Consider the following 56514-nt stretch of genomic DNA (forward strand, 5'->3'; position numbering starts at 1 on the left):
TCCGGCCAGGAGAGCCACGCCATTACGGCCTGATCGCCCATCACCTGCATCAGAATAAACACGGCGATACAGAGCACCATCAGGGACAGGGTCAGCGGACCGGCCCGCTCGCGGATGTTCGCCCAGATGTTGCTGCGCTCATAGCGCAGACCGCTGTCGGTCTTGCCGCTATGCCAGCTGGCGGCCTGATAGCGCGGATGGTTAGGATCGTGCAAAAACTGCTGAAGCTCGTTTTCGACCACTGAGATCTTGCTCTCGTCATCCAGCATGATGACGTAGTGATTTTCATGCTCGATGCGCAGCGTGATGCCCTGCGTCGCCATGTAGTCCACAAACGCCTGCGCCATGCGCGGCTGATTAAACTGGGTAATGCGCATCAGTAACTCTCCATGTGACGGGCAGCAACTTATTCGCTGCCGGGGGCAACCTGCTGAGGGAAGGCGGCACGCCAGGCATCAAAGCCGCCATCAATGCTGTAGGCCGCGCTGAAACCCTGTCCCAGCAGATATTGCGCCGCGCTTTTGCTGCTGTTGCCGTGATAGCACATCACCAGCACCGGCAGGCTGTGGTCTGCGCCACTGATAAAGGCGCTGAGGTTGGTGTTGGTCAGATGCAGCGCGCCTGTCGCATGACCCAGGGCATAACTTTGCGGATCGCGGATATCCACCAGCAGTGCACCCTCAGCCAGATGCGCCTGCGCCTGCTTCACGTCAATACATTCGAACATTTCCATGGGATCTCTCATAACAGCGTCGTAATGGTGCGTAGTGTAACCCGAGAATCCACGCCGATAACCTGACAATCGTTACGGCTATCTGTTTTTTTGGTGGGCAGAATGTTAGCTATATCACGCAAAAATGTTTTTACCCGGTTAAAAGCTGGCGTCAATGTTGGTTTGCGATTATGATTATGCTCGAAAACGAACATTAATGAACTATTCCGAACATCGGAGGAGATGACGTGGAAACCAAAGACCTGATCGTGATCGGCGGCGGCATCAACGGTGCCGGCATTGCAGCAGACGCTGCAGGACGCGGACTGTCGGTGTTAATGCTGGAGGCGCGGGATCTGGCTTGCGCGACCTCCTCTGCCAGTTCAAAACTGATTCACGGCGGCCTGCGCTACCTTGAACATTACGAATTCCGTCTGGTCAGTGAAGCACTGGCCGAGCGTGAAGTCCTGCTGAAAATGGCGCCGCATCTGGCGTTCCCGATGCGCTTCCGTCTGCCGCACCGTCCGCACCTGCGCCCGGCGTGGATGATCCGCACCGGTCTGTTCATGTATGACCATCTCGGTAAGCGTACGAGTCTGCCAGGCAGTAAAAGTCTGCGGTTTGGCGCGGATTCGGCCCTGAAGCCGGAAATTACGCGCGGATTCGAATATTCTGACTGCTGGGTTGATGATGCCCGCATGGTGGTACTGAACGCGCAGGAAGTGGTGAAGCGTGGTGGTGAAGTCCGTACCCGCACCCGCGTGACCCGTGCCTGGCGCGAAGGCGGCCTGTGGAAAGTTGAAGCGGAAGATGTCGACAGCGGCAAAACCTTCACCTGGCAGGCGAAAGGCCTGGTCAACGCCGCTGGCCCATGGGTTAAGCAGCTGTTTGATGACAGCCTGAAGCTGAAATCGCCTTACGGTATTCGTCTGATCAAAGGCAGCCACATTGTGGTGCCGCGCGTTCATACCGAGAAGCAGGCTTATATTCTGCAGAACGAAGATAACCGTATTGTGTTTGTCATCCCGTGGATGGATGAGTTCTCAATCATCGGTACCACCGATGTGGAGTACAAAGGCGATCCGAAAAACGTCAATATCGACGACAACGAGACAGCCTATCTGCTGAAAGTGTTCAACGGACACTTTAAAAAGCAGCTGACCGCTGACGATATCGTCTGGTCCTATTCCGGTGTCCGTCCGTTGTGTGATGATGAATCCGATTCACCGCAGGCGATCACCCGTGATTACACGCTGGACGTGCGCGACGATAATGGTCAGGCACCGCTGCTTTCCGTATTTGGCGGCAAGCTGACCACCTATCGTAAGCTGGCGGAACATGCGCTGGAAAAACTGGTGAAGTACTACCCGAACGCGGGTCCGGCCTGGACCAAAAACTGCGTATTGCCGGGTGGCAATATCTCCGGCACCCGTGAAGATTATGCAGCCAGTCTGCGTCGTCGTTATCCATTCATCAGCGAAAATATGGCGCGCCACTTTTCGCGCACTTACGGCAGCAGCACGGAAACCCTGCTTGCTGGCGCGAAAAGTCTGGATGACCTGGGTGAAAACTTCGGACACGAATTCTACGAAGCGGAACTGCGTTACCTGGTACAGCATGAGTGGGTGCGTGAACTGGATGATGCTATCTGGCGTCGTACCAAACAGGGTATGTGGCTGACCAAAGAGCAGCAGGCTCGCGTTGCCGAGTGGCTGGCAGCGAAAGCGAAACCCGTCCTGTCACTGGCCTCCTGAGCAGAGAGTTAAAATACAGAAAGCAGGCTTCGGCCTGCTTTTTTTATGGCGGTTCATCGGACAACTATTCGGATCTATTTCAATACTCACGTCCAGAGTAAACGCTAGATGAAAATTAACTCTGGATCACACTTTTTTTTGATAATCAGTTACGACCAGCAATATTCACTGCTGTAACTTTTACTTCATGTATCGCAGCCTAAACTCATCCCTTCGCTTATCTCTTACTCCCTTTCTCTATCGTTACCTTAAATCTAACGTTCAGCTTTTTTGCTTAATTGAACGATGCATTAAGAAAGCTCAGACTTTCTTCAGCATAAACGAAGCAACAGCGATTCTAATCAGGAGGTTGAAATGAACACAGGCCAAACGCCTGCCCAGGAGTGGAACACACGCCGCAGTGAAAAAGCGCGTCGTATGGCTTCCTTTCCCCTTGATGGCAAAGTCATTCCTTCAGAAAGAGCTACAGAAGCCCTGGAAACACTCATTGCACCAGGCGACCGCGTGGTGCTTGAAGGGAATAACCAGAAACAGGCTGACTTCTTATCCCGCACGCTGGCAGCGGTGAATCCGGCAAAGATTCACGACCTGCATATGATTATGCCGAGCGTCGGCCGCAGTGAGCATCTCGATATTTTTGAAAAAGGCATAGCCCGCAAACTCGACTTCTCTTTTTCCGGTCCGCAAAGTCTGCGCATGTCTCAGCTGTTACAGGATGGCCAGTTGGAAATCGGCGCTATCCATACCTATATCGAACTCTATTCCCGCCTCTATGTTGATCTTAGCCCAAATGTGGCGTTGATTGCAGGATACAAAGCCGACCGCAAGGGCAACCTTTATACCGGCCCGAGCACCGAAGATACCCCGGCACTGGTGGAAGCCGCCGCGTTTCGTGACGGTATTGTGATAGCCCAGGTCAATGAACTGGTCGATGACGAAACCGACCTGCCGCGCGTCGATATCCCCGGCTCCTGGATTGACTACGTCGTCGTCGCAGACAAACCGTTCTTCATCGAACCGCTGTTTACCCGCGATCCACGCCTGATTAAACAGGAACATATCCTGATGGCGATGATGGCGATTAAAGGCATCTACGCCGAACACCAGGTGCAGTCGCTGAACCACGGTATCGGTTTTAACACTGCCGCCATTGAACTGCTGCTGCCAACCTACGGCGAGCAGCTCGGTCTGAAAGGTAAAATCTGTAAACACTGGACGCTGAACCCGCATCCAACGCTGATCCCGGCGATTGAGAGCGGCTGGGTCGAGAGTGTGCACTGCTTCGGCGGTGAGCTGGGAATGGAAGAGTATATCCGCGCCCGTCCTGACATCTTCTTTACCGGCAGCGACGGCTCAATGCGCTCTAACCGCGCCTTCTGTCAGCTGGCCGGCCAGTACGCGGTCGATATGTTTATCGGTGCCACCCTGCAGGTTGATGGGCTGGCAAACTCCTCTACCGTGACGCGTGGTCGTCTTTCCGGCTTCGGCGGTGCACCGAACATGGGCCACGATCCCCATGGCCGTCGTCACGCCACGCCCGCCTGGCTGAACATGATCACTGAGCCAGACCCGATGCAGCGCGGTAAAAAACTGGTGGTGCAGATGGTCGAGACCTTCCAGGCAGGCGCGAAACCGACCTTCGTTGAAACCCTTGATGCGGTTGAGGTCGCCAAAACCTCCGGCATGCCGCTGGCACCGGTCATGATTTACGGCGATGACGTGACCCATGTGCTGACCGAGGAAGGTATCGCCTATCTCTATCGCGCAGAAAGTCTTGAAGAGCGTCGCGCTATGGTTGCTGCTGTTGCGGGCATTACCGACATCGGTCTGGGTGTGGATGCGGCACGCGTCGCAGCCCTGCGTAAAAGCGGCAAAGTGGTCTACCCGGAAGATATGGGTATCCGCCGCTCTGACGCCACGCGTTCACTGCTGGCAGCGGGCAGCGTCGCTGACCTGGTTGAATGGTCAGATGGCCTGTACAACCCACCTGCTAAATTCCGGAGCTGGTAAATGAAACTCCTGTCACAGACTCAAGCCGAGGCGCAGTCCAGCCAGCTGGCAACGATGGCGCGCGATTGTCTGATCGATGAAGCACGTCTGAGCCCTAAGCCGGGTCTGGTCGACAGTCGGGGAAACGGCGCGCATCAGGATCTGACGCTGGCGCTGATGGAGCGTTCCGCTCACAGCCTGATGCCAGCCTTTCTGGCACTGGCCCGTCACAGCTGGCTGCGTCCTGCTGATATCGCCCTGCGCGAAACGGTAGGCCGCCTGGGCCGTGACGGTGAGCAGCAGATGATGGCGGCAACCGGCGGCGTTAACACCCATCGTGGCGCAATCTGGGCGCTGGGATTGCTGGTGAGTGCCGCGGCCATGCACGGCGGCGCTGCCAGTGCCGACCAGCTGACCCGCACCGCCGCTGCACTGGCCAGCCTGCCCGACCGGGCAGCACCAAAGCTGTTCAGCAAAGGTTTGAAAGCGACGCACCGCTATCAGGTGCCCGGCGCACGCGAAGAGGCGCAACAGGCGTTTCCTCATGTGATGAAGCTGGCGCTGCCGCAGCTGCTGTCCAGCCGGGCGGTGGGTGCCAGTGAGAGCGAAGCCCGCCTGGATGCGCTGATGGCGATCATGACCTCGCTCAGCGATACCTGCGTGCTGTCTCGTGCGGGTATGACCGGACTGAACGCCATGCAGCAGGGCGCACGCGCCGTACTGCTGGCGGGAGGCTGCCGCACAGCCGCAGGTCAGGTGGCGCTGTCGCAGCTCGACCAGCGCATGCTGGCGCTCAATGCTTCGCCTGGCGGGGCCGCCGATTTGCTGGCCACGACGCTGTTTATTGATCGGGTCTGCTCGCCTGAACTTTCTTATTTTTAGAGGCCATTATGGAACACATCACATTATCTTTACCTGCTAACCGCCTGCTCAATGGCAGAGCGCTGGCCGGGGTCGTTGGTTCCGGTGATATGGAAGTGCTGTACACCGCAACTGAAGGCCAGACACTGAACATCGATATCACCACCTCACTGGATAACAGCGACGCGCGCTGGAAGGCGCTGTTTGATCGCCTGAACTTAATAAACGGCCTGCCCGCCGGAGAGCTGATTATTCACGATTTCGGCGCGACACCCGGCGTAGCGCGTATCCGTATTGAACAGGTTTTTGAAGAGGTGAGCCATGCGTAACGATGCCAGTTTTATTGAATTACGGGCTCGTGAACGCGCCCATGCGCTGCTGGATGCAGGCAGCTATCGCGAACTGCTTGATCCGTTTGAAGGCATTATGTCGCCATGGCTGGCCCCGCAGGGCGTGGTGCCTCAGTCAGATGACGGCATGGTAGTGGCGCGCGGTACCCTGAATGGTCAGCCTGCAGTGGTTGTCGCCATTGAAGGCACCTTCCAGGGCGGCAGCATGGGCGAAGTTTCCGGGGCGAAAATGGCGGCAGCGCTGGAGCTGGCGGCAGAAGACAACCGCAACGGCATTCCGACTCAGGCGGTGCTCTGCCTGGAAACCGGTGGCGTGCGTTTACAGGAAGCAAATCTTGGCCTGGCGGCGATTGCGGATATTCACGCAGCGATTGTCGATCTGCGTCGCTACACCCCGGTTATCGGCATCGTCAGCGGCACCGTTGGCTGCTTCGGCGGGATGTCTATTGCTGCCGCGCTGTGCAGCTACCTGATTGTCACGCGTGAAGCCCGTCTGGGGCTGAACGGTCCGCAGGTGATTGAGCAGGAAGCAGGCATTGAAGAGTATGACTCACGCGATCGCCCGTTTATCTGGAGCATGACCGGCGGCGAAATCCGCTACGCCAGCGGCCTGGTCGATGCGCTGGTGAGTGACGGCATCAACGCGGTGAAAACCGCCATGAATGACTTTATTGCCAAAGGCGTTCCGGCCCAGAACCGCAGTGATAACTATGCCGATTTCCTGTCACGTCTGTCGCAGTTTGATACCCGCCAGCAGGCGGACACCGCGCAGATTAAACAGCTTTTCGCCCGGGAGGAGAAATAATGACTCAGACAAGCAGCCGCGGTGCAACCTGGCTGGAAAAACTCGCACCCAATGCACAGCGTCTTAGCGGCCTGTGTGCCTCTGTTCAGGTGGCTGACGGCCAGCTCAATGGCGAAAACGTACGCTTTATTGCCGTTGTGCCCGATCCCCAAAACCACTATCCGCGCGCCGCGCAGGGTGAAGTCGGTCTGCTGGAGGGCTGGACGCTGGCGAAAGTGGTGAATGAAACGCGCGAAGCAGACAAAAACAGTGCCGTGAAACGCCCGATTGTGGCGGTGATTGATGTGCCGAGTCAGGCCTATGGCCGCCGCGAAGAGGCATTTGGTATTCATCAGGCGCTGGCCGGTGCGGCGGGGGCTTATGCCAACGCACGCCTTGACGGTCATCCGGTGATTGGCCTGATTGTTGGCAAAGCGATGTCCGGTGCATTCCTGGCACACGGCTATCAGGCTAACCGACTGATTGCGCTTAACGATCAGGGTGTGCTGGTGCATGCCATGGGCAAAGCATCGGCGGCGCGTATTACGCTGCGCTCCGTGGAAGCGCTGGAAAAACTGGCTGCGACCATTCCACCGATGGCTTACGACGTGAATAACTTCGCCACGCTGGGCCTGCTCTCCGATCTGCTGAACGTGGGCAATCCTGATGCGCCGTCTGACGCTGATGTGGCGATGGTCGAGATTGCGCTGCACAAGGCGATTAGCGACGCTCGTCAGGATCCGAGCCTGAAAAGCCGCCTGGGTGCATCCAATCGTCACAGCTCCTCCCTGGTTCGCGAACGGATGCGCGCGACCTGGTAATCATAAAAAAAATAAACCTGCCGAAACCGGTCTGACGGGGCGCATCGCTAACTGCGCCCCGGAGCAGTGGCCGTGTTCAGAATTATAAACATCGCTGTTTTTTAAAGAATTCTTTTTAATTACAGGTGATTTATGATTTATATAATTGTTCATGCCCTTGCTCCGATCTTTGTCATTATGCTGCTGGGTTTCTGGGCCGGTAAGGCCGGAATGGTCAACAACAAAGACGTCTCTCTGCTGAATATTTTCGTCATGGATTTTGCACTGCCCGCCGCGCTGTTCAGCGCAACGGTACAAACGCCCTGGCCGGGCATCGTGGCGCAATGGCCGCTGATTGTGGTTATTACCGGCGCAATGTGGATTACTTATGGAGCTGTCTATTTCGCGGCTACAAAAGTTTTCAAAAAGTCACCGCAGGATGCGGCTGTGTTAACACTGACGGTGGCGCTGCCAAATTACGCCGCGCTGGGCCTGCCCATTCTGGCCAGCGTGCTGGGTGAAAATGGTGCCACTTCGCTCTCGGTAGCGGTCTCCATCGCCTGTGGTTCAGTGCTGCTTACACCGCTTTGCCTGCTGATTCTGGAACGTGAAAAAGCGTTTGCCGACGGCACCGAGCACGGTTCAACCCTGACCATGCTGCCGATTCTGATGTGGCGTTCAGTGAAAAAACCGATCGTACTGGGACCGTTGATTGGCGTGGTGTTATCAGCGCTGGGCGTTAAAATGCCTGATCTGGTGCTGGCCGCCATCAAACCGCTGGGTCTTGCTGCCACCGCCGCTGCACTCTTCCTGACCGGTGTCATCCTGTCGGCACGCAAACTGAAACTTAACGCGGTGGTGGGCGTCGGCACGGTGACTAAACTGCTGATTCAGCCCTTTATCGCCTGGGGTCTGGTACTGGCGCTGGGGCTTAACGGTTCAGTGGCCATTACCGCTATCCTGATGATTGCGCTGTCAGCCGGTTTCTTCGGCGTGGTATTCGGCAACCGCTTTGGCGTGCAGTCGCCCGATGCTGAAGCCGTGCTACTGTTGAGTTCGATTCTGTGTATTTTATCGTTACCGCTGTTCATCACGCTGACATCAGGAATGTAATATGAGTGCGCCGCGCCCCCACGATCTGCTCTGGCTGCGTCACAGCGACGCGTTAGCTGCGATTAAAGAGAACTGGGTCAGCACATTCTGGCATCCCGATCTGCCGGTGGTGGTACGGCGCGATCACCGTGAATCCGGTCTGATTCCGGTGGGTGTGCGCGGTGAGCGACGTGAGCAGCGCGCCGCCGGCTGGATTAATCCAGCCGATATTGTCCGGATGGTGACGCCAGAGAGAGTGGCAGAACGGGCATGGCTGCTGGATTCACCCTTTACCGCTTATGCGCCGGTTCGCGCGGCGATTACGCTCAGCGAGTCTCTCTGGCCCTGGCATTGGGGCATAACCGGCAGCACCGGTTATGCGCTGGCGACGCAACGGCCCACGCTGCATGCTGCCAGCGATCTTGATTTAGTGATCCGCGCCCCGCAGCCGCTGCCGCGCGATGCGCTGCAACAGTGGCAGACGCTGACCGACTCGCTGGACTGCCGGGTGGATATCCAGGTGGAAACGCCGTCTGGCGCGTTTGCGCTGAACGAGTGGCTGCGTGAGGGTCGCGTGCTGTTAAAAACCGATACCGGACCGATACTGACCGCTTCACCCTGGAGCAGGGAGAATTCATGAAAATACTCTTTACCTTTCCCGGCCAGGGCACCCAACGAGCCGGGATGCTGCAGCATCTGCCCGACGGCGACGCGGTATTAAACAGCGTGCGCGCGGTATTGGGCGACGAGACCGACCGGCTCGACAGCACTGATGCGCTGCGCCACACCCGCGCCGTGCAGCTCTGTCTGCTGATTGCCGGAGTCGCCTGGGCGCGCGAGCTGATCCGCCGTGGAGTGAAACCGGACATCGTCAGTGGTCTGTCGATTGGTGCATTTCCCGCTGCGGTGATCGCCGGTGCGCTCGATTTCAGCGACGCCCTGCGGCTGGTTGCACTGCGCGGCGATCTGATGGAGCAGGCTTACCCGCACGGATATGGCCTGACCGCCATCACCGGTTTAACGCTGAATCGTCTGGAGAAGCTGCTGGCTGGCAGCAATACCTACATCGCCAACCTGAATGCGGAAACGCAGATTGTGATTGCCGGTCGTGATGAGGATATGGCTGTCGTGGCGCAGAAAGCGCTGGATGCCGGTGCCAGCAAAGCGATCAGACTCGCGGTGAGCGTGCCGTCGCACTGCGCGCTGCTGGACAAGCCCGCCGCCGAACTGGCGCGCGCGTTTGCATCCGTCACCCTCTCCCGGCCCGATTGCGCTTATCTCAGCGGCTCAACCGGACGGGTGATTTGGGAACCTGAGAAGATTGCTGACGATCTCGCCTTTAATATGGCGCGCACGGTGCAGTGGAATGATGCGATGGTTGCCGCTAATCAGCGCGATGCCCGACTGGCGATCGAGATGCCGCCGGGCAATGTGCTGACGGGCCTGACACTGCAGGCGGGCTGGCAGGGCGAAGCGATCTGCATGGAGCGCAACAGCGTCGGGGTGGCGCTGCATCTGGCTAAACGGCTCAGTCAGTAAGGCTGCGGGCGTACATCCGCCCTTCTGCCGCCAGGGCCAGCAGGTCATTATCGCGTTCGCGACGATGTGAGTAGACAATCGAGATCTGCTGACGCATCTGACAAGGCTCAGCGAGCGGCAGCAACTGAATGTTGTTTTCATACACCTTCTTCATTCGTCCCGGAATCAGCGCCAGGCCAATGCCCGCCTGCACCAGGCTTATCATTGAGAAGATGTCATTTACCTGGGTGACTATGCGCGGTTCAAATCCGGCTATCTGAAACGCCTCCTGCGAACCGGTATAGGTGGCAAATCCCTCAGCCAGTGAAACAAAATCCCGGTCGGCAAAATCACGCAGATCCACCGGGCCGGTTTCCTCCCGCGTCTCCCCGGCTGGCGCAGCCAGAAAAATACTGTCTTCAAACAGCGGAATCACATCAAAATGCGCATCGCTGAGTTCGCCCTCATCGGTGGCGATCAGAATCGCATCCAGCGCGTCATCTTCCAGCATATTCATGAGCATCTGATTGGAGCCCATGGTCAGATCAAGCTCGAGCGTGGGCCGACGCAGTTTCATGCCCATGATCAGCCGGGGAATGGTTTCAAGCGTTAGCGAGTAGAGTGTGCCAAGCCGCAGACGACCCACGCCGATACCCGCCACCTTGCGCGCCTCTTCAATACCTTTACCCATCAGGGTAGTCACGTCGCGACAGTAGTCCAGCAGCGTCCAGGCGGCAGGCAGCGGCACCAGATTACGGCCTTTGTGAATAAACAGCGGACAGTCAATGCCCTCTTCCAGCGTGTGCAGCGCGCGATGCACGCTGACACTGCTCAGCGCCAGCGCTTCCGCTGTGCGGGCGATATTCCCTTTGCTCATAAACATCATAAAAACGCTGAGCTTGCGGAAGGTAATTTCCTGATTGATGTTGTCACTCATGGGCTGCGGTTGCCTGTCGGATCGTTTTGCTTTTCCGCATAGTAGCGATTCTCAGCCGGAGTGTAATGATCTGGTTCGCTCTGTGGGCAGATACAGGCACCGAGGTCATAAGATGCTGAACCTTCTGAAAAAGCGACGGGGTGGCGGGAATGCCATGAGAAAAGATGACAATGCGGCCGGTTACCCGGCCGCAAAGAACGTCAGAAAGGCATACTGCCCGACCCTACAGCCTTATTGGTGTAATGTTCCAGATCTCATCGGCGTACTCCTGGATGGTACGGTCCGACGAGAAGTAGCCCATGCCCGCGATATTTTTCGCCGCGCGGCGCTGCCACTCATCCGGTTTACGGTAGAGCGCATCCACCTTATCCTGGGTATCCACATAGCTGCGATAATCCGCCAGTAACTGGTAGTGATCGCCAAAGTTAACCAGAGAGTCGAACAGATTGCGGTAACGGCCCGGATCCTGCGGACTAAACACGCCAGAGGCAATCTGAGTCAGCACCTGGTGCAGCTCTTCATCCCCTTCGTAATAGTCACGCGGGTTATAGCCGCCCTTACGCAGCGCTTCGACCTGCGGCGTGGTATTACCAAAGATAAAGATGTTCTCTTCCCCGACGTGATCCAGCATCTCAACATTGGCCCCATCCAGCGTACCGATTGTCAGCGCGCCGTTCAGCGCAAACTTCATGTTACTGGTGCCGGACGCTTCCGTCCCTGCGGTCGAGATCTGCTCAGAGAGATCGGCCGCCGGGATAATGATCTGCGCCAGACTCACGCTGTAGTTCGGGATGAAGACCACCTTCAGTTTGTTCTTCACCTGTGGATCATTGTTGATCACATTCGCGACATCGTTAATCAGATGAATAATATGCTTGGCGACGTAATAGGCCGACGCTGCTTTACCGGCAAAGATATTCACGCGCGGCACCCAATCCGCCTGCGGATCGGCCTTGATGCGGTTGTAACGGGTGATCACATGCAGCACGTTGAGCAACTGACGTTTGTACTCGTGAATACGCTTGATCTGGACATCAAACAGCGCGTTCGGGTCGAGCACCACATCCAGATTCTTCGCCACCCAGTCTGCCAGCCGACGCTTGTTCTGATGCTTGGCAACCGCGACTTTTTCAATAAACGCCGGATAGTCGATCTGTGCTTTCAGCTCATCCAGCTGGCTGAGATCGGTACGCCAGTTGCGACCAATCTCCTCATCCAGTACCTCTGATAGCGCCGGGTTCGCCAGCGCCAGCCAGCGACGAGGGGTGACGCCGTTGGTTTTATTGCAGAAGCGGCCCGGGAACAGACGGGAGAAGTCGGCAAACAGCGACTGGACCATCAGGTTAGAGTGCAGCTCTGACACGCCATTCACTTTATGACTGACGACGACGGCCAGCCAGCCCATGCGTACCCGGCGTCCATCGTTCTCGTCGATGATCGAAATGCGCGACAGCAGATCCAGGTCATCAGGATAGTGATCCTGGATCGTCTTAAGGAAGAAGTCGTTAATCTCGAAAATGATGCTGAGGTGGCGCGGCAGGATCTTACCGATCATATCGACCGGCCAGGTCTCGAGCGCTTCAGTCATCAGCGTATGGTTGGTATACGAGAAGACCTGACAGCAGACGTCAAAAGCGCTGTCCCAGCTGAATTTATGTTCGTCGATCAGCAGGCGCATCAGTTCGGGAATCGCCAGCACCGGATGGGTATCATTCAGGTGAATGGCGATTTTATCCGCCAGGTTGTCCCAGGTCTGATGCATCCGCCAGTGACGGTTCAGAATGTCCTGCACCGTCGCGGAGACAAGGAAATACTCCTGACGCAGACGCAGCTCACGGCCTGAGTAGGTCGAATCATCCGGATAAAGCACGCGCGACACGTTCTCTGAGTGGTTTTTATCTTCCACTGCCGCGAAGTAGTCGCCCTGGTTGAACTTACCGAGGTTGATCTCGTTGCTGGCCTGCGCGCCCCATAGCCGCAGGGTGTTTGTGGCATCAGTGTCGAAGCCGGGAATGATCTGGTCATAGGCCATCGCCAGAATCTCTTCAGTCTCCAGCCAGCGCACTTTGGTGCCTTCGTGCTGAACACGACCGCCAAATCGTACTTTGTAACGGGTATTGAAACGCTGGAATTCCCATGGATTACCATACTCAAGCCAGTAATCCGGCGACTCTTTCTGCTCACCTTCCACAATGTTCTGTTTGAACATGCCGTAATCATAGCGGATGCCATAACCGCGGCCCGGCATGCCCAGCGTCGCCAGTGAATCGAGGAAACAGGCCGCCAGGCGACCCAGACCACCGTTGCCCAGCCCCGGATCGTTCTCCTCTTCCATCAGCTCGGCCAGATCCAGACCCATCTCATCCAGCGCCTGGTTGAGATCGTCATAGATCCCCATCGCCAGCAGGGCATTCCCTAAGGTGCGACCCATCAGGAACTCCATCGACAGGTAATAGACCTGGCGGACATCCTGAGAGAGCTGGGCACGGCTGGAACGCAGCCAGCGCTCCACCATCCGGTCGCGCACCGCCAGCAACGAGGCATTGAGCCACTCGTGCTTGTTGGCGATCGAGGGATCTTTGCCGATGGTAAACATCAGTTTGTAGGCAATCGAATGCTTTAAGGCATCAACCGTCAACGTTGGTGAGGCGTAAGTGAAAGGTGCATTCATATCCAGTTTTCCCAATCCGTTACATCAAACGTTGGTAGAGATCACGGTAGGCTTGTGCGGCCACCTGCCAGCTAAAGTCCATCGCCATCGCCTGGCGCTGAACGTAACGCCACAGTGAAGGACGGGACCACAACACAAACGCGCGCCGGATGGCCCGTAACAGCGACCAGGCATTGGCATCTTCAAAGCTGAAGCCACTGGCAATACCGTCGGCCAGGTTCTCCAGAGAGCTGTCATTGACGGTATCCGCCAGCCCGCCGGTGCGGCGCACTAACGGCAACGTACCATACTTCAGGCCATAAAGTTGTGTCAGGCCGCAGGGCTCAAAGCGACTCGGCACCACGATCACATCCGCGCCACCGACAATACGGTGGGAGAACGCTTCGTGATAGCCAATCTGTACGCCGACACTGCCCGGATGCTCCGCCGCCGCCGCCAGGAATCCCTGTTGCAGTTCGGCATCACCCTGTCCCAGCAGCACCAGCTGTCCGCCCTGCGCCAGCAGGCCAGGCAGCGCTTCCAGCACCAGGTCCAGCCCTTTCTGTTTGGTCAGACGGCTGATCACGCAGAATACCGGCGCTTTATCATCCACCTTCAGCCCCATCGCCACCTGCAGCTGCCGTTTGTTTTCCGCTTTCGCTTCCAGCGTGTCGCGGTTATAGCGCGCGCTCAACAGCAGATCGTGCGCCGGGTCCCAGATAGAGGGATCGACGCCATTAAGGATCCCGCTAAGACGGCCTTCCAGCATCCGCTGTGCCAGCAGGCTTTCCATGCCATAAGCATATTCGGCAGAGGTAATTTCATGAGCGTAAGTCGGGCTTACCGCCGTGATATGGTCAGCGTAAAAGAGTCCCGCTTTCAGGAAGGAGATCTGTCCGAAGAACTCCAGCCCATGCATGTTAAAGAACGACCACGGCAGGCCAATCTCATCCATGTGATGCGCCATGAATAGCCCCTGGTACGCCAGGTTGTGCACGGTAAAGACTGATTTAGCCGGACGACCGCGCGCTTCCAGATAGGCACAGGTCAGGCCAGCATGCCAGTCATGCGCATGCACGATCTCGGGACGCCACATAGCGTCCATGCCGCACGCCAGTTCACAGCCGACCCAACCCAGCAGCGCAAAGCGCAGATAGTTGTCGACATACGCAAACTGCGACTCGTCATGGTAAGGACTGCCGGGGCGATCGTAGAGGCCAGGCGCATCAATTAAGTAGATGCCCACACCATTAAATTCACCAAATAACAGACGTATATGACCGGCAAATGTCTCTCGCTCTGTCACGACCTGGAGATCAGGTATGCCTTTGCGCAATGCGGGAAAAGCGGGCAACAGTACCCGTGTATCCGTGCCGCCCGCAATCTGCGCCTGAGGTAATGCCCCAACTACATCAGCCAGTCCGCCCGTTTTCAGCAGCGGGAAAAGTTCTGAACAGACATGTAAAACCTGCATCCTCGACCTCATTAAGTTATCCGGCACGCTCCGCGTGCCGATTGCGTAAGTTCCGCTTATCGCTTACAGCCCCGCTTTGGCCAGCCTGGCCAGCATGGCGCGGGTGACCAGTACGATCCCTTCATCCGAACGGTGAAAACGGCGACTGTCTTCATCGGGGTTTTCGCCAATAACCATGCCTTCCGGCAGTTCGCAGGCACGATCAATCACGCAGCGACGCAGGCGACACGATCGGCCCACTACCACATCGGGCAGCAGTACAGTTGAATCAATATTGCAAAACGAGTTAACGCGAACGCGTGGGAACAGCACTGAATTGACCACCACCGAACCGGAGATGATGCAACCGCCCGATACCAGCGAGTTCATAGTCATTCCGTGACTGCCGGAACGGTCCTGAACAAATTTCGCCGGCGGCAGCGGCTCCATGTGAGTACGAATCGGCCAGGTAACGTCATACATATCAAGCTCAGGCATCACCGATGCCAGGTCGAGATTGGCGCGCCAGTAGGCTTCCAGCGTGCCGACGTCGCGCCAGTAAGGCGGCGCATTGTCATCGTTCTGGACGCAGGAGAGCGCAAAGGAGTGCGCATAGCCTTCGCCGCTTGCCACGATTTTCGGCAGGATATCTTTGCCGAAATCATGATTAGAGCCAGGCGTCTGCAGATCCTCTTCCAACAGCGCATAGAGATAATCCGCGTTAAACACGTAGATCCCCATACTGGCGAGCGACTGCGTGTCATCACCCGGCATGGTGGGCGGTTTCGCGGGTTTCTCTACGAAGTCGATCACCATGTTATCTTCGTTCACCGCCATCACGCCAAAGGCCGTGGCCTCATGCACCGGCACGGGTAAACAGGCGATGGTACATTTCGCCTCGTTCACCACGTGATCCAGCAGCATGCGTGAATAATCCATCTTATAAATGTGGTCCCCGGCAAGGATCACAATGTACTGCGCCTGATAGCGGCGAATCACATCAAGGTTTTGCGTCACGGCATCGGCCGTTCCGCGATACCACTGTTCGGTCGAAAAGCGCTGCTGCGCTGGCAGCAAATCGACAAACTCATTCATCTCTTCATTGAAGATCGACCAGCCACGCTGGATATGCTGAGTCAGGGTATGGGACTGATACTGGGTAATTACGCCAATCCGTCGGATACCGGAGTTGACGCAGTTGGAGAGGGCAAAGTCGATAATGCGGAACTTGCCGCCGAAATGCACCGCCGGTTTAGCACGTTTGGCCGTTAAATCGACCAGGCGCGTGCCGCGTCCGCCGGCAAGGATCAGAGCAACCGTCTGTGTAGGGAGCTGGCGGGCCAGCATCAGGTGATCTGTTCTATCTAACTTAACCATGTCTGACTCCTTATGATTGCTTTTGGAACACGCACACACCGTGTGCGGGACCATGCCAGACAGTTAGCAGGATGGGGTTGTCGTCCCCGGCGAAAGGAGGAAGGGCACGCCATTCTCCGTCTGGTAACACGATGTCATTCACCGTATCCGTGGCGTTTATTGTTATTAACCAGCGGCCGGACAGCAGGATCTGCAATCTGTGCATCCCCTGTGCCCATTCATCGTGTTGCAGTGGCTGGCCACCGGCATTGAGCCACTGCACATTGCCGTCACCGTCCTGCCACCAGCGATCTGCGGTCAGCGCCGGAATGCGCTGGCGCAGAGCAATCAGTGCTGCGGTGAATCCGACTAATCCCTTCTCATCCGCCTGCCAGTCAAGCCAGCTCAGAGCGTTATCCTGACAGTAGGCGTTGTTGTTGCCGTGCTGGGTGTGGCCGCGCTCATCGCCGGCCAGCAGCATCGGCGTGCCCTGTGACAGCAGCAACGTCGTCAGCAATGCCCGTACGCTGCGACGGCGGCGTTCGATCACGTCAAAGCTGACGTTCAGCCCCTCTTTGCCGTGATTGTGGCTGTAGTTATCACCGTGGCCATCACGGTTATCTTCCCCGTTCGCTTCGTTGTGTTTACGTTCGAAGCTCACCACATCCCACAGCGTAAAACCGTCATGGGCGGTGATCAGGTTAACCGTGGCGTGTGGCAGCCGGTCATCATGCTGGTAGAGATCGCTGGAGGCGGCAAAGCGGCGAACAAAGTCGCCGTTGCTTACGTCGCCGTGCAGCCAGTAACGACGTGCGGTGTCGCGAAACTTATCGTTCCACTCGGCAAACGGCGGCGGAAAACGGCCAACCTGATAGCCGTCAGGGCCGATATCCCAGGGTTCCGCAATCAGCTTGACCTGGGAGAGCAGCGGACAGGCGCGTATCGCCTCGAAAAAGGGCGCATCACGCTGGTAATCGGGTGTACGACCCAGTACTGGTGCGAGGTCAAAGCGGAAGCCGTCGACGTGGCAGACCCGCACCCAGTAGCGCAGCGCCTCCAGGGCCCACGCCATCACCTGCGGATGGTGGATATTCAGCGTGTTGCCGCAGCCGGTCCAGTTCTGATAATCGCCCTGCTCATCCAGCCAGTAGTAGCTGGCGTTATCAATGCCACGCATGGAGATCGTCGGGCCAATCTCATCCAGTTCGGCGGTATGGTTGAACACCACATCCAGCACCACTTCGATACCCGCAGCGTGCAGGCTTTTGACCGCCTGCTGAAACTCCTGCAACGGCGTCACGCCCGGCTGACCGGAGGCGTAACGAGGGTCCACCGCCCAGAGCGCAAAGGGGTTGTAGCCCCAGTAGTTGCTGAGGCCGAGCTGCAACAGTCGCGGTTCGCTGGCGAAATGGGCCACGGGCAGCAGTTCAAGGGTGGTGATCCCCAGCTTGCGCAGGTAATCCACCATAACAGGATGACCCAGCGCCGCGTAAGTCCCGCGCAGCGTTTCCGGAATTTCCGGATGCTGCTGCGTCAGGCTGCGCACGTGGGCTTCATAAATTACCGTGTTGCCCCACGGCACGCGCGGTGCGACATCGTCCTGCCAGTCGAAATCCTCTGCGACCACCCGCGACCTGGGCGCAATCGCCGCGTTGTCATGCGGATCGGGTTGCGCCTCGCCGCCATGAAATAGCGGGTCATCCGGAACATCGCCTTCCACCGCGCGAGCGCAGGGATCGACCAGTAACTTCGCCGGGTTAAAGCGATGTCCCTGCTGCGGCGCCCAGGGCCCATGCACCCGGTAGCCGTAGCGCTGTCCCGGTTTTAACGCCGGAACATAACCGTGCCAGATATCCCCACTGCGGCCAGGCAGCTCAAGACGCTGTTCTGCGCCCTGTTCATCAAACAGGCAGAGCTCTACGCGCTCCGCATGCTGTGAGAACAGAGTGAAGTTAACGCCTTTGCCATCATAACTGGCACCCAGCGGTTCGGGATCTCCGGCAGTAATGGTCATTCAGCCTCCCGCACCAGCCAGACTGTTGCCAGCGGTGGCAGATCAAGACTCAGCGACTGCGGTCGTCCGTGGCTCTCCTGCTCATCGGTATGCACCCGATGAATGCGCACGTCACTACCGTGATACTCATGCTGATCGGTGTTCAGTACTTCTCGCCAGTAGCCAGGCTGATTAACGCCAAAGCGATAGCCCGGACGCGGCACCGGGGTGAAGTTACTGATGACGATTACTTCGTTGCCTTCACGGTCGCGGCGGACGAAAGCGAAGACGGAGTGTTCCGCATCGTTCACCACCAGCCACTCAAACCCTGCCGGATCAAAGTCGAGCTGATGCAGCGGCGTGTAGTGCTGATAGGTGTGGTTGAGATCGCGCACCAGACGCTGAACGCCGTTGTGCCAGTTGTCATCCCCTTCCAGCAGATGCCAGTCCAGGCTGACGTCGTGGTTCCACTCGCGGCCCTGAGCAAATTCGTTGCCCATAAACAGCAGTTTCTTGCCCGGGAAGCCCCACATCCAGCCGTAGTAGGCACGCAGGTTGGCAAACTTCTGCCAGGCGTCGCCCGGCATACGATCGAGAATTGAGCGCTTACCGTGCACCACTTCGTCATGCGACAACGGCAGCACAAAGTTTTCGGTGTAGTTGTACATCATGCCGAAGCTCATCAGGTTGTGATGGTGCTTGCGGTAGATGGGATCGACCTGCATGTAGTCGAGCGTGTCGTGCATCCAGCCCAGGTTCCATTTGAACCAGAAGCCCAGCCCGCCGCCTTCGGTCGGACGCGTCACGCCAGGATAGTCGGTTGACTCTTCAGCCATGGTTACCGACCCGGATGCCACAGTGCCGAGCGTGCGGTTGGTGTAACGCAGGAATTCGATCGCTTCGAGGTTCTCGCGGCCACCGAACTGATTCGGCACCCACTCTCCTTCGTTGCGGCTGTAATCGCGGTAGATCATCGACGCGACCGCATCCACACGCAGGCCATCGATGCCAAAGCGTTCGGTCCAGTAGAGCGCATTGCCCGACAGGTAGTTGCTCACTTCCCGGCGACCAAAGTTGTAGATCAGGGTGTTCCAGTCCTGGTGGAAGCCTTCACGCGGGTCGCTGTGCTCATAGAGCTGCGTTCCGTCGAAGCGCGCCAGACCGAAATCATCGCTGGGGAAATGACCCGGCACCCAGTCGAGCAGCACGTTGAGGCCCGCGTCATGGGCGGCGTCAATGAAGGCGCGGAACTCGTCACGGGTACCAAAACGTCGGGTCGGCGCATACATGCCCAGCGGCTGATAGCCCCAGCTGCCATCAAACGGATGTTCGTTGATCGGCAGCAGTTCGATATGGGTAAAGCCCATCTCTTTGACGTAGGGCACCAGCTGTTCAGCCAGCTCTTTGTAGCTCAGCCAGAAGTTGTTGTCGGTGTGACGACGCCAGGAGCCCAGATGCACTTCATAGATGGAGATCGGCGCGTCGAAGGCGTTGGCCGCCTTGCGCTCCGCTTTCATCTCAACCGGCTCTGGCAGACCACAGATCATCGACGCAGTCTGCGGACGCATCTGCGCCTCAAACGCGTACGGGTCCGCTTTGATGCGCAGTTCGCCATTGGCGTCGATGATTTCATACTTGTAGAGCTGGCCATTGACCGCGCCCGGTACAAAAAGCTCCCAGATGCCCAGCTCCTGACGCAGACGCATCGGATGACGGCGGCCATCCCAGAAGTTGAAATCGCCAACCACTGACACGCGACGGGCGTTGGGTGCCCAGACGCAGAAGCGGGTGCCGAAGACGCCATCAATGACGTCGCCGTGCGCGCCCAGCGTCTCATAAGGGCGCAGGTGTGTCCCTTCCGCCAGCAGCCACAGATCCATCTCCTGCAGCAGCGGACCAAAGCGATAGGCATCGTCTACCAGGTTTTGCTGGCCGTGCCAGTTCACCGCCAGCTGATAGCGGAACGGGTTTTTGCGGCGTGGAATGACGCCACTGAAGAAGCCGCGTGCATCTTCACACATCAGCTGAGCCAGTTTGCGCCCGGTGGAGGTTTCAATGACCCACACTTCAAGCGCTTCGGGAAGCAATGCCCTGACTTCAAGGCCTTGCTGAGTTCGGTGCATCCCTAGTAACGAAAAAGGGTCGGCATAATTACCCGCAAACAGGGCATTGATCGCATCGCGATCGGGAAGCTCTGACATGACTTTCTTCCTGTGATAATTGGCAGCCGAAATGAACGCGACACGGCCTGTCGCGGTTCATCTGCGCTGCTCTTCATTGAGCCATACGTACAACGACAAAGAAGTCAGGCCATTCCGTGGGAAAAGTGTTTTTGCCGTGTACCACAACCATTTAATCCGGAAAGCACAAGAGTGACCTGTGGCACATCATGGTTAAATCATAGCTTGGTCACGGGAGTTGCCATGGACTTAAGCAAAATATTCTTTAGCGATCGGCAAAAAAGGGAAGCTGATCACTGAGTAAGCGAAACGGTAGATTGTTTCGTGTACGACAGTGATGAAAAAGCCGGGTAAATGGATGATTATTTTCATTTAAGCTGCCCGAAATGCCCCAACTGATGAAGCAACATTTTTTACTGGATCGAAACGATAGCTCTGCCGCCGACCCTGGTCAGCCTCCGGAAGCGTGGAGTGCAGGCAACGATCAAGAAAAGCTACCTGATAACGCGTTGTAAAGCGATGGTTAACGGCATGTTTCTGGGATTGGCAGGATTTGGGACACCAACAGGGCTGGAAGTGAATCGGCTTCACAATCTTAATTTTTTACAGAAATAGCCATTCGTCTGTTTTTTTCTTTGTATTAGCATGCAAATAAAAATAACAGAGGCAAAGGAATGGCTATGATTTTATACGGAAAGTTTGTAATCAATAACGCTGATTATTCACCACTGAGTTTTCCGAGAGTAGGAACGTTTTAAGCGTTTTCTGGTAATGGCATCTATCGTAAAAAGGGTGGTTGCGGGATGATAATTAATAAGGGACCATTACCTGCCGGACGTTACTACATTGTTGACCGCCCTTCTGGTAGTTGGATCAACAGCGTCAGAGCATGGGCAATTGACGAAATAAAATCTGCGTTTAAGTATCATGTTGATCATTCAGAATGGTTTGCCCTTTTTCGTGCAGATAACATGATCGACGATAGCACATTCTTTCGGGGCGTAGCCCGGGGCGGTTTCAGGCTTCATCCTGGTCATGTCTCAGAGGGTTGCATTACTCTTGCCTGGCAATCCGATTTCGACATGCTGAGAAATGCTCTGCTAAGAACGTCCAGAACCCCGATTCCGGGCAGCGACTTAAAAGCCTATGGCACCATTGAGGTAATCACTTATGGCGATACTTGCCCGTAAATCAGGGAAGGTAGCCTTTTTCCTTCTGATTTTACTTTGTGTGGGGCGGACTATGGGTGAACCGTATAACTGGATTAGCTATGATTTCGTTTTGAAGATAGGAAACCTGCTTTATGGCCCTGGTGAAATTGGCGCAGAGGCAATAGATGATACGTTTTTCTATATTAGTTTCCTCGCTAATATAGTTATTACTGTGGTGGTTTTTTTCCTGACAATGAAGTTAATCACAAAAATAAGGAGATATTAACATGTCAATTCCTGCTTATATGTGGCTCAAAGATGATGGCGGCGCTCATATTAAAGGCTCCGTTGATGTCCAGGATCGTGATGGCAGCATTGAGATTGTGGGTTTCAGTCATGGGCTGAATATTCCTGTAGACAGCGCCAACGGCAAGATTACCGGCAAGCGTTCACACTCACCGATGATGATTGAAAAGGAGTTTGATAGCTCCAGTCCTTATCTGTACAAGGCGGTGGCGACGGGTCAGACGCTGCAAAGTGCGGAAATCCGCTGGTACAGAATCAACCATGCCGGTCAGGAAGAGTGTTACTTTGTTATGACTATCGAGGGGGTAAAGATTACCGGTGTGAATCCCGGCATGCCAAATGCTAAAATGTCAGGTAATGCGCAAATTAATCATATGGAATCGATATCCATGATGTATGACAAAATTACATGGCGTTATGTTGATGGAAATGTGCAGTATACGGATGACTGGAATGTACGGGCATAGCGCATCGGAAAGAAAAGCATGGCTGAAAAGGATTAATTAAAAAAAAGGATTAGCTGAAAATGGCCGTGAATTTTACCCACTGGTGCAGTCGTAAAGTGGTACGCCAGTATCAGTGGGTAGCCGTTATAATAAAAAATAATCCAGAAACTTCATTATTTAAAAAAACAATCAAGCCAGTAACAGCGCAAACTTTCTTTAACTTTATTCACCCTGTAAAAACACAGCGCTAACATAATAAAAATTAGCAAGTCATTCTTTTTTGAACATCATCACACTTTAGATATTAAGCGATTAAGCAATCCTGATTGGAAATGAAAAAATAAACAATCATATTAAAAGTGGTTGGAAAATAACTTTCAAGAAGCGAGGTTTATTTTATGTCTAACGTTTATGTAGAACCACAGCCTACCGGACGCCCGGAAGGATCAGCGATCACACATTATACCGTCGAATATGCTGGAGGTCAGAGTATTGATGGATTGAATCATTCAACTCAAGACAGCGCAATTCAGGCAGCCAAAAAGGCAGGCCATAATCCGCTAGTCGCCCGAGTAAGAAATACCAGCAAAGGCAATCCTGATCACTGGCGCTCTGCCTGATAATGGCAATAGAGACATAAAAGACCCTTGAGGCTTTTTTAAGTTATACCCGCTCATAACATTGCATTTAATTTTAACTAAACAAAAAGCCCGCAACCATCAGTAATGATTACGGGCTTTCACATAGCGACCAGGCGGTTAGCCGATCCATTGTTTCATCTGATCGGCATTGATTATCAATCCGCCCTGTGGCGATGTTTGCTGTTTAGTTGGTTAACAACCGCAGCATGCGACGCAGCGGTTCGGCTGCGCCCCATAACAGCTGATCGCCCACCGTGAAGGCGGAGAGATATTCCGGCCCCATATTCAGTTTACGCAAGCGGCCAACTGGTGTGGTCAGCGTGCCGGTAACAGCGGCTGGCGTCAGTTCACGCATCGTCAGCTCGCGATCATTCGGCACCACTTTGACCCACTCATTGTGAGAGGCCAGCAGCTGCTCAATTTCAGCCAGCGGCAGGTCGCGTTTCAGCTTCAGCGTAAAGGCCTGGCTGTGGCAGCGCAGCGCCCCGACGCGCACGCACAAGCCATCAACCGGAATGACTTTAGAGGTGGCGAGGATCTTGTTGGTCTCCGCCTGGCCTTTCCATTCTTCGCGGCTCTGGCCGTTATCCAGCTGCTTATCAATCCATGGAATCAGGCTGCCTGCCAGCGGTACGCCGAAGTTGTCGGTTGGTAAAGTGCCGGAACGGGTAAAGTCGGTCACGCTACGCTCAATGTCGAGAATGGCCGAAGCCGGGTTCTGCAACGCAGGCGCAACGTGATCGTGCAGCATGCCCATCTGGGTCAGCAGTTCGCGCATGTGGCGCGCGCCGCCGCCAGAGGCTGCCTGATAGGTGGCAACCGAGGCCCACTCCACCAGATCCTGCGCAAACAGGCCGCCCAGCGACATCAGCATGAGGCTGACAGTACAGTTACCACCCACAAAGGTTTTGATGCCACGGTCGATGCCCTGGCGAATCACCGCATGGTTGACCGGATCGAGGATGATGATGGCATCATCTTTCATGCGCAGCGTAGAGGCCGCATCAATCCAGTATCCCTGCCAGCCGCTGGCGCGCAGCTTTGGATAGACGTCACTGGTGTAGTCGCCGCCCTGGCAGGTGATAATGATATCCAGCGCGCGCAGCGCTTCAATATCAAACGCATCCTGCAGGGTGCCCTGCTGTTTGCCCGCAAACGCGGGTGCCGCCTGACCATGCTGCGACGTCGAGAAGAAGACCGGATTGATTGCATCAAAATCACGCTCTTCACTCATGCGGGACATCAGCACTGAGCCGACCATGCCGCGCCAACCAACAAAACCTACATTCTTCATGTCGTGTCCGTCTAAGGCAGTTACACCTGCTTTTCATTTCAGAGGAGAGAGCGGCGTGCTATTTTCACGCCGCTCTGCGTAATAATAGGATTTACCTGTGTCCCCTCACTCTACAAAATGCAGGCCGGGTAGCAAGTGAATTAATTCGATTACGCTAACTTTTTCAGCAGCGTAACTAATAACTCCGCTTTTTCGCGAACAACATGGCGCAAAACCGATGACTGAAATGATTTCGGCAACAATATTATTGTTGTTAATTATGGATCCGCTGGGCAATCTGCCGATTTTTATGTCGGTTTTGAAGCATCTGGAGCCGAAACGGCGGCGGGTGGTGCTAATCCGCGAAATGCTGATTGCCCTGATCATCATGCTGCTGTTCCTGTTTACCGGCGAACGCATCCTGGCGTTTTTAAATCTGCGCACCGAAACAGTGTCGATTTCCGGCGGGATCATCCTGTTTCTGATCGCCATCAAGATGATTTTCCCGTCGGCTGAAAGCAGCAGTTCTGGCTTACCGGCGGGTGAAGAGCCGTTCCTGGTGCCGCTGGCGATTCCACTGGTGGCCGGGCCATCGCTGCTGGCCACATTGATGCTGCTGTCGCATCAGTATCCGCATCAGATGTCGCATCTGGTAGGCGCGCTGCTGATCGCCTGGGGCGTAACGGTCGCTATTCTGCTGATGTCAGGTCTGTTCCTGCGTCTGCTGGGCGATAAGGGTGTGAATGCGCTGGAACGTCTGATGGGATTAATACTGATTATGCTGGCCACCCAGATGTTCCTGGATGGCATTCGGGCTTATCTGAAGTTATAAGCGCGCCTTTGTCCTTTTACACTGACAGGCAGGCAGCCGCCTCAGTTCAGCCTGTTTATGACATAGTTACGGCATTGAAATGAACAATATTATTTATATGATGCTGTAAAAAAGGAGATATCTATGGCGGGTAGTATCGAAAGTTAGATACAGCGTCTGAAAACCCGGAGGGAAATGCAATGAGGTTGTTATTACCCTTTTTCTTCGGCGCGCTCTATCTGATAACAGGTTACGTCTCCCTTCAGGAAGTCCTGGAGTATGCCAGCAGCGGCCATTCAGGGGTGATCACAGATATGCGCAGTTACCTGGTTGCCCCACTACTCTGCGCGTTGCTCTGGCTACTGGTTTATCTGGTAGCCTGGTGGGATTTCAGAAAAATTGCCGCCCTGTCCGTGGCTAAAGAAACAGTTTTTCAGGCGCTATTCTTTCTGGCAAATATACTCTGTTTAGCTGGCCTGACCGTATTATCCGTCCCGAGCCAGAAAGCGGCGCTGAATGACGTGCAACTGATGCAAGTTGACGTCACTGATTTGGCCTGCGTTTACTTGCTTGCCGCCGCTATCACGCTGGTTGTTTTTGCTCTGATAAGAAGAAAATGGGCATGAACAGGCTGCTGCAAATTATCAAAAGCTGTCTGCTGCGCACGTTTAACTATGAAGGGCGTGAAGGAAGGACGAGCTATTTTATTTTCCTGCTGTTTCAGCTGGTCTGGTTCTGCTGTTATCTGCAATGGTTTACCGGGCCAGAGCATGAAATAAGCTTAATCGCGCTGCTGCTGTTTGTTTTGCCTCTATTTTCCTGCGGGGTGAGAAGAATAAATGACGCCGGCTATTCACGCGGCGTCATTGCCCTTTTGGTAGTGGCACCTTATCTGCTGTTCCCTTTTTTACTCTTCCCCGGCTCGCGGGAAAAAAACTGACGGGCAGATAGCCCGTCGGGTTGGTCAGGAAAGCAGTTCGAAAGCAATCATTCCAACAACTGCACCCACGGTGCCGAGAATGGTCTCCATCAGTGTCCAGGTCTTCAGGGTTTCTGCTTCGCTGGCTCCGGTGAAGCGGCCAAACAGCCAGAACCCGGCATCGTTCACATGGCTGATAATAATCGAGCCACCGCCGATGCAGATCGACAGCGCCGCCAGCTGAGCACCGCTGTAATGCAGCGGTTCAATCACCGGCATGATTAAGCCGACCGTGGTCAGACAGGCGACCGTCGCCGACCCCTGAATCACCCTCACCGCGCCCGACAGGATAAAGCAGGCCAGCGCAATCGGCAGGCCCGCGCCGGTCAGCGCATTGCCCAGCACCGGGCCGACGCCGGAATCCACCAGCACCTGCTTGAACACGCCGCCTGCGCCAATCACCAGCAGGATAATCCCGGCCGGTTGCAGCGCGCTGCCGCACACCTGCATCACCCGCTCTTTATCCATACCCTGACGGTAAGCCAGGCCATAAATCGCGACCAGCAGCGCCAGCAGGATGGCGGTGAAAGGATGGCCGATAAATTCCAGCCACTCATACAGCGTGGTGCCTTCGGTTGTGAAGCGTGCGCCGATGGTTTTCAGGCCGACCAGCACCAGCGGGAACAGAATCAGTGAGAGGCTGAAGCCAAACGACGGCAGTTTACTCTCATCAACATCCGGCTGATGATCTTCCGGTGGCGCACTGAACGTCACGTGATTGCCGATGAAGTTGCCAAACAGCGGCCCGGCAATCAGCATGCCCGGGATCGCCGCACAAAGACCCAGCAAAATCATCCAGCCAAAGTCCGCGTGCATCTGTGAAGCCAGCAGCATCGGAGCCGGTCCGGGCAGCAGGAACGCCGCCGACGCGGCCACACCGGCAAACAGCGGAATGACCAGCTTCACCAGATTGCCACCAGTTCGCCGCGCCACCGCAAACGCGATGCTGATCAACAGCACCACCGCCACCTCAAAGAAAAGCGGCAGCGCGCAGATCAGACCGGCAATGCCCATCGCATAATGGGCGCGGCTCTGACCAAAGGTTTTCAGCATCCGGATCGCGATTTGATCCACGGCGCCGGTTTCATGCAGGATTTTGCCGAACATTGCGCCCAGTGCAACCACAATGGCGAGGAAGCCGAGCGTGCCGCCCATCCCCTTCTGCATGGTTTCCGCGATTTTGTTCAGTGGCATGCCGGAGAACAATCCGGCACCGATGGAGACTAACATCAGCGCGACAAAGGCGTGCATCCGTGCCTTCATCACCAGAAAAAGCAGCAGCAGGACGGAGCCTGCTGCGGTCAAAACGAGTGTTGCGGTATTCATCTCTAACCCTGGCTGATAGCGTCCTGAATAGTTGCAACCGTAGCCGCTACCACCTCGTCCAGTGAATGCGCGATATCCACGACCAGGACATCCGGCTCGTCCCGCCCTGGCTCTTCCAGCGTGGCAAACTGGGTTACCAGCATCTGCGGCTTGAAGAAGTGGCCCTTACGCGCCTTCAGGCGGGCTTCGATGGTGTCAAAATCGCCTTTCAGGTAGACAAAACGCAGGTTGTCATTGCCCTGACGCAGAATGTCGCGATAACTTTTTTTCAGGGCTGAGCAGACAATGATGGAGATCGCCTGGGTCCGCTGCATGGCAAATGCGGCATCATTCAGCGCCTGTAACCACGGCTGGCGATCGCTGTCATCCAGCGGATGACCATCGGCCATCTTCAGGATATTGGCGCGCGGGTGGAGAAAATCACCGTCAAGAAAGGCTGTATTCAGCTGGTGAGAGACCTGGTTGGCGACAGCAGACTTTCCGCTGCCTGAAACGCCCATCAGGATAAAAACGTGATGCGACGGGGATTGCGTTGTCATTTTTCTGCTCCGGCAGGTGAGAATTTGCCAATGTTACCGATAACAATGTCGTTTCTCATTCTCCTGGCCGGTTAACAGCCTGGCAACCTTTTTACCAGGAAAAGCATAAAAGTGTGAGCTGACTCATAAAAACATCACAATCAGATGCTGCCACCTTCACTGATCTCAAAACCGATATCCCGAAGCGGATTATCACTGTTCTCACCGGCAATACGCGCCAGCAACATCGCCGCCGCTTCACGCCCCATGCGGTCGCGTGGCGTCAGCACGGTCGCCAGCTGTGGTGTGACGACCTGACTGATATCATGGCCGTGAAAACCCGCAATCGCCATCTGAATGGGTACCTGCAATCCCTGGCGCTGACACTCAAACATCGCGCCGACCGCCAGGTCATCATTGGTACAGAACAGGCTATCCGTTTCAGGATAGAGACGTTGCGCCTCACGCAGCAAATCGCCACCGGCGCTGAATGATGAGGCATCTTCCATCATCACGCTGTGCGGCGTCAGACCCGCTTCGTGCATGGCGATTTCATAACCGCGCTGCTTTTGCAGCGTACGTTCATCAAGGCGTGCGCCAAGATAGACGGTGTGACGATGGCCTTTACTGAGGATCGCCTGCGTCATCTGCCGGGCCGCTTCGACGTTATCAAAGCCGACCGCCATATCCAGGCAGGGTGTAACGCTGTCCATCACCTCAATCACCGGAATACCGGCCACTTCCAGCATACGCAGCGTGCCTGGCGTATGGGTGCGTTCGGTGAGGATAACGCCATCAATGTTCCAGCCCAGCAGCGAGCGCAGTTGCAGCTCCTCTTTTTGCGGGTTGTAACCAAAGTGGGCGACCAGCGTCTGATAGTTGGCTTCGTCAGTGACGGCTTCAATGCCGCGCAATACGTCAGCAAAAACCTGGTTAGTGAGTGATGGCAGCAGTACGCCGATGGCACGGCTGGTAGCGTTAGAAAGCATATCGGGGGCGCGATTGGGGATATAACCCAGCTCATCCAGTGCCACTGCAATCTTGTCCCGCAGGGCAACAGAGACCTGCTCAGGATTACGCAGGTAACGGCTGACGGTCATTTTTGTAATGCCGACGCGATCGGCAACATCCTGTAATACCGGTCTTTTCTTCTTCATCGTAGCGCCTGGGATCGCCCTGAAAGCTAAAGTACGATGAGTCTATCACTTTTCTGTCACAAAATTCCTAACCGGGCGCGACGAGTCGCGCCCGTTATCTGCTTAGACGGGTGGCAGATCAAATAGCAGAACTTCGGCAGCCGAGCTGGCTTCAATCGTCAGCGCGCTTTCGTCCCAGATCGCCAGGGCGTCGCTGGTGTTAACTGCGTTGCCGTTAACGGTAACATCACCTTTCACGACCTGAATCCAGATACGGCGTCCCGCATCAATCGCGACGTTATCCTGCTCACCGGCAGCCAGTACCCAGCGCGATAAGGTCATGTCCTGATAAACTTTCAGCGATCCTTCACGGGCATCGGGGCTTAACACCAGCTGACGTCCCTGCACATCCGGGAAGCGGCGCTGATCGTAGCGTGGTTCAATGCCGGTGCGCTCAGGAATGATCCAGATCTGATAGAGGTGCAACGGCTCGCTTTCGCTGGCGTTGTATTCCGAGTGACGCACGCCAGTACCGGCGCTCATGATCTGGAACTCCCCTGCCGGGATCTGCTCTTTGTTGCCCATGCTGTCCTGATGCTCAACCGTACCGGAGAGCACGTAGGTCAGAATTTCCATATCTTTATGCGGATGGGTGCCAAATCCCTGACCGCCATCGATCACATCTTCATTGATGACCCGCAGCGCGGAGAACCCCATGAAGTTCGCATCGTGATAGCTGGCGAAAGAGAAGGTATGCCAGCTATCCAGCCAGCCATGGTTTGCGTGACCGCGTTCTTCAGCTTTGCGTACATAGATCATGTTCAAATCTCCTCAATGTTTTTTATAGTGTGTCCCTGAGGCGGTTTGATTGATAGCTGAAAAACTTCACGCCTCTTTTCAAATTCATTGAATGAGTGCGACGCAGTGGCTGAAAAGGATTGAAGGAGTGCAGGCAAAAAAAAGCCAGCATCTAAGCTGGCGAAATAATACTGGAAGCAATGTGAGCAATGTCGTGCTTTTCCAGGCTGTCGGGCGACCTCCCGGAAACGCATAGCAATAATAATCATTATCATTCGCGTCTGTAAAGTTCTTTTCACATTTTTTACCCTGATTAACGCGGTGAATACCTTGATGTTTAAAAGGTTTTTATGGACTAAAGGAGAGACCATGAGTGAAATAGTTGTCCGCCACGTCATGCCAGAAGATGCTGCTGCGCTGCACAGGATTTACAGTCAGCCAGATACCCAGGCCAGCACGCTGCATCTGCCTCACTCATCGCTACAGATGTGGCAGACCCGCCTCGCTACACCACCGCCCCATTCGCATCTGCTGGTGGCCTGTATCGACGAAGAGGTTGTAGGCCAGTGTGCGCTGGACGCAGTAGCACGTCCCAGACGCCGTCACGTCGCCTCGCTGGGGATGGGCGTGGATGAACGCTACCGGCAGCGAGGCGTCGGTACTGCACTCATGCGTGAAATGGTCTCGTTATGTGACAACTGGCTACAGGTGAGCCGAATGGAGCTGACGGTGTTCGTGGATAATGGCCCGGCTATCGCCCTGTATCAGCGTTTCGGGTTTGAGATTGAGGGAACGGCTAAAGGCTTCGCAATGCGACACGGTGAACTGATTGACGCGCATTATATGGCGCGGGTTAAAGCCTGACGTGTGGAAGCAGAAAGAGCACCGAAGGCGCCCTTTCTGCTGATAAACCCTGACAAGGTTCGCTGTCAGTTAGCGGCTGCGCAGGAAACAGGGTCAGATCGGAAAGACGCAAAAGCCGTCATCCATGACATGCTCGGCCCGCGCGATTACGCACCTCATCCATGAGGTGCGCCCGTATCCGGGCCAACGCGTTGCGTTGTTCAAAAACGCTCCCGGCGTTTTTGTCCCAGTCGCGGGACGCTTTCCTCTTCTGACCCAGTTCCCTGCGCGTTAAGCTTATTTATTGCTGTCAGATTCACCCGGGTTTGAGTTTGTCAGCAGTCTCAAATCTCAATAACCCGCACTCAAATCATCGATGCTGCGCGGATCGGAAGCGCCGTAGAGCATGCCATCCGGCCCGATCATGATGCTCTGCGTACTGCCCATCGACGGAAGTACCTTCACATGCTGACCTTTGGTTTCCAGCAGACGCAGCGTATCGGGACTGAAGCCCTTCTCCACCCGCAGCTGATCCGGCAGCCACTGATGATGGAAGCGCGGCGCATTGGTGGCTTCCGCCACATTCATCCCGAAATCGATGCTGTTAACCACCATCTGCAATACCGTGGTGATAATGCGGCTGCCGCCAGGACTGCCGGTCACCAGCCAGGTTTTGCCCCCTTTGGCGACGATAGTCGGCGACATCGATGACAACGGACGTTTCGCCGGTTGCACCGCATTCGCTTCCCCGCCGACCAGCCCGTAGACATTTGGCGTGCCTGGCTTGGCAGAGAAGTCATCCATCTCATTATTCATCAGGATGCCACTCTTGCCCGCCACAATTCCGCTGCCGAAATAGGTGTTAAGGGTATAGGTTACCGCAACGGCATTGCCCTGCTTATCCACCACCGAGAAATGGGTGGTCTGATTACTTTCGTAAGGTTCGAGCTTACCGGGCTTGATCTCGCTGGAAGGGCGCGCCTTTGCTACATCGATCTGCTGCGCCAGCGTTTTGGCATAGGCTTTACTGGTCAGCGCCTGCCACGGTACCTTCACGAAATCGGGATCGCCAAGATATTCCGAGCGGTCCGCGTAGGCATATTTCTCCGCTTCTGCCATCACCTGCATGGCGTCAGCACTGCCAAAGCCCATCTTCGCCAGATCGAAGTTCTCCAGGATATTGAGGATCTGCACGATGTGGATACCACCGGATGACGGCGGCGGCATAGAGAAGACTTCATAGCCACGGTATGTTCCGCTGACAGGCGTTCGCTCGACCGCACGATAGGCCGCCAGATCAGCTTTGTTGATCAGGCCGCCATGCTGCGCCATCTCGCCGGCGATCTCATCCGCGATTTCACCTTTGTAAAACGCATCCGGTCCCTGACGGGCAATCAGTTGCAGGCTGTGGGCCAGGTTTTTCTGCACCAGCCGATCGCCCTTCTGCCACGGCGTGCCGTCCGGTTTATAGAAAATCGCTTTACTGTTCGGATGGGTGATCAACACTTCTTTGCCGTAGGTCTTCAGGTCATCCGCCAGCGCATCGTTGACCGGAATGCCGTCACGCGCCAGTTTGATCGCTGGTGCCAGCAGCGTGCTCAGCGGCAGGGTGCCATATTTCTGCGCAGCCAGCGCCAGTCCGGCAACGGTGCCCGGCGTGCCGGAAGCAAGGTGTGACGTCAGCGACAGCTTACTGTCGGCGTTGCCCTGCTTATCCAGAAACATATCGCGCGACGCATGGCCCGGTGCCATTTCACGGAAATCGATAGCGGTCGCGCGGCCAGAGGCAGTGCGCAGCAGCATAAAGCCGCCGCCGCCCAGGTTGCCCGCCTGCGGATGGGTCACAGCCAGCGCAAAGCCCACGGCGACCGCGGCATCTACCGCATTACCGCCCTGACGCAGAATTTCCACGCCCACCTGGGTTGCAAGCGCATCCACCGACGCTACCATGCCGTGCTGCGCTTTTACCGGGTGAAAGGTATCACTGTCCACGCCGTAGGAGACCGGTGGTGCCTGAGTGGGCGCGGCATAAGTGCCTGCCACCATGGTGAAGCTCATCACCAGCGACCAGCTAAGCTGACGCACTGTCTGCTGCATTTTCATCCTGCCACCATCCCATGTTGTTATTTACATTTTTTTATCATTTCTGCAAGTGCCTACAAATACAGCAAAATAACCGGGGTTAAGTCAAATCAGGAATAGATCGGAAAGTAAGGTCTGTGATATCGCGTAAACTTATGGGTGCGACCCTGATATCGGTGTGCGCCGTTGTGCACCCAAAAAACCTGTCGCGATAAAGGAAGGAGCAAAGATGAAAAAGTGGATGATTGTTTTAGCCGCCCTGCTGCCTTTCGCCAGTCAGGCGAACACGCTGAACAGCACCAACGATCCAAATAAACCGGGCTATAACCCGAGCCAGCAGCGAATGCAGTCGCAGATGCAGAGCCAGCAACAGCAGCAACAGCTGAAGCTGCGCCAGGATCAGCAGCGTCAGACGCAGGACATGCAGCGTAAAATGCAGGAGCAGCGCAACAGCGCCCAACAGCGGGTGATAACCACACAGCCGGGCCAGCAGAACCAGAGTCCGAATCAGAACTAATGAAAATCGGGGCCAATGATGTCGATGCTGTCGGTACAGATGGCATCGACGCCCCACGTCAGCAATTCCCGCGCCCGGTCCGGGCTGTTCACGGTATAGACCAGAATCTTCAGGCCCGCACTTTTCAGCTCTGCAACCCGCTCCGCAGTCAGCACTTTATGGTTGAGGTGGATGGATACGCACGCCAGCGCCGTGGTTTTTTCCTGCCACTGTGGATCCCAGCTGTGCGACAGCAGGCCACGCGGCAGCCCTGGCTCGACCTGCATCGCCGCTTCCAGTGCTTCAAAAGAGAACGAAGAGAGCAACGGTGCGGTCTGACCCTGCCACAGGATCGCGGCAGCCTGCGCCACGGCGCGTCCGGTTTCGGCGTCACTGCCGGTGGTCGGTTTGATTTCGATGTTCACCATCATCTGATGCTGACGACAGCGGGCCGCGACTTCATCCAGCCGCGCCAGCTTCTCGCCGGTAAACGCGTTGCCAAACCAGCTGCCCGCGTCGAGCTGCGACAGCTTCTCCCACGGCAGCTGACCCGCGACGCCCCAGCCGTTACTGGTGCGATCCAGCGTGTCGTCATGCAGCAGGAAGATCTGCGCATCCGCCGATAATTTGGCATCAAATTCAATCATCTGATGACCATACTTCGCGCCAGTGTCGATCGCGGCCAGCGTGTTTTCTGGTGCCAGTTTACCGCCGCCACGATGGGCGACGATGCGGGGATAAGGCCAGTGTTGTGTGCTCATTCCAGACGCTTTCCATGAGTTGAATCGAAGAAGTGTAACGCATCTGACGGCAGATGCAGCCACAGCGTACTGCCTGGCTGCGGCCGTTCGCTGTGGGCTAAGCGTACCACCAGTGGCGTGTCACCGATGCGACCATGGGCCAGATTATCGGCACCCAGCATCTCCAGCGTATCGACCCGCAGCGGCACGCCGCCCTGCTCGCGGCTACTGAGCCGGATGTGCTCTGGCCGGATGCCCAGCACCACCGGCCGGTTGGCCCATTTCGCTTTTGTGTCGCTGAGCGGCAGGGCATGCGAGGCGTCGAGGTCAAAGCGCGATCCGTCGCTGCTGAACTGTCCTTTCAGCAGGTTCATGGCAGGCGCGCCGATAAACGAGGCAACAAACTGGCTGGCGGGACGTTCATACACCTCAACCGGCGTGCCAAGCTGCTCGACCACCCCTTTGTTCATTACCATCACCCGCTGCGCCAGCGTCATCGCCTCCACCTGATCATGCGTGACATAGAGGCTGGTGGTCTGTAAGCGGCGATGCAGCTGTTGCAGTTCCAGCCGCATCTGCACCCGCAGGCGGGCATCAAGATTCGACAACGGCTCATCAAACAGAAACACTGCCGGTTCACGTACGATGGCGCGCCCCATCGCCACGCGCTGGCGCTGTCCGCCAGACAGCTCGCGAGGCCGCCGCATCAGCAGGTGATCCAGCTCCAGACTGCGCGCCGTTTCAAGTACCCGCTGGCGAATCTGCTCTTTGCCCATACCGCGGATTTTCAGGCCATAGGCCATGTTCTCCTCTACCGACATATGGGGATAGAGCGCGTAGTTCTGGAACACCATCGCAATGCCGCGATCTTTCGGCTCTTCCTGAGTGACGCGCCGGTTGTCGATATAGATATCGCCGGAGCTGACGCGCTCCAGTCCGGCCACCATGCGCAGCAGGGTCGATTTGCCGCAGCCGGACGGCCCGACCATCACCATAAATTCGCCGTCATTGATGGTGACGTTCAGCGGCTGAATGATCTGATTTTTGCCATCGTAGGACTTGGTTACTGCCTGAAGGGTTACGCCTGCCATCTTATTTCTCACTCTCAACCAGACCGCGCACAAAGGCACGCTGCATGACTAACACCACCACCAGCGGTGGGATCAGGGTTAATAACATTGCCGCCATCACTTCGTTCCACTGGGTCGGCGAACCGCTGGAGGAGATCATGCTTTTGATCCCTGCCACCGCCGTGCCGAGGCTGGCGTCATTGATAATCAGCAGCGGCCAGAGATACTGGTTCCAGCCGTAGATAAAGGTGATGACAAACAGCGCCGCCAGATTGGTTTTTGACAGCGGCAGAACAATGTCGATAAAGAAGCGCATCGCGCTGGCACCGTCGATGCGCGCCGCTTCCACCAGCTCATCCGGCAGTGACATAAAGAACTGGCGGAACAGAAAGGTCGCGGTTGCCGATGCCATCAGTGGCAGGGTTAATCCGCTGTAGCTGTCGAGCAGGTTGAGATCGGCAATCACCTGAACCGTAGGAAAGATACGCACCTCTACCGGCAGCATCAGGGTGATGAAGATCAGCCAGAAAAAGAGCGTGCGCAGCGGAAAACGGAACCAGACCAGCGCAAACGCCGACAGCATCGACACGGTGATTTTGCCGAAGGTGATGCCCAGCGCCATGATCATGCTGTTGAGCAGCATCAGGCCAAACGCTGGCCCGCTGCCGTTGACGCCATGGGTCCAGATGCGCGAGATGTTCTCCCACAGGTGCGTACCGGGCACCAGCGTCATCGGCACCTGATAGACCGCCTCGTTATCCAGCGTCGCCGCCACAAAGGCGACATAGAGCGGAAACAGGATAGTGAGCACGCCCAGCACCAGCACGATGTGGCTGAAGATATCCAGCCCGCGTCGATTCTCAATCATTGGTATTGCACCTTACGTTCAACAAAGCGGAACTGGAGCACCGTCAGCCCGATGACCAGCAGCATCAGCACCACCGACTGCGCCGCGGACGAGGAGAGATCCAGACCGGTAAAGCCTTCACGATAGATTTTGTAGATCAGCGTGGTGGTCGCCTGCACCGGCCCGCCGCCGGTCGCGGCATCAATCACCGGGAAGGTATCGAAGAAGGCGTAGATGAGGTTCACCACCAGCAGAAAGAAACTCACGGGCGTGATCAGCGGCAGTGAGAGGTTGAAGAAGCGACGCACCGGCCCGGCACCGTCAATGGCGGCGGCTTCCACCAGCGATTTGGGAATAGATTGCAGGGCGGCAAAAAAGAACAGGAAGTTGTAGCTCATCTGCTGCCAGATTGATGCCAGCACAATCAGGAACATCGCCTGACCGCTGTTTTGCGCATAGTTCCAGTCGTAGCCGATGTGGTTCAGCAGATAGCTGAACAGGCCCAGACCGGGGTTAAACAGAAACATCCACAGCACCGCAGCCACCACAGGCGCAACGGCGTAGGGCAGCAGCAGCAGGGTCTGATAGAGGCGGCGCAGTCGCACCACATAATCCACCAGCGCCGCCAGCAGCAGCGAAAAGACCATGCCGAACACCGTGACCATGCCGCTGAATTTTATCGTGGTCCAGAACGAGTCCAGATAGTAGGGATCGGCAAACAGGCGTCTGAAGTTTTCCAGCCCGACAAAGCTGCTGGAGATGCCAAAGGGGTCGAGGCTTTGCAGCGAGTACCACAGCGCTTCACCGGCAGGCCAGAGAAAGAAGATGGCGGTAATCAGCAGTTGCGGCAGCACCAGAAGATAGGGCAACAGGCTGGTGCGAAAAACCGGACGGGATGAAGACATGGCGTACCTGGCGTCAGAAAAGAGGGGCCAGCCTGGGCTGGCCAGAGGAGAGATTATTTCACCTGCTGCTGAAAGCGGCGCAGCAGTTCGTTGCCGCGTTTCACTGCGTTATCCAGCGCGCTTTGCGGCGACTGTTTGCCGGTCCAGACGCTTTCCAGCTCCTCGTCGATCACGGTACGAATCTGCGGCATGTTGCCCAGACGCATGCCTTTGGTGAACGGCAGTGGCGGCTTGTTCATCATCTGGCGGGTCGCAATATCTGCACCCGGATTCTTATCGTAGAAGCCCTGCTGTTTCGTCAGCTCGTAGGCGGCGGTGGTAATCGGCAGATAGCCGGTTTTCTGGTGCCATTCCGCGGCGATTTCCGGTTTAGCCAGGAACTGCATGAACTCGGCCACGCCTTTGTAGGTTGCCGCATCTTTGCCTTTCATCACCCACAGGCTGGCCCCGCCGATCAGGGCGTTCTGCGGTGCATTCGGCACGGTGTCGTCATACGGCATCATGCCGACGCCGAAGTTGAATTTGGCGTAGTGGCGGATATCAGCCAGCGATCCGGATGAGGCGGTAGTGATACCGCAGTCACCGTTGTAGAACTTGGCGGTGGACTCATCTTTGCGGCCAAAGTAGGTGAAGTCCCCTTTTTTGTTCATCGCTTCCAGCAGGTCGATGTGACGAACCTGTACCGGCTTGTTGAACTCCAGCACCGCGTTGAGCCCATCAAATCCGTTGTTCTCTGTCGCCACCGGCAGCGCATGCCAGGCGCTGAAGTTTTCAATCTGGATCCAGCCCTGCCAGCCGCTGGCGTAGCCACAGCTCATCCCCGATTTGCGCAGTGCGGCGGCATCCGTCGCCAGCTCCTGCCAGGTTTTAGGGGGTTGATCCGGGTTAAGGCCCGCTTTTTTGAAGGCGTCTTTGTTGTAGTAGAGCACCGGCGTCGAGCTGTTGAACGGCTGAGAGATCAGCTGACCTTTGCTGTCGCTGTAGTAGCCCGCCACCGTTGGTACGAACTGCTTTTCATCAAAGGGGATGCCAGCATCTTTGAAAACCTGATGCACCGGCACAATCGCCTTAGAAGCCATCATGGTCGCCGTACCGACTTCATAGACCTGCAGTACCGCGGGGGCTTTGCCGCTGCGCACGGCCGCAATCCCTGCCGCCAGGCTCTGCTCGTAGTTACCTTTGTAGGTCGGAACAATTTTGTAATCGGGATGCGTCTGGTTAAAACGCTGTGCCAGCGAATCCACTTCTTTGCCTAACTCGCCTTCCATAGAGTGCCAGAAAGGAATCTCAGTGGCGGCCATGGCATGGCTGCTGAGTGTCAGACCGAGCAGCACGCTCATCAGGCTACGACGAAAGGTAACGACGGACATAGAATTTTCCTGTGCAGGTAAATACGCGTGAAATCACGGATTTCTGGTTCGCGAAGTAACATGACACGGGGAAATGACGGATTAATAACAGGAAGATGACAGGCGGGTGACAGGCTTTATTGAGAAAAAGAGGACGCTGGCAGCACGGCGGCAAAACGCCCGCGATACCAGTTTTTAGTTACATAAATTGCAGAGCGACTGGAAGCTGAAAATACCTTACTGAGGTTTTCACTTCACTGAAGTCGAAGGCCGTCGGCGGCTCCACTCAAACCAACACTCAAGGCCGTCAGCGACACATTCCGCATCACTTTCAAAGGCCGTCGGCGGCGCAGCCAGGTTGCGGGCGGACAGCGCGCAGCCACCGGAGCGTACACGTAGTACGTGAGGATGGCGAGCACTGCCCAACCGGAACCTGGCAAGTAAGCCAGGCCGTGCCCCATCAGGCACCTAAGTAAGCGCTGCGGACGGCTTCGTTGGATAGGAGCGCTGCACCGCTATCTTCGAGCACGACATGCCCGTTCTCCAGCACATAGCCCCGATCAGCCAGCTTCAGCGCCTGATTGGCATTCTGCTCCACCAGGAAAATCGTCATCCCTTCGCTGCGCAACTGCTCAATCGTGTCGAAGATCTGCTGAATAATGATCGGTGCCAGTCCCAGCGACGGCTCATCCAGCAACAGCAGGCGCGGCTGGCTCATCAGCGCACGGCCAATCGCCAGCATCTGCTGTTCGCCGCCTGACATCGTCCCGGCACGCTGGATTTTACGCTCCTCCAGCCGTGGAAAGAGTTCATACACGCGCTTAATCCGCGTCAGATACTCCGGGCGGCTGGCAAAAAAGCCGCCCATCGCCAGGTTCTCTTCCACCGTCATGCGCGAAAACACCCGCCGTCCCTCTGGCACGATGGCGATCGCTTCACGCATGATGCGCGCCGTTTGCCAGTCGGTAATGGCTTTGCCATCAAAAGTGATGGTGCCCTGGGTCGCGCGCGGCTCGCCGCACAGCGTGCCCAGCAGCGTGGTTTTTCCGGCGCCGTTAGCGCCAATCAGGGTGACGATTTCGCCCTGATTGATATAGAGACTAACGTTGTGCAGCGCCTGAATTTTGCCGTAGTGAGCGCTGACGTTCTCAATGGTTAACATCGCATTTGCCATCTCAGGCCTCTCCTAAATAGGCACGAATGACATCCGGATTATTACGAATCTCCTCCGGCGTTCCGTTAGCCAGCGGCGTTCCCTGATTAACCACGTAAATACGGTCAGAAATACCCATCACCAGCTTCATATCATGTTCAATCAGCAGCACCGACACCTTGTGTTCACCACGCAGTTCCGCAATCAGCGCGTCCAGCTCGTGGGTCTCTTTGGGGTTAAGACCCGCCGCCGGTTCATCCAGCATCAGAATCTCCGGGCGCGTCACCATACAGCGCGCAATCTCCAGACGGCGCTGCTGACCATAGGCCAGATTGCCCGCCTGACGGTTCGCCAGATCCAGCAGACCCACCCGCTCCAGCCAGGTCGCCGCACGATCCAGCGCCTCGCTCTCACTGCGGCGAAACGCCGGGGTTTTCAGCAGGCCGGAAAATACGCCGCTTTTCAGATGCTGATGCTGCGCGACCAGCAGGTTCTCAATCACCGTCATCTCACGGAACAGACGCACGTGCTGGAAAGTCCGCACGATGCCCATCCGCGCAATCTTCTGGCCCGGCAACCCTTCCAGATGCTGCTCACGCAGTTTGATCGTGCCACCGGTGGGTTTGTAAAAGCCGGTCAGGCAGTTGAACACGGTGGTTTTACCGGCACCGTTGGGACCAATCAGTGAAACGATCTCCTGTGGACGCAGCTCCAGTGCCACATTGTTCACGGCTAACAGACCGCCGAAGCGCATCATCAGGCCTTCAACGGCTAATAAAGGCTGAATCATGCCTGTTCTCCTTGTTTACCGGTTCTGAGCTTCAGATGCGGACGCTTCATCGGCAACAGGCCCTGCGGACGCCAGATCATCATCAGCACCATCAGGCCACCCAGCACCAGCATGCTGTATTCATTGAGGTCGCGCATCAGCTCGCGTGACACCACCAGCAGGATGGCGGCCAGAATGACCGCAAACTGCGAGCCCATCCCGCCCAATACCACAATCGCCAGCACAAAGGCGGACTCGACAAAGGTAAAGGATTCCGGGCTGACAAAGCCCTGACGCGCCGCGAAGAGACTGCCGGCAAAACCGGCAAACGCGGCACTGATGGTAAAGGCGGTCAGCTTGATGCGGGTCGGACTCAGGCCCAGTGAACGACAGGCAATCTCATCTTCGCGCAGCGCTTCCCAGGCCCGGCCCAGCGGCATCCGCAGCAGCCGGTTGATCACGAACAGCGTCAATACCACCAGCAGCAGCGCCACCAGGTAGAGGAAGATGATGCGGTCGCTGGGATCGTACTTCAGCCCAAAGAAGTTATGGAAGGTATCCCAGCCGCCTTCACGGGGCGTACGGCCAAACTCCAGACCAAACAGCGTCGGTTTCGGGATCTGGCTGATGCCATTCGGCCCGCCGGTCAGGGCGGTATTGTTCAGCAGCAGAATACGCACGATCTCACCGAAGCCCAGCGTCACAATCGCCAGATAGTCGCCGCGCAGTCGCAGCACCGGGAAGCCCAGCAGCAGACCAAACAATGCAGCGACCATGCCGGAAAGCGGCAGGCATTGCCAGAAGCCAAGACCGTAATAGTGATTCAGCAGCGCAAAAGTGTAGGCACCGATGGCGTAAAAGCCGCCATAACCCAGTACCAGCAGGCCAGAGAGACCGACCACCACGTTTAAGCCCAGACCGAGCATCACATAGATCAGCGTCATGGTGGCGATATCGACGGTGCCGCGTGACACCAGGAATGGCCAGGCAATGGCGGCGATAATCATCACTGCCATCACCAGCTTCTGCTTTGGCGTCGAGCCATCCAGGCCAGGCAACACCAGCGCCGGACCGGAGATTTTCTTCAGGCCGCTTTGCCACACCGGACGCAACAGCTGGAACAGAAACACCACCGCACAGCCTGCGGCGATCCAGTTCCAGCGCACGCTACCCGCGTTCTGCACTACCAGATTCGTGCCGTCCAGATTCAGGCGCAATCCCATAAAAAAGGTGGCAAGCACCAGCAGCATCACCGACGAGATCAGGGCATTGATAAAGGAGATCTTCATACTTTTTCAACCTCCGGGCGACCCAGAATCCCGGTCGGCATCACCAGCAGCACCACAATCAGCAGGGCAAACGAGACCACATCTTTATATTCCGTGCTGAGATACGCAGAAGTCAGCGCTTCAGCGATGCCCAGTACCAGGCCGCCAATCATTGCGCCCGGAATACTGCCAATTCCGCCCAGCACCGCGGCGGTAAAGGCTTTCATGCCCGCCATAAAGCCGATGAAGGGGTTGATCGACCCATAGAACTGGCCCAGCAGCACGCCTGCGACTGCCGCCATCGCGGCACCGATCACAAAGGTCAGCGAGATCACGCGGTCGGTGTTAATCCCCAGCAGGCTGGCCATTTTCAGGTCTTCAGCGCAGGCGCGACAGGCGCGGCCCATACGGGAATAGCGGATAAAGGTGGTCAGCGCCAGCATCGCCAGGAACGTCACCACCCAGATCACAATCTGCATGGTAGAAATCGTGGCGGCAAACCCGTTGCTCTCGCCTACCGTCCACTGTCCGGTGATCAGGCTCGGCAGCGCCAGGTCGCGTGAACCCTGCGTCAGGCTGACGTAGTTTTGCAGGAATATCGACATCCCGATGGCGGAGATCAGCGCAATCAGGCGCTTGGATGAACGCACAGGCCGGTAGGCGACGCGCTCAATGCTCCAGCCGTAGGCGCTGGAGATAATCACCGCCATCACAAAGCCAGCAGCAATCATCAGCCAGGTAGTGTCGATGCCCATCATCATCAGGGCGGCGATCACGATAAAGGAGACATAGCTACCGATCATGTAGACCTCGCCGTGGGCGAAGTTGATCATGCCGATAATGCCGTAAACCATGGTGTAACCGATGGCGATCAGCGCGTAAGTGCTACCCAGGGTCACACCGTTAAACATCTGCTGAATAAAATAGAGGAACTGCTCGGACATACCTTGACCCTTACTTAACCGATCGCAGGCGATCGGGGTACAAAAAACGCCTGGCAGACGAGCACCAGGCGTTCGTGTCGCTGGTCAGGGGAAACCGGTTACCCGGCCTCCCGCTCACCACAAAACAGCCTGGTTTACTTCACAGCCGTCGAGGTGCCATCGGCATGCCATTTGAAGACGCCGAATTCAAAGCCCTTGAGATCGCCCTTCTCATCCCAGTTCAGGTTGCCCATCACGGTTGGGACCGCAGCGCCTTCCTTGAGGTTTTTCACGATAGCGTCCGGCTCAGCGCTCTTGCTGCGCTCCATACCGGTTGCCAGCGACTGCAGAGCGGCATAGGTGGTCCAGACGAACGGGCCGGTCGGATCCAGTTTCTTCGCTTTCAGCGCGTCAACGATCGGTTTGTTAGTTTCGACCTGGTCGTAACGTTTCGGCAGGGTCACCAGCATGCCTTCAGAAGCCGCACCAGCAATGTTCGACAGCGAGGCGTTACCCACACCCTCTGGTCCCATAAACTGGGTTTTCAGGCCAGCAGCACGTGCCTGACGCACGATTTGGCCCATTTCCGGGTAGTAACCGCCGAAATAGACGAAATCGACGTTCTCTTTCTTGAAGCGGGCTACCAGCGTAGAGAAATCTTTATCGCCCGCGGTGATTCCTTCAAACATCACGATATTAGCGCCCTGCTTTTTCAGGCTCTCCTGCACGGAGCGCGCCAGGCCTTCGCCATACTGCTGTTTGTCGTGAACCACTGCGATACGCTGCGGTTTCAGCTCGGTCATCACATATTTCGCGGCGGTCGGCCCCTGATCGGAGTCGAGGCCGGTGGTGCGCATAATCAGTTTATAGCCACGGGAAGTCAGGTCAGGTGCGGTCGCGGCCGGGGTGATCATCAGCACGCCTTCATCTTCATAGATGTCAGACGCCGGCTGGGTGGAGGAAGAGCAGAGGTGGCCGATGACGTAGCGGATGCCATCGTTAATCACCTTGTTCGCGACCGCAACCGCCTGTTTCGGGTCACAGGCGTCATCATATTTCACCGCCACCAGTTTGTTGCCGTTAACGCCGCCTTTGGCGTTAATATCTTCAATCGCCTGCGTTGCACCGGCGAACTGCATGTCGCCGTACTGCGCTACCGGACCTGACATTGCGCCGACAATTGCCACTTTGATATCTTCAGCCAGCGCCGCATGGCTCATCGCCAGTGCTACACATCCCGCCAGTAATGCGCGCCCTTTCATTTTCATCCTGACTACCCCATTTATTTTGTCGTGTATGTTGTGAGTGCTTGCGTTGCCAGATAAAGTCGAAAACTGATTAATGATGAATGAGTTAGCGTACTTTTCTGACATTTATTAGTAATAAGGCTTTATTTTTCAGGTTATTAAACAGGAAGTTTCTTCTGTAAATCAACTGACACATTCAGAATTGACCGGGTTAAACAGCATAATACACTGGATGCAATGGCCGGTTTATGACCACTTTGCCAGCGTGTTATGCTGGATTCTTCGCCCGCTATCCAGGTTTACTCCTGTTATCCTGGCATCCAGGCCATCTTTTGACCTGTTTTATTGATGAAAATGTGGTGGCCCTCTGGTTGTATACTTTCGCTACACTTTCCCCTTTTTTAGAGGTTTTTGTTATGAAGCTCACTATCCAGCGCCTGACCGCGCTGACGCCGCAGGACCGCATCGATCTTGGCAAAGTCTGGCCGGATCTGGAGATGGAAAAACTGGAACAGGGTTTAAGTGAGTCTCATCGTCTTTACGCGGCGCGTTTTAATGACCGTCTGCTGGCAGGTTTGCAGCTGGAAATCTCCGGCATCCATGGCAAGGTTCACCGGCTGGCGGTGCGCGATGTCACCCGGCGACGCGGGGTAGGACAGTATTTGCTGGAGGAGACAATCAGGCAGAATGGTTCAATCGCGGACTGGTGGATTGCCGATGATGGCAGTGACGATCAGCAGGTACGCGCGGCGTTTATGCAGGCGTGTGGCTTCAGGGCGCAGAGTGATGGCTGGATACGGGCGGCAGACTAGCCGGACGCAGAAAACAAAAAGGGCGACATCATCTGTCGCCCCTTAAGGTGTTGAAGTGCGTTACGCTTCAATCGCCATACGCAGTTTCTTCATGGCGTTCTTTTCCAGCTGCCGGACACGTTCGGCGGATACGCCGTACTGATCGGCCAGTTCCTGCAGCGTGGTTTTATTGTCTTCGTCCAGCCAGCGGGCGCGAATGATGTGCTGACTGCGCTCATCCAGACCTTCCATCGCATAGCTCAGCTTGTCAGCCGCATGCGCATCCCAGTTATCCTCTTCGATGCCGTCGGCAAAGTCAGAGGTTTTATCCTGCAGATACAGCACCGGTGCCATCGAACGGCCTTCGCTGCTCTCGTCGTCGGCAGACATATCAAAGGTCATATCCTGCGCGGCCATACGCGATTCCATTTCGCGCACGTCTTTGCTGCTTACGCCCAGCTCGCGCGCAACCATCTCGACTTCGTCCTGATTGAACCAGCCCAGACGCTGCTTGGTTTTACGCAGGTTAAAGAACAGCTTACGCTGTGCTTTGGTGGTCGCGACTTTCACAATACGCCAGTTACGCAGCACGTATTCGTGAATCTCCGCTTTAATCCAGTGCACGGCGAACGAAACCAGACGCACGCCCACTTCAGGGTTGAAGCGACGCACCGCTTTCATCAGGCCGATGTTGCCTTCCTGGACCAGGTCAGCCTGTGGCAGACCATAGCCGGAGTAATTACGAGCGATATGAACTACAAAGCGTAGGTGAGACAGGATCAGCGTCTTTGCTGCTTCCAGATCGCCCTGGTAATGCAGCCGTTCAGCCAACGCTTTTTCCTCTTCAGCCGAGAGCATCGGCCAGGTATTCGCAGCCCGGACGTAAGACTCCAGGTTGCCAAGAGGAGCAATAGCTAAAGTTTGCATTTCTTTGGTCATTCAAACCCTCACAAATTCAGTGGAATTGCCGCACATTTCCCTGCGCAGACGATACATTACGTCAACGTCGCGCGAGATCCGAAAGCAATCTGTGCTACTTAGAGTGATAAAGTTATCCACAAGTTCAATTATAGCAGTGAATATTTTACACACAGATGACAGGAAGGGAAGAGGGGAAAAATCCTCTGCACCCACTATCGGTAGCAGAGGACCATTATAACAAAAAAATGTTGCAGGCGTTTACTGCGGCGTAAATCGACGTAAATGTTGTACCGTTGCCAGCCAGGCTGCCACCCAGCCGATGATGGCCGCAATCAGTAGCAGCAGCAGCGCTTCATCCCAGGAGAAGCCTTCCAGCGAGAAGGTGGTACCAAATACGGTTGCCACACTGGCGACGACCGACTGCAGACGCAGCACCAGCACTTCTGACAGCAGCAGCGACAGCACCGCGCCGCTGAAGCCCAGCAGCGCGCCGCCATAGAGGAACGGACGCAGGATAAAGCCATCGGTGGCACCAATCAGCTTCTGCACGTTAATGGTGTCGCGTCGCGCAAAGATGCTGAGGCGGACACTGTTACCGATCACCAGGAACACCGCCACAATCATCAGCACGCCAATCATGGAGGCAATCTGCCCCACCAACCCGGTCAGTGCCGCCAGCCGCGCAAACCAGCTGTCATCCATTCGCACTTCATCCACGCCCTGCACTTTGCTCACCCGATCGCGCAGGCTCTGCATGGTGTCTGAGTTCTGGAAGTTGAGCTTAGGCGTGATGATGGCTACCGCAGGCAGCGGATTCTGCTCCAGCATATCCATTGCGCCACCAAAGCCCGACCAGTTACGGAACTCATTCAGCGCCTCTTCCCGCGTCAGGTAGTTGACGTTATCTACGCCTTCGACCTGCTTGAGCTGCGCCACTACGTTTTCTGCCGCCGTGTCATCCAGCGTTTTGGAGAGATAAACGGTCAACTGCGGCGCCGGATACCACTGCGTGGCCGCCTGACTGACGTTTTTCCACACCATGTAGCAGACGCTGGGCAGCGTCAGAGAAATGGCGATGACCATCACCGTCAGCAGTGTAGCCAGCGGCTGACGCCACATATCCGAAAGCGTACCGCGCAGCGCATAGCGCCACTGCTCCTGCCAGCCGCCCTTCAGCGCTTTACTCTTCGACTTCGACGGCTGCTTAGCTTTCGGCGCAGCCGGACGTTTAATGCGTTTATTGACCATCGTGGCCTCCGTGCAGACGTCCCTGATTCAGCGTCATCATCCGGTAGTTACGTCGGGCGATCAGGCCGCTGTCATGCGTCGCCATCAGGACGGTGACGCCGACGCGGTTGAACTCTTCGAACAGGCGCAGAATGTCTTCTGACAGCGCGTCGTCGAGGTTACCGGTCGGTTCATCGGCCAGCAGTACGGCCGGCTTGTTCACCACCGCACGGGCGATGCCCACACGCTGCTGCTCACCGCCCGAAAGCTGAATCGGATAACTTTTCGCTTTGTCGAGCAGGCCTACTTTATCCAGCGCCGCCGAGACGCGACGACGGATATCCTCGCCGCTGGCACCGGAAATAATCAGCGGGATCGCCACATTGTCATAAACCGACCGATCCATCAGCAGGTGGTGATCCTGGAAGATCATGCCAATCTGACGACGCAGGAAAGGCACCTCACTGTTACGCAGGCGGGAAATGTCATGGCCGCTGAACCAGATTTTTCCGGCACTCGGGCGCTCAATGCCACAAATCAGCTTCAGCAAGGTACTTTTACCGGCACCGGAGTGGCCGGTCAGAAACGCCATTTCGCCGGGACGCAGATGGAAATCTACCCCCTGCAGCGCCTGACGTCCGCCGAGATATGCCTTACTGACCTCTTCAAAGCGAATCATCCTAATTAGTCCTCTCGGGCAAACAGTGCCTCAATAAAATCTTCCGCCTTAAACGGCCGTAAATCTTCAATGCCTTCACCAACGCCGATGTAGCGAATCGGAATACCGAACTGATCGGCCACCGAGAAGATCACGCCGCCTTTGGCGGTGCCATCCAGCTTGGTAAGCGCAATCCCGGTCAGGCCGACGGCTTCATTAAACAGTCGGGCCTGGCTGACCGCATTCTGTCCGGTGCTGGCATCCAGCGTCAGCATCACTTCGTGAGGTGCGGAATCATCCAGCTTTTTCATCACGCGGGTGATTTTTTTCAGCTCTTCCATCAGGTGCGATTTGTTCTGCAGACGACCCGCCGTATCGGCAATCAGCACGTCAACGCCGCGTGATTTCGCGGCCTGAATGGCATCGAAAATCACCGAAGCGGAATCTGCGCCGGTGTGCTGCGCAATGACCGGAATGTTATTGCGCTGGCCCCACACCTGCAGTTGCTCAACCGCCGCGGCGCGGAAGGTATCACCGGCCGCTAACATCACGGACTTGCCCTCAGCCTGATACTGGCGTGCCAGCTTACCGATGGTGGTGGTTTTACCCACGCCATTGACGCCCACCATCAGGATGACAAACGGCGTTTTGCCTGAGACATCCAGTGGCGCATCCACTTTCGCCAGAATCGAGGCCATCTCTGCTTTCAGCAGGCTGTAGAGCGCTTCCGCGTCACGCAACTGCTTGCGGTTTGCCTGCTGGGTCAGGTTGGTGATGATGCGACGCGTGGTATCCACGCCCACATCCGCAATCAGCAACTGCTCTTCCAGCTCGTCAAACAGGTCATCATCAATCTTTTTGCCACGGAACAGGCTGATAAAACCGGAACCGAGGTTCTGACGGGTTTTGACCAGGCTGCGCTTCAGGCGGGAGAAGAAGCCCTCTTTGCTGGGACGCTCCTGCTCCTGCACGATGAGCGGCGCGGCGGCCAGCGGCAGATCGCTGACGGTATCGGATAGCGACTCAGTCGGTTCCTGGTCCGTGACATCGGCGTCATCCAGTGCCAGTGCAGTCAGCTCTTCCTCAGTCAGCGGCGCGTCTGCTTCGCTATCCTGCGTTTCAGCGCTCGCGGCGTCATCCAGCACCTGTGGCCTGGGCACTTCGTCGTTTAACTGTGCTTCACTGTGCGGGGTTTCGACGATCTCTGCATCGCCCAGCGCCAGCGCCGTCAGCTCTTCTTCGCTTAACGGCGCGTCGGTTTCGCTGTGCGGGATGTCAACGATTTCTGCGTCGCCGAGCGCCAGTGCCGTCAGCTCTTCTTCGCTTAACGGCGCGTCTGCGGGTTCCGCGTCAGCGATCGGCGTGACCACGTCGTCGGCGTCTATGACCGGCGTCGCATCATGTTCAGGTGCGGCAACCTCCAGCAGCGCTTCAGGGTCGGCCTCAATCGGCTCAGCCTCATCCAGCACCGCAGGTGCTGATTCATGCGGCGCTGCCGCAGTGACTTCCGCCTCACGCTGCTGCCCGGCCACCGTTTCGGTGATGACGACAGTCTCTTCCGCTTGTGCTTCAGCCTGGCTTAATGCCGGGGCTTCCTGTTCTGTCTGCTGCTGTGCGGGTTCAGCGACCTCTGGTGTCTGCTCCTCCGCTACAGGTTGTTTCTCTTCCTCTTTGCCAAATCCCAGCCAGGAAAAAAAGCCACGTTTTTTCTCTTTTGCCATTGTGTGACGACACTCCTCGATGGCTTTGTCCCGGTCGCGCGTGGTTTCCAGGGGTAAATCAATGAAATTGGTCAGCGCCAGACCGGCGTAAACCGCAGAATAATGCATGACTTCAGCAACTCAGTAGTCTAACACTTTCCAGCCAGCTCACCACAGCACCCTTTTTTAACGTTTCTTCTCACCGATTCGCCCGTTAAACTACGCAACAAATTATGACGAGTTGTGAGCAAGATGAATAAAAACCCCCGCAGTACAGGCGGTGCCGGGCAGATTCGCATCATTGGCGGCCAGTGGCGCGGACGCAAACTGCCGGTGCCGGACAGCGCCGGACTGCGCCCCACGACCGATCGGGTTCGCGAGACGCTGTTTAACTGGCTGGCCCCGGTGCTGCCAGAAGCGCGCTGCCTCGACTGCTTTGCCGGTAGCGGCGCATTAGGACTGGAAGCGCTGTCGCGTTACGCGGGATCGGCGACGCTGCTGGAGCTGGAACGTCCGGTAGCACAGCAGTTATCAAAAAATCTGCAGACGCTGCGCGCCACGAATGGCACCGTGGTTCAGACCAATGCGCTAAACTGGCTGGCACAGGCGGGTACACCCTTTGATGTGGTGTTTATTGATCCGCCGTTTCGTCAGGGATTGCTGGAACAGACGTTACAGTTGCTGGAGCAGAATCACTGGCTGGCCGACCAGGCGCTGATTTACGTCGAAAGTGAAGTGGAAAATGGCGCACCGCCGGTGCCGCCAGAGTGGGATCTTTATCGCGAGAAAATAGCCGGACAAGTGGCTTATCGTTTGTATCAACGTCAACAGGAGACGCAGGATGTTACTTAATTTGGGGCGTCTGTTGATGCTATGCGTGTGGGGATTTTTACTGGCTAATCTGGTCCATCCCTACCCGAAGCCACTGACTTATTTTATCAACGTTGCACTGATTTTCATGATCCTGATGCATGGTCTGCAGCTGGTGTTACTGCGCACCACGCAGACCAAAGATGCGCCGCCGATTGACCGCGTCACCCAGGCCAAAGTGTTTCTGTTCGGGGTATTCGAACTGGTCGCCTGGCAGAAGAAAAACTTCCCACGTAAGAAATAAACCCGGGCGGGCGCAATGCCCGCCTGTTACTGTCGGGGTGTGAAGCTGATAAAGCGCGTGCCCTGCATCTTCAGCTCGCCTTTGGCACCCTTGTCCAGCTGATGATATTCCGCCTCTTTAAGCTGCACTTTGATGTCGCTGGCACCGTTCAGCGGGTGAAGCAGCACCTCGTAGCGCATCTCTTCCCCGGCGATAACTTCCCGCTGCCGTGAACGGCGATTGGGTGCAGGAAATTCACGTTTGGTTTTGACCTCAACCTGCAGAAAACGCTCGGGTGAAGCGTCATTCACCGCCACTTCCCGGCGTTGCTTAATGAACTGACGGGTCGCCAGCACGGCGATAATCGCCAGAACGATAATAAAGATTAGCGGCGGTTTGCTCATAGCGATCTGGTGCCTGCAGAATGATTAATCAGGCGGCAAAGCATACAACCAGAGTTGCCTGATTGTCACATCTCAGAGGCTTAACCTAAACTGGAAAGGATATTTTGGGATCTTTCACCATTTTGAATAAAAAAGGGAGAAACAATGCTCTGGTCTTTCCTCGCTGTACTTTTCTCCGGCTGGCTCTATGTCGACGCCACCTATCGCGGCCCGCAATGGCAACGCTGGTTATTTAAACCGGTCACGCTGCTGCTGCTTGTCGGGCTGGCCTGGCAGGCACCTGTGCTGCAGACTACGGACTACCTGATTCTGGCCGGTCTGGTCGCGACGCTGGTCGGTGATGCGTTAACGCTGCTGCCGCGTCAGCAGATGCTCTATGCCGTCGGGGCTTTCTTCCTGTCGCACCTGCTTTATACCCTCTGCTTCGCCGCCAGCATGACCATGACCTTCTTCTGGCCGATCCCGCTAACGCTGCTCATCATCGGTGCCGCTCTGATTGGCGTCATCTGGAGCCGACTGGAAGATCTGCGCTGGCCTGTCTGCACCTTTATCGGCATGACGCTGGTAATGACCTGGATAGCGACCGAGCAGTACTTCTTCCGCCCGACCGATTACAGCTTCTCGATCATGGTGGGTGCCGGTCTGCTGCTGCTGGCAAACGCCGTCTGGTTTATCTCACACTATCGTCGCCGCTTTACCGCCGACAGCGCGATTGTTGCCGCCTGCTACTTCGCCGGTCACTTTATGATCGTGCGCTCGTTGTGGGTCGTCTGAGAAAATAGCCTTGACTCTGGAGTTCACTCCAGAGTGTAGGATAGCGGGATGGGCAGCGTTGCTCATCCCATTATCCGGAGGTCATATGCATCAACATCACGCCTGTGGCTGCGGCAAACCCCGTGCCAGTCACGCCGCAGCAAAACCGCTGTGCCAGGTTCGCCAGGCTCGCCCCCTCTCCCTTTCTATTCACGCCGCGACGCCTGTACCTGCGGAGACGGCAGGCTGTTGCTGTGACTGCAACAGCAGCCCTGGCAACGACACCGACCCCGCTGAGGAAAGCGACCGGCGAGGTGCCGACAGTTATCCCTTTAGCTGGCAGGTCAGCGGGATGGATTGCCCGTCGTGTGCCCGCACTATTGAAACCGCTGTCCGTCAGATAAGTGGTGTGACCGACGCCCGTGTGCTGTTCAGCAGCGAGAAGCTGGTGGTTAACGCTGACCACGATGTACTGAACGCCGTTGAACAGGCGGTGAAAAAAGCCGGCTTCCAGCTCGCAACCCCATCAGCCACGTCGGCCACATTCCCCGCTAAGCCCGACTGGCAACATAACCGCATGCTGATTTTACTGGCACTGCTGGTGATCGCCAGCAGCGTTCTCAGCCAGTTCGCACCCGTCTGGGGCGATCGGCTGTTTGTGCTGACCACCTTGGTCGGCCTGATCCCGGTGGCGCGCGGTGCCTGGCAGCGTCTGCGCAGCGGATCGCCTTTTACCATTGAAACCTTAATGACCCTGGCGTCGGCTGGCGCACTGATCATTGGCGCGCACGCCGAAGCCGCGATGGTGCTGATGCTGTTTCAGCTGGGCGAAAAGCTGGAAAGCTATGCCGCCTCCAGGGCACGCAGCGGCGTCACCAGTCTGATGGCGTTGCGGCCTGAATCGGCGATTCGTCTGGAACAGGGCAAACGCAGTGAAGTGCCGCTGGCGGCGCTGCAACCGGGTGATGTGATTGAAGTCGCGGCGGGCAGCCGCCTGCCGGTCGATGGCTGTTTAATCAGCCCGCTCGCCAGTTTCGATGAGAGCGCGCTGACCGGTGAGTCGCTGCCGGTGACGCACACCAAGGGTGAAAAAATCCTTGCCGGTGCCACCAGCGTGGATCGGCTGGTGATGCTGGAAGTGGTATCGAAGCCGGGTGAAAGCGCGATTGACCGTATCCTGCAACTGATCGAGGAAGCGGAAACGCACCGTGCGCCGGTCGAACGCTTTATCGACCAGTTCAGCCGCATCTACACGCCGCTGGTGATGCTGCTGTCGCTGCTGGTCATGATGGTGCCGCCCCTGCTCTTCGCAGGCGACTGGCAGCCGTGGATCTATAAAGGGCTGACCCTGTTACTGATTGGCTGCCCCTGTGCACTGGTGATCTCAGTGCCAGCAGCCATTACCTCGGGGCTGGCTGCGGCGGCGCGTCAGGGCGCACTGATCAAAGGCGGTGCGGCGCTGGAGCGGCTGAGTTCGGTGCGCAGAATGGCGTTTGATAAAACCGGTACACTGACGCTGGGCAAGCCACAGCTGACGCAGATCCTGCGCTTTGGTACGGCCAGCGAGTCAGAGATGCTGGCGCTGAGCGCCGCTGCGGAACAGGGTGCCACCCACCCACTGGCCAGCGCTATCGTGGCGGCCGCGCAGGCGCGTAACCTGGTGATTCCTGACGCGCAGGATCAGCAGGTGCAGGCGGGACGCGGCATCCGTGCGCAGGTCTCAGGCCAGCAGATTCAGCTGCTGACGCCCAGCCATACGCCCGGTCTGACGCCGCAGCAAAATGCGCAGATAGCGCAACAGGAAGCCGAAGGTGAAACGCTGGTGGTGCTGATGCGCAATGGCGAAGCACTGGGTGCGCTAGCTCTGCGCGATCAGCTGCGCGACGACGCCGCCGATGCGTTAAAAGCGCTGAAAAAGCTGGGTATTGAGAGCCTGATGCTGACCGGTGATAACCCGCGCGCTGCGGCGACCATTGCCCGCCAGCTGGATATTGATTATCGCGCCAGCCTGCTGCCCGCCGATAAAGTCGCGGCGATCCGTGAACTGAGTCAGCAACAGCCGCTGGCGATGGTCGGGGATGGCATTAACGACGCGCCAGCAATGAAAGCGGCAACGCTGGGCATTGCGATGGGCAGCGGCACCGATGTCGCGCTGGAAGCGGCCGATGCGGCCCTGACGCGTAATCAACTCAGCAATCTGGTGCCGATGATAGCACTGGCACGCCGGACACGGCGCATCATCCGCCAGAATGTCGGTATTGCGCTGGGGCTGAAGGCGATTTTCCTGGTCACTACCCTGCTGGGTCTGACCGGACTCTGGCTGGCCGTGCTGGCAGATTCCGGGGCGACCGCGCTGGTCACGGCCAACGCGCTGCGGTTACTGCGACGTCGCGCCTGAGTAAAAAGCGCTGTCTGAAGAGTGCGGTTAACGGCGGCCTGAACGGCTGCTGTTAACCGGCTATACCTTTGCGGATCAGAAACTGATAGGGCAGCGTGTCGGTCTGCTGCGCCAGCAGGCCATGTTCCATAAAGCGGCAGAAGCCGGGAATATCGCGGGTCGTTGCCGGATCATCGGCGATGATCAGTAACGTCTCGCCATCCTGCAGGCTGCGTACGGTTTTGCGCACCATCATCACCGGCTCCGGGCAACGCAGGCCACGGGCGTCCAGCTGATGGTCGGCAGAGGAAAAGGCATCGCTCATAATCAACTCGGTTCAGGTAAGGGGCGCTCATTCTAGCGCGTGCTGGCGGTGAAGCAAGGCGATAACGATTGCGTTAAAATTAACCATTGCATAAAAAGCACAACGCGGTAATATGCCGCCGCTTTTTGCTCATAAAACTGCCAGGCGCTGCCCGAACGGCGTCCCGCAATGGGTTCCCTCACCCCAACATTAAAAAGGTTGAATATGCTCGCATTTTCTTCACGTCAGCGCATGCATGCGCTTTTCTGGCTATCGCTGTTTCACCTGCTGGTGATCACCTCCAGTAACTACCTGGTTCAGTTGCCGATCTCCGTCTTTGGCTTCCACACCACCTGGGGCGCGTTCAGCTTCCCGTTTATCTTCCTGGCGACCGATCTCACCGTGCGTATTTTTGGCGCACCGCTGGCCCGACGCATTATTCTGGCCGTAATGATCCCGGCGCTGTTTATCTCTTATGGCGTCTCGGCGCTGTTCTATCAGGGTGAATGGCAGGGCTGGCAGGCGCTGGAAGTGATGAACCTGTTTGTGGCCCGTATCGCCTGCGCCAGCTTTATGGCTTATGCACTGGGTCAGATCCTCGACGTTCATGTCTTTAACCGTCTGCGTCGTCTGCCTCAGTGGTGGATAGCACCCGGCTGCGCCATGTTCCTGGGGAATATCAGCGATACCCTGGCCTTCTTCTTTATCGCCTTCTATAAAAGCCCCGATGCGTTTATGGCGCAGCACTGGGTTGAGATTGCTCTGGTAGATTACAGCTTCAAGGTGCTGATCTGCATGGTCTTCTTCCTGCCCGCCTACGGCGTACTGCTCAATGCCGCGCTTAAACGTCTGGCTGAACGCCAGACCGCCCGCCAGGTCAATTTCGGCTAAGTGCCCATACGGTTTCCACTCCTATCCGCTAAGATCTTCTGACAATCATCAGGTTGCGTTTGCAACCTGATTCCTGTTGTATTAATGCCTGACTGGAAACTTAAAAAGGGATTCTGATGCGCAACCTGGTGAAATATGTAGGAATGGGTTTACTGGTACTTGGCCTGGCGGCCTGTGACCAGAAGAAAGATGAAGCGGCGAACGACAACGGCGTCAGCGCCAGTCAGTCGGCGCAGACCGTCACGCTGATGGATGGCAAACTGAGCTTCTCGCTGCCACCAGGCATGTCCGATAAAAGCGGTAAACTGGGTTCGCAGACTACGAACATGCACGTTTATGCGGATGAAACCGGTGCCCGCGCCATTATTGTGATTGCCGGTGACCCGACCAATGATGGTCTGGATGTGCTGTCGCAGCGTATGGAACAGCAGCAGCGTAACCGCGATCCACAGTTGCAGGTGGTGTCGAACAAATCTGTGACGCTGAAAGATCAGCCCGCCCAGCAGCTGGATACGGTGATTTCTGCTAACAACCAGACCTCATGGTCTTCCGTGGTTCTGGCAAAAGTGGATGGCAAGCTGGTGACACTGCAGATTACGCTGCCAGGCGATAATCAGCAGCAGGCACAGAGCGATGCTGACAACATTGTGAAAAGCATTACGCTGAAGTAAAACAAAAGGCGGGCTTCCCACCGGGAAGCCCGCCTTTGTTCACAGAACTTTATAAGCCTGTATTTTCCCGGATATATTTCCGCGCTTTCACCGCATACTCAAACGGATTGGCCAGCGCCGGATCCTGCTCCGCTTCCACCACCATCCAGCCTTTGTAGCCGTAATCGTCCAGGATTTTAAACACAGGTTTGAAGTCGATCACGCCATCGCCAGGTACGGTAAAGGTGCCCTTTTTGACGCCCTCCAGGAATGAGAGATGGTTCTCGCGCACCTCAGCCACCACTTCATCACGCACATCCTTAAGATGAACATGGAAGATGCGCGGCAGATATTTTTCCAGTACCGCCAGCATCTTCTGCTGGGAGCCTTCGGAGTAGTAGACGTGGCCGGTGTCATAGAGTAAACCAACCTGCTCGTCAGTCATCGTCATAAACCGGTCAATCTCTTCAGTGGTCTGAATGCCGGTGCCCATGTGGTGATGCAGCGTCACGCGCATCCCCTTGTCCGCTGCGATGCGGGCCAGTTCGTTGTAGCCCTCTGCCGTTAACCGCCACTCTTCATCGCTGAAAATCGCTTTCTCTTCAAACACCGCAAGCCCGGTGCCCTGAATACTTTTACTCTGCTCAGAACAGCCAATCACCCGCGCGCCCATCGCATGCAGGAAGTTCATGTGCTCGATGAACTGTTCGATGGTTTTCTCTTTATCGCCGTTGGCAAAAAAGGTGCTAAACCAGGCATTGCAGATTTCGATGCCGCGAATATCGAGCATCGGTTTCAGAATCGCCGGATCCCGCGGGTATTTGCTGCCCACTTCGCTACCGGTAAAGCCCGCCAGCGCCATCTCACTGACGGTCTGCTGAAAGGTGTTTTCACTGCCGAGATCCGGCATGTCATCGTTGGTCCAGCCGATCGGCGCGATCGCCAGTTTTACATTCTCTTTGTTCATCTTCTCATTCCCAGGCGGAGAGCGGCCAGGCCGCATAGACAGCTGAATCAGTTATAGAAAGCGGGACGCGGTGGCATCTCTACCGTCTCGATCGCACCACTGTTCTGCGCTTTGATGCAGGCATCGGCGGCCACCGAGGCAGCAAAGCCATCCCAGGCAGAAGGACCAGTAAGCTGGCCCGCGTTGATATCGTTGATAAACGCCTGCAGCTCAACGTCATACGCCTCGATAAAGCGATCTTTCCAGTCCACCAGAATGGTGTTCGACAGGCG

At 56.3% G+C, this 56514-nt stretch carries 57 protein-coding genes and 1 pseudogene (2 of these 58 cut by a window edge); 26 read left to right on the top strand and 32 right to left on the bottom strand.

All coding sequences use genetic code 11. The features are described 5' to 3' along the window. Positions 1 to 377 carry the 5' end (the start) of a rhomboid family intramembrane serine protease GlpG gene (gene glpG, locus AC6I8J_RS17200; protein ID WP_161733705.1) on the bottom strand. It extends 445 nt beyond the left edge of the window, so the window shows 377 of its 822 coding nt (coding positions 1-377); the start codon lies at positions 375 to 377; the stop codon falls past the left edge of the window. Positions 378 to 406: 29 nt separating this feature from the next. Then, entirely contained in the window at positions 407 to 733 is a 327-nt protein-coding gene (gene glpE / locus AC6I8J_RS17205) for a thiosulfate sulfurtransferase GlpE (protein WP_260059411.1), read from the bottom strand. A 227-nt stretch (positions 734 to 960) separates the two neighbouring features. Here glpE and glpD point away from each other — a divergent pair, with 227 nt between their 5' ends. The 9 genes from glpD (at position 961) to mdcH (ending at position 9881) form a co-directional block, all read left to right on the top strand. Continuing rightward, positions 961 to 2466: a glycerol-3-phosphate dehydrogenase gene (gene glpD / locus AC6I8J_RS17210; RefSeq protein ID WP_161733709.1), complete on the top strand. Its 1506-nt coding sequence runs from the start codon at positions 961 to 963 to the stop codon at positions 2464 to 2466. Positions 2467 to 2820: 354 nt separating this feature from the next. Then, entirely contained in the window at positions 2821 to 4476 is a 1656-nt protein-coding gene (gene mdcA / locus AC6I8J_RS17215; protein WP_497825594.1) for a malonate decarboxylase subunit alpha, read from the top strand. Next, positions 4477 to 5337, top strand: a complete 861-nt coding sequence (locus AC6I8J_RS17220; protein ID WP_161733713.1) for a triphosphoribosyl-dephospho-CoA synthase — start codon at positions 4477 to 4479, stop codon at positions 5335 to 5337. Between the two features lie 8 nt (positions 5338 to 5345). Then, on the top strand, positions 5346 to 5645 hold the full coding sequence (gene mdcC / locus AC6I8J_RS17225; RefSeq protein ID WP_033734248.1) for a malonate decarboxylase acyl carrier protein: 300 nt from the start codon (positions 5346 to 5348) through the stop codon (positions 5643 to 5645). Continuing rightward, positions 5638 to 6471 carry a biotin-independent malonate decarboxylase subunit beta gene (locus AC6I8J_RS17230; protein WP_135907562.1) on the top strand — a complete coding sequence of 278 codons (834 nt, stop codon included), beginning with the start codon at positions 5638 to 5640 and terminating at the stop codon, positions 6469 to 6471. Before mdcC ends, AC6I8J_RS17230 begins: the two co-directional genes overlap by 8 nt. Continuing rightward, entirely contained in the window at positions 6471 to 7271 is an 801-nt protein-coding gene (gene mdcE, locus AC6I8J_RS17235; protein ID WP_150011130.1) for a biotin-independent malonate decarboxylase subunit gamma, read from the top strand. The genes AC6I8J_RS17230 and mdcE overlap by 1 nt, the downstream gene beginning before the upstream one ends. Positions 7272 to 7403: 132 nt before the next feature. After that, entirely contained in the window at positions 7404 to 8363 is a 960-nt protein-coding gene (locus tag AC6I8J_RS17240; RefSeq protein WP_161733715.1) for an AEC family transporter, read from the top strand. Position 8364: 1 nt separating this feature from the next. Continuing rightward, positions 8365 to 8982, top strand: a complete 618-nt coding sequence (locus tag AC6I8J_RS17245; protein ID WP_497825595.1) for a malonate decarboxylase holo-ACP synthase — start codon at positions 8365 to 8367, stop codon at positions 8980 to 8982. Next, positions 8979 to 9881 (top strand): malonate decarboxylase subunit epsilon, encoded by a 903-nt coding sequence (gene mdcH, locus AC6I8J_RS17250; RefSeq protein ID WP_161733719.1) that lies wholly within the window; start codon positions 8979 to 8981, stop codon positions 9879 to 9881. The genes AC6I8J_RS17245 and mdcH overlap by 4 nt, the downstream gene beginning before the upstream one ends. On the opposite strand, the gene AC6I8J_RS17255 is transcribed toward mdcH, so the two are convergent. The 6 genes from AC6I8J_RS17255 to glgB all read right to left on the bottom strand — a co-directional run bounded on the left by AC6I8J_RS17255 (position 9871) and on the right by glgB (position 20450). Next, complete coding sequence (locus tag AC6I8J_RS17255; protein ID WP_161733721.1) at positions 9871 to 10797, bottom strand: LysR family transcriptional regulator; 927 nt, start codon at positions 10795 to 10797, stop codon at positions 9871 to 9873. The genes mdcH and AC6I8J_RS17255 overlap by 11 nt on opposite strands. 223 nt (positions 10798 to 11020) lie before the next feature. Beyond that, on the bottom strand, positions 11021 to 13468 hold the full coding sequence (glgP, locus tag AC6I8J_RS17260) for a glycogen phosphorylase (RefSeq protein WP_135907558.1): 2448 nt from the start codon (positions 13466 to 13468) through the stop codon (positions 11021 to 11023). Between the two features lie 19 nt (positions 13469 to 13487). Continuing rightward, on the bottom strand, positions 13488 to 14921 hold the full coding sequence (gene glgA, locus AC6I8J_RS17265; protein WP_161733723.1) for a glycogen synthase GlgA: 1434 nt from the start codon (positions 14919 to 14921) through the stop codon (positions 13488 to 13490). Between the two features lie 63 nt (positions 14922 to 14984). Then, on the bottom strand, positions 14985 to 16277 hold the full coding sequence (gene glgC / locus AC6I8J_RS17270; protein ID WP_161733725.1) for a glucose-1-phosphate adenylyltransferase: 1293 nt from the start codon (positions 16275 to 16277) through the stop codon (positions 14985 to 14987). A gap of 10 nt (positions 16278 to 16287) precedes the next feature. Next, positions 16288 to 18270 carry a glycogen debranching protein GlgX gene (gene glgX / locus AC6I8J_RS17275; RefSeq protein ID WP_497825596.1) on the bottom strand — a complete coding sequence of 661 codons (1983 nt, stop codon included), beginning with the start codon at positions 18268 to 18270 and terminating at the stop codon, positions 16288 to 16290. Next, positions 18267 to 20450, bottom strand: coding sequence for a 1,4-alpha-glucan branching enzyme (gene glgB, locus AC6I8J_RS17280; protein ID WP_161733729.1), 2184 nt, complete (start codon positions 20448 to 20450; stop codon positions 18267 to 18269). The genes glgX and glgB overlap by 4 nt, the downstream gene beginning before the upstream one ends. Positions 20451 to 21109: 659 nt before the next feature. Between glgB and AC6I8J_RS17285 the strand changes: the two are divergent. The 5 genes and pseudogenes from AC6I8J_RS17285 to AC6I8J_RS17305 all read left to right on the top strand — a co-directional run bounded on the left by AC6I8J_RS17285 (position 21110) and on the right by AC6I8J_RS17305 (position 22952). Beyond that, positions 21110 to 21619 (top strand): annotated as a pseudogene (locus tag AC6I8J_RS17285) (DUF2778 domain-containing protein). Further along, entirely contained in the window at positions 21600 to 21866 is a 267-nt protein-coding gene (locus tag AC6I8J_RS17290; protein ID WP_222924895.1) for a hypothetical protein, read from the top strand. The pseudogene AC6I8J_RS17285 and the gene AC6I8J_RS17290 overlap by 20 nt, the downstream one beginning before the upstream one ends. A gap of 1 nt (position 21867) precedes the next feature. Continuing rightward, positions 21868 to 22353 carry an Hcp family type VI secretion system effector gene (locus AC6I8J_RS17295; RefSeq protein ID WP_260059416.1) on the top strand — a complete coding sequence of 162 codons (486 nt, stop codon included), beginning with the start codon at positions 21868 to 21870 and terminating at the stop codon, positions 22351 to 22353. 59 nt (positions 22354 to 22412) lie between these two features. Further along, positions 22413 to 22583 carry a hypothetical protein gene (locus AC6I8J_RS17300; protein WP_497825597.1) on the top strand — a complete coding sequence of 57 codons (171 nt, stop codon included), beginning with the start codon at positions 22413 to 22415 and terminating at the stop codon, positions 22581 to 22583. A 147-nt stretch (positions 22584 to 22730) separates the two neighbouring features. Next, positions 22731 to 22952 carry a hypothetical protein gene (locus AC6I8J_RS17305; RefSeq protein WP_072013109.1) on the top strand — a complete coding sequence of 74 codons (222 nt, stop codon included), beginning with the start codon at positions 22731 to 22733 and terminating at the stop codon, positions 22950 to 22952. A 205-nt stretch (positions 22953 to 23157) separates the two neighbouring features. Here the strand turns inward: AC6I8J_RS17305 and asd are convergent, their stop codons facing one another. Next, positions 23158 to 24267 (bottom strand): aspartate-semialdehyde dehydrogenase, encoded by a 1110-nt coding sequence (gene asd, locus AC6I8J_RS17310; protein ID WP_161735516.1) that lies wholly within the window; start codon positions 24265 to 24267, stop codon positions 23158 to 23160. A gap of 217 nt (positions 24268 to 24484) precedes the next feature. Here asd and AC6I8J_RS17315 point away from each other — a divergent pair, with 217 nt between their 5' ends. From AC6I8J_RS17315 to AC6I8J_RS17325, 3 genes are all read left to right on the top strand, one after another. Next, positions 24485 to 25078: a YhgN family NAAT transporter gene (locus tag AC6I8J_RS17315; protein WP_013359324.1), complete on the top strand. Its 594-nt coding sequence runs from the start codon at positions 24485 to 24487 to the stop codon at positions 25076 to 25078. Positions 25079 to 25257: 179 nt separating this feature from the next. Next, on the top strand, positions 25258 to 25683 hold the full coding sequence (locus AC6I8J_RS17320; protein ID WP_497825598.1) for a hypothetical protein: 426 nt from the start codon (positions 25258 to 25260) through the stop codon (positions 25681 to 25683). Then, on the top strand, positions 25680 to 25997 hold the full coding sequence (locus tag AC6I8J_RS17325; RefSeq protein ID WP_161735520.1) for a DUF805 domain-containing protein: 318 nt from the start codon (positions 25680 to 25682) through the stop codon (positions 25995 to 25997). Before AC6I8J_RS17320 ends, AC6I8J_RS17325 begins: the two co-directional genes overlap by 4 nt. A 24-nt stretch (positions 25998 to 26021) precedes the next feature. Here AC6I8J_RS17325 and gntU read toward each other — a convergent pair whose 3' ends face one another. The 4 genes from gntU to AC6I8J_RS17345 form a co-directional block, all read right to left on the bottom strand. Further along, complete coding sequence (gene gntU / locus AC6I8J_RS17330) at positions 26022 to 27362, bottom strand: gluconate transporter (protein ID WP_008926287.1); 1341 nt, start codon at positions 27360 to 27362, stop codon at positions 26022 to 26024. Between the two features lie 2 nt (positions 27363 to 27364). Continuing rightward, entirely contained in the window at positions 27365 to 27901 is a 537-nt protein-coding gene (gene gntK, locus AC6I8J_RS17335; RefSeq protein WP_161735522.1) for a gluconokinase, read from the bottom strand. A 140-nt stretch (positions 27902 to 28041) separates the two neighbouring features. Then, complete coding sequence (gene gntR, locus AC6I8J_RS17340; protein ID WP_161735524.1) at positions 28042 to 29037, bottom strand: gluconate operon transcriptional repressor GntR; 996 nt, start codon at positions 29035 to 29037, stop codon at positions 28042 to 28044. A gap of 102 nt (positions 29038 to 29139) precedes the next feature. Then, positions 29140 to 29835 (bottom strand): pirin family protein, encoded by a 696-nt coding sequence (locus tag AC6I8J_RS17345; protein ID WP_497825599.1) that lies wholly within the window; start codon positions 29833 to 29835, stop codon positions 29140 to 29142. A gap of 348 nt (positions 29836 to 30183) precedes the next feature. On the opposite strand from AC6I8J_RS17345, the gene AC6I8J_RS17350 reads away from it, so the two are divergent. Continuing rightward, positions 30184 to 30678, top strand: a complete 495-nt coding sequence (locus AC6I8J_RS17350; protein ID WP_161735528.1) for a GNAT family N-acetyltransferase — start codon at positions 30184 to 30186, stop codon at positions 30676 to 30678. A gap of 330 nt (positions 30679 to 31008) precedes the next feature. Here AC6I8J_RS17350 and ggt read toward each other — a convergent pair whose 3' ends face one another. Continuing rightward, positions 31009 to 32760 (bottom strand): gamma-glutamyltransferase, encoded by a 1752-nt coding sequence (ggt, locus tag AC6I8J_RS17355; RefSeq protein ID WP_161735530.1) that lies wholly within the window; start codon positions 32758 to 32760, stop codon positions 31009 to 31011. Positions 32761 to 32968: 208 nt separating this feature from the next. Between ggt and AC6I8J_RS17360 the strand changes: the two genes are divergently transcribed. Continuing rightward, positions 32969 to 33256: a DUF2756 domain-containing protein gene (locus AC6I8J_RS17360; RefSeq protein ID WP_161735532.1), complete on the top strand. Its 288-nt coding sequence runs from the start codon at positions 32969 to 32971 to the stop codon at positions 33254 to 33256. Here AC6I8J_RS17360 and ugpQ read toward each other — a convergent pair. The 10 genes from ugpQ to AC6I8J_RS17410 all read right to left on the bottom strand — a co-directional run bounded on the left by ugpQ (position 33253) and on the right by AC6I8J_RS17410 (position 43527). After that, on the bottom strand, positions 33253 to 33996 hold the full coding sequence (gene ugpQ, locus AC6I8J_RS17365) for a glycerophosphodiester phosphodiesterase (RefSeq protein ID WP_161735534.1): 744 nt from the start codon (positions 33994 to 33996) through the stop codon (positions 33253 to 33255). The genes AC6I8J_RS17360 and ugpQ overlap by 4 nt on opposite strands. Further along, positions 33993 to 35066, bottom strand: a complete 1074-nt coding sequence (locus AC6I8J_RS17370) for a sn-glycerol-3-phosphate import ATP-binding protein UgpC (RefSeq protein ID WP_161735536.1) — start codon at positions 35064 to 35066, stop codon at positions 33993 to 33995. Before AC6I8J_RS17370 ends, ugpQ begins: the two co-directional genes overlap by 4 nt. A gap of 1 nt (position 35067) precedes the next feature. Beyond that, positions 35068 to 35913, bottom strand: coding sequence for a sn-glycerol-3-phosphate ABC transporter permease UgpE (gene ugpE / locus AC6I8J_RS17375; protein WP_161735538.1), 846 nt, complete (start codon positions 35911 to 35913; stop codon positions 35068 to 35070). After that, entirely contained in the window at positions 35910 to 36797 is an 888-nt protein-coding gene (ugpA, locus tag AC6I8J_RS17380; RefSeq protein WP_260059418.1) for a sn-glycerol-3-phosphate ABC transporter permease UgpA, read from the bottom strand. The genes ugpE and ugpA overlap by 4 nt, the downstream gene beginning before the upstream one ends. Before the next feature lie 53 nt (positions 36798 to 36850). Then, a complete protein-coding gene (ugpB, locus tag AC6I8J_RS17385; RefSeq protein ID WP_161735542.1) occupies positions 36851 to 38167 on the bottom strand; it encodes a sn-glycerol-3-phosphate ABC transporter substrate-binding protein UgpB in 1317 nt (438 codons plus the stop codon). A 439-nt stretch (positions 38168 to 38606) separates the two neighbouring features. Beyond that, on the bottom strand, positions 38607 to 39320 hold the full coding sequence (gene livF, locus AC6I8J_RS17390; RefSeq protein ID WP_013359341.1) for a high-affinity branched-chain amino acid ABC transporter ATP-binding protein LivF: 714 nt from the start codon (positions 39318 to 39320) through the stop codon (positions 38607 to 38609). A 1-nt stretch (position 39321) separates the two neighbouring features. Then, the gene (livG, locus tag AC6I8J_RS17395) at positions 39322 to 40089 is read right to left on the bottom strand and encodes a high-affinity branched-chain amino acid ABC transporter ATP-binding protein LivG (protein WP_013359342.1); all 768 of its coding nucleotides are present in this window, start codon (positions 40087 to 40089) and stop codon (positions 39322 to 39324) included. Then, complete coding sequence (locus AC6I8J_RS17400; RefSeq protein WP_161735544.1) at positions 40086 to 41357, bottom strand: high-affinity branched-chain amino acid ABC transporter permease LivM; 1272 nt, start codon at positions 41355 to 41357, stop codon at positions 40086 to 40088. The genes livG and AC6I8J_RS17400 overlap by 4 nt, the downstream gene beginning before the upstream one ends. Next, a complete protein-coding gene (livH, locus tag AC6I8J_RS17405) occupies positions 41354 to 42280 on the bottom strand; it encodes a high-affinity branched-chain amino acid ABC transporter permease LivH (RefSeq protein ID WP_009087789.1) in 927 nt (308 codons plus the stop codon). The genes AC6I8J_RS17400 and livH overlap by 4 nt, the downstream gene beginning before the upstream one ends. Positions 42281 to 42414: 134 nt before the next feature. Further along, positions 42415 to 43527, bottom strand: a complete 1113-nt coding sequence (locus AC6I8J_RS17410) for a branched-chain amino acid ABC transporter substrate-binding protein (RefSeq protein ID WP_013359345.1) — start codon at positions 43525 to 43527, stop codon at positions 42415 to 42417. 395 nt (positions 43528 to 43922) lie between these two features. Between AC6I8J_RS17410 and panM the strand changes: the two genes are divergently transcribed. Then, entirely contained in the window at positions 43923 to 44318 is a 396-nt protein-coding gene (panM, locus tag AC6I8J_RS17415) for an aspartate 1-decarboxylase autocleavage activator PanM (RefSeq protein WP_013359346.1), read from the top strand. 60 nt (positions 44319 to 44378) lie between these two features. On the opposite strand, the gene rpoH is transcribed toward panM, so the two are convergent. The 4 genes from rpoH to ftsY all read right to left on the bottom strand — a co-directional run bounded on the left by rpoH (position 44379) and on the right by ftsY (position 48824). Continuing rightward, positions 44379 to 45236 carry an RNA polymerase sigma factor RpoH gene (rpoH, locus tag AC6I8J_RS17420; RefSeq protein WP_003852201.1) on the bottom strand — a complete coding sequence of 286 codons (858 nt, stop codon included), beginning with the start codon at positions 45234 to 45236 and terminating at the stop codon, positions 44379 to 44381. Between the two features lie 240 nt (positions 45237 to 45476). After that, entirely contained in the window at positions 45477 to 46466 is a 990-nt protein-coding gene (gene ftsX, locus AC6I8J_RS17425) for a permease-like cell division protein FtsX (protein WP_013359347.1), read from the bottom strand. Next, positions 46456 to 47124 (bottom strand): cell division ATP-binding protein FtsE, encoded by a 669-nt coding sequence (gene ftsE / locus AC6I8J_RS17430; protein ID WP_013359348.1) that lies wholly within the window; start codon positions 47122 to 47124, stop codon positions 46456 to 46458. Before ftsE ends, ftsX begins: the two co-directional genes overlap by 11 nt. 5 nt (positions 47125 to 47129) lie before the next feature. Then, positions 47130 to 48824, bottom strand: a complete 1695-nt coding sequence (gene ftsY, locus AC6I8J_RS17435) for a signal recognition particle-docking protein FtsY (RefSeq protein WP_161735572.1) — start codon at positions 48822 to 48824, stop codon at positions 47130 to 47132. Between the two features lie 231 nt (positions 48825 to 49055). Here ftsY and rsmD point away from each other — a divergent pair, with 231 nt between their 5' ends. Then, a complete protein-coding gene (rsmD, locus tag AC6I8J_RS17440; RefSeq protein ID WP_222924888.1) occupies positions 49056 to 49655 on the top strand; it encodes a 16S rRNA (guanine(966)-N(2))-methyltransferase in 600 nt (199 codons plus the stop codon). After that, positions 49645 to 49917, top strand: coding sequence for a DUF1145 family protein (locus AC6I8J_RS17445; RefSeq protein ID WP_003852192.1), 273 nt, complete (start codon positions 49645 to 49647; stop codon positions 49915 to 49917). Before rsmD ends, AC6I8J_RS17445 begins: the two co-directional genes overlap by 11 nt. A gap of 26 nt (positions 49918 to 49943) precedes the next feature. On the opposite strand, the gene AC6I8J_RS17450 is transcribed toward AC6I8J_RS17445, so the two are convergent. Further along, positions 49944 to 50300, bottom strand: coding sequence for a DUF2500 domain-containing protein (locus AC6I8J_RS17450; RefSeq protein ID WP_497825600.1), 357 nt, complete (start codon positions 50298 to 50300; stop codon positions 49944 to 49946). A 144-nt stretch (positions 50301 to 50444) separates the two neighbouring features. Here AC6I8J_RS17450 and AC6I8J_RS17455 point away from each other — a divergent pair, with 144 nt between their 5' ends. Both AC6I8J_RS17455 and AC6I8J_RS17460 read left to right on the top strand, forming a co-directional pair. Continuing rightward, a complete protein-coding gene (locus AC6I8J_RS17455; protein ID WP_253420318.1) occupies positions 50445 to 51074 on the top strand; it encodes a lysoplasmalogenase in 630 nt (209 codons plus the stop codon). Between the two features lie 85 nt (positions 51075 to 51159). Then, complete coding sequence (locus tag AC6I8J_RS17460; protein ID WP_497825601.1) at positions 51160 to 53451, top strand: zinc/cadmium/mercury/lead-transporting ATPase; 2292 nt, start codon at positions 51160 to 51162, stop codon at positions 53449 to 53451. Between the two features lie 52 nt (positions 53452 to 53503). Here the strand turns inward: AC6I8J_RS17460 and tusA are convergent, their stop codons facing one another. After that, complete coding sequence (gene tusA, locus AC6I8J_RS17465) at positions 53504 to 53755, bottom strand: sulfurtransferase TusA (RefSeq protein WP_161735554.1); 252 nt, start codon at positions 53753 to 53755, stop codon at positions 53504 to 53506. Positions 53756 to 53959: 204 nt separating this feature from the next. Between tusA and AC6I8J_RS17470 the strand changes: the two genes are divergently transcribed. After that, the gene (locus AC6I8J_RS17470) at positions 53960 to 54625 is read left to right on the top strand and encodes a 7-cyano-7-deazaguanine/7-aminomethyl-7-deazaguanine transporter (RefSeq protein ID WP_003852182.1); all 666 of its coding nucleotides are present in this window, start codon (positions 53960 to 53962) and stop codon (positions 54623 to 54625) included. A 116-nt stretch (positions 54626 to 54741) separates the two neighbouring features. After that, positions 54742 to 55296: a DcrB family lipoprotein gene (locus tag AC6I8J_RS17475; RefSeq protein ID WP_010253333.1), complete on the top strand. Its 555-nt coding sequence runs from the start codon at positions 54742 to 54744 to the stop codon at positions 55294 to 55296. Positions 55297 to 55345: 49 nt separating this feature from the next. On the opposite strand, the gene iolE is transcribed toward AC6I8J_RS17475, so the two are convergent. Continuing rightward, complete coding sequence (gene iolE / locus AC6I8J_RS17480; RefSeq protein ID WP_161735556.1) at positions 55346 to 56242, bottom strand: myo-inosose-2 dehydratase; 897 nt, start codon at positions 56240 to 56242, stop codon at positions 55346 to 55348. Positions 56243 to 56289: 47 nt separating this feature from the next. Then, positions 56290 to 56514: the 3' end of a bifunctional inositol 2-dehydrogenase/D-chiro-inositol 1-dehydrogenase gene (gene iolG, locus AC6I8J_RS17485; protein WP_440829898.1), read on the bottom strand. The gene runs 786 nt beyond the window's last position; 225 of the gene's 1011 nt are visible here — the last part of the coding sequence; its start codon lies beyond the right edge, outside the window; it ends in the stop codon at positions 56290 to 56292.

This window comes from Pantoea sp. X-Soil-ISGK-355, from assembly GCF_059730805.1.

Coding starts and splice junctions, on each gene's coding strand:
- gntR (WP_161735524.1), bottom strand. CDS start 29,037: ATGAAGAAGAAAAGACCGGTATTACAGGATGTTGCCGATCGCGTCGGC.
- mdcC (WP_033734248.1), top strand. CDS start 5,346: ATGGAACACATCACATTATCTTTACCTGCTAACCGCCTGCTCAATGGC.
- AC6I8J_RS17460 (WP_497825601.1), top strand. CDS start 51,160: ATGCATCAACATCACGCCTGTGGCTGCGGCAAACCCCGTGCCAGTCAC.
- AC6I8J_RS17295 (WP_260059416.1), top strand. CDS start 21,868: ATGTCAATTCCTGCTTATATGTGGCTCAAAGATGATGGCGGCGCTCAT.
- ugpA (WP_260059418.1), bottom strand. CDS start 36,797: ATGTCTTCATCCCGTCCGGTTTTTCGCACCAGCCTGTTGCCCTATCTT.
- AC6I8J_RS17400 (WP_161735544.1), bottom strand. CDS start 41,357: ATGAAGATCTCCTTTATCAATGCCCTGATCTCGTCGGTGATGCTGCTG.
- AC6I8J_RS17475 (WP_010253333.1), top strand. CDS start 54,742: ATGCGCAACCTGGTGAAATATGTAGGAATGGGTTTACTGGTACTTGGC.
- tusA (WP_161735554.1), bottom strand. CDS start 53,755: ATGAGCGATGCCTTTTCCTCTGCCGACCATCAGCTGGACGCCCGTGGC.
- ugpB (WP_161735542.1), bottom strand. CDS start 38,167: ATGTCCGTCGTTACCTTTCGTCGTAGCCTGATGAGCGTGCTGCTCGGT.
- gntU (WP_008926287.1), bottom strand. CDS start 27,362: ATGAATACCGCAACACTCGTTTTGACCGCAGCAGGCTCCGTCCTGCTG.
- AC6I8J_RS17230 (WP_135907562.1), top strand. CDS start 5,638: ATGCGTAACGATGCCAGTTTTATTGAATTACGGGCTCGTGAACGCGCC.
- AC6I8J_RS17450 (WP_497825600.1), bottom strand. CDS start 50,300: ATGAGCAAACCGCCGCTAATCTTTATTATCGTTCTGGCGATTATCGCC.
- glgX (WP_497825596.1), bottom strand. CDS start 18,270: ATGACCATTACTGCCGGAGATCCCGAACCGCTGGGTGCCAGTTATGAT.
- glpE (WP_260059411.1), bottom strand. CDS start 733: ATGGAAATGTTCGAATGTATTGACGTGAAGCAGGCGCAGGCGCATCTG.
- glgB (WP_161733729.1), bottom strand. CDS start 20,450: ATGTCAGAGCTTCCCGATCGCGATGCGATCAATGCCCTGTTTGCGGGT.
- rsmD (WP_222924888.1), top strand. CDS start 49,056: ATGAATAAAAACCCCCGCAGTACAGGCGGTGCCGGGCAGATTCGCATC.
- AC6I8J_RS17300 (WP_497825597.1), top strand. CDS start 22,413: ATGGCCGTGAATTTTACCCACTGGTGCAGTCGTAAAGTGGTACGCCAG.
- AC6I8J_RS17470 (WP_003852182.1), top strand. CDS start 53,960: ATGCTCGCATTTTCTTCACGTCAGCGCATGCATGCGCTTTTCTGGCTA.
- AC6I8J_RS17320 (WP_497825598.1), top strand. CDS start 25,258: ATGAGGTTGTTATTACCCTTTTTCTTCGGCGCGCTCTATCTGATAACA.
- AC6I8J_RS17240 (WP_161733715.1), top strand. CDS start 7,404: ATGATTTATATAATTGTTCATGCCCTTGCTCCGATCTTTGTCATTATG.
- ftsX (WP_013359347.1), bottom strand. CDS start 46,466: ATGGTCAATAAACGCATTAAACGTCCGGCTGCGCCGAAAGCTAAGCAG.
- AC6I8J_RS17255 (WP_161733721.1), bottom strand. CDS start 10,797: ATGAGTGACAACATCAATCAGGAAATTACCTTCCGCAAGCTCAGCGTT.
- AC6I8J_RS17370 (WP_161735536.1), bottom strand. CDS start 35,066: ATGGCAGGCGTAACCCTTCAGGCAGTAACCAAGTCCTACGATGGCAAA.
- ugpE (WP_161735538.1), bottom strand. CDS start 35,913: ATGATTGAGAATCGACGCGGGCTGGATATCTTCAGCCACATCGTGCTG.
- ftsE (WP_013359348.1), bottom strand. CDS start 47,124: ATGATTCGCTTTGAAGAGGTCAGTAAGGCATATCTCGGCGGACGTCAG.
- mdcE (WP_150011130.1), top strand. CDS start 6,471: ATGACTCAGACAAGCAGCCGCGGTGCAACCTGGCTGGAAAAACTCGCA.
- AC6I8J_RS17455 (WP_253420318.1), top strand. CDS start 50,445: ATGCTCTGGTCTTTCCTCGCTGTACTTTTCTCCGGCTGGCTCTATGTC.
- AC6I8J_RS17410 (WP_013359345.1), bottom strand. CDS start 43,527: ATGAAAATGAAAGGGCGCGCATTACTGGCGGGATGTGTAGCACTGGCG.
- AC6I8J_RS17350 (WP_161735528.1), top strand. CDS start 30,184: ATGAGTGAAATAGTTGTCCGCCACGTCATGCCAGAAGATGCTGCTGCG.
- iolE (WP_161735556.1), bottom strand. CDS start 56,242: ATGAACAAAGAGAATGTAAAACTGGCGATCGCGCCGATCGGCTGGACC.
- livH (WP_009087789.1), bottom strand. CDS start 42,280: ATGTCCGAGCAGTTCCTCTATTTTATTCAGCAGATGTTTAACGGTGTG.
- glgA (WP_161733723.1), bottom strand. CDS start 14,921: ATGCAGGTTTTACATGTCTGTTCAGAACTTTTCCCGCTGCTGAAAACG.
- AC6I8J_RS17315 (WP_013359324.1), top strand. CDS start 24,485: ATGACTGAAATGATTTCGGCAACAATATTATTGTTGTTAATTATGGAT.
- AC6I8J_RS17325 (WP_161735520.1), top strand. CDS start 25,680: ATGAACAGGCTGCTGCAAATTATCAAAAGCTGTCTGCTGCGCACGTTT.
- livG (WP_013359342.1), bottom strand. CDS start 40,089: ATGATTCAGCCTTTATTAGCCGTTGAAGGCCTGATGATGCGCTTCGGC.
- glgC (WP_161733725.1), bottom strand. CDS start 16,277: ATGGTTAAGTTAGATAGAACAGATCACCTGATGCTGGCCCGCCAGCTC.
- mdcA (WP_497825594.1), top strand. CDS start 2,821: ATGAACACAGGCCAAACGCCTGCCCAGGAGTGGAACACACGCCGCAGT.
- AC6I8J_RS17305 (WP_072013109.1), top strand. CDS start 22,731: ATGTCTAACGTTTATGTAGAACCACAGCCTACCGGACGCCCGGAAGGA.
- livF (WP_013359341.1), bottom strand. CDS start 39,320: ATGGCAAATGCGATGTTAACCATTGAGAACGTCAGCGCTCACTACGGC.
- glgP (WP_135907558.1), bottom strand. CDS start 13,468: ATGAATGCACCTTTCACTTACGCCTCACCAACGTTGACGGTTGATGCC.
- rpoH (WP_003852201.1), bottom strand. CDS start 45,236: ATGACCAAAGAAATGCAAACTTTAGCTATTGCTCCTCTTGGCAACCTG.
- AC6I8J_RS17245 (WP_497825595.1), top strand. CDS start 8,365: ATGAGTGCGCCGCGCCCCCACGATCTGCTCTGGCTGCGTCACAGCGAC.
- AC6I8J_RS17445 (WP_003852192.1), top strand. CDS start 49,645: ATGTTACTTAATTTGGGGCGTCTGTTGATGCTATGCGTGTGGGGATTT.
- asd (WP_161735516.1), bottom strand. CDS start 24,267: ATGAAGAATGTAGGTTTTGTTGGTTGGCGCGGCATGGTCGGCTCAGTG.
- ugpQ (WP_161735534.1), bottom strand. CDS start 33,996: ATGAGCACACAACACTGGCCTTATCCCCGCATCGTCGCCCATCGTGGC.
- AC6I8J_RS17360 (WP_161735532.1), top strand. CDS start 32,969: ATGAAAAAGTGGATGATTGTTTTAGCCGCCCTGCTGCCTTTCGCCAGT.
- panM (WP_013359346.1), top strand. CDS start 43,923: ATGAAGCTCACTATCCAGCGCCTGACCGCGCTGACGCCGCAGGACCGC.
- ggt (WP_161735530.1), bottom strand. CDS start 32,760: ATGAAAATGCAGCAGACAGTGCGTCAGCTTAGCTGGTCGCTGGTGATG.
- AC6I8J_RS17290 (WP_222924895.1), top strand. CDS start 21,600: ATGGCGATACTTGCCCGTAAATCAGGGAAGGTAGCCTTTTTCCTTCTG.
- AC6I8J_RS17345 (WP_497825599.1), bottom strand. CDS start 29,835: ATGATCTATGTACGCAAAGCTGAAGAACGCGGTCACGCAAACCATGGC.
- gntK (WP_161735522.1), bottom strand. CDS start 27,901: ATGACAACGCAATCCCCGTCGCATCACGTTTTTATCCTGATGGGCGTT.
- mdcH (WP_161733719.1), top strand. CDS start 8,979: ATGAAAATACTCTTTACCTTTCCCGGCCAGGGCACCCAACGAGCCGGG.
- ftsY (WP_161735572.1), bottom strand. CDS start 48,824: ATGGCAAAAGAGAAAAAACGTGGCTTTTTTTCCTGGCTGGGATTTGGC.
- AC6I8J_RS17220 (WP_161733713.1), top strand. CDS start 4,477: ATGAAACTCCTGTCACAGACTCAAGCCGAGGCGCAGTCCAGCCAGCTG.